The organism is Sanguibacter sp. 25GB23B1 (assembly GCF_040012415.1).
GTDB lineage: Bacteria > Actinomycetota > Actinomycetes > Actinomycetales > Cellulomonadaceae > Sanguibacter.
The window spans coordinates 1-56680 of the sequence record NZ_JBDYKL010000025.1; the positions used below are offsets into that span (position 1 = coordinate 1).

Here is a 56680-nt window from a genome sequence, read left to right on the forward strand (position 1 = left end):
CCCGACCCCCCGGTCGACGGGTCTGCCCCGCCGTCCCCACGGTGCTCGAGATGCACCCCAGAGCCCTCCGACGTACCGTCGACGAGACAGATGCCGGACTGACAGGAGGACTCATGGGACTCGACGACAAGCTCAAGAACACCGCCGAGAACGTCGGCGGAAAGGCCAAGGAAGCCACGGGCTCCGCGACCGGCGACGAGCAGCTCGAGGCAGAGGGCAAGGGCGACCAGTCCGCCGCGTCGCTCAAGCAGGCCGGCGAGAAGGTCAAGGACGCCTTCAAGAACTGACGCTGCACGGTCGACAGCCGACGCTGCACGCGCGGCCCGCGCCTGTCGGGAGCACCGACGGCGCGGGCCTTCTCGCGTCCGACGGCTCACCCGCACGACACCTGAACACCTCACCAGCACCTCACCGCACGTGACAGCCCGCAGGAGACTCTCGTGTCCGTAGACCTCAAGCTCTTGTCCGTGTACATGAACGACCACCTCGCCGGTGCGACGGGCGGGGTCCACCGCGTACGACGGATGTCCGAGGTCTACGGCGGCACGCCGCTGGGGGAGCCGCTGAAGCAGATCGCGGACGAGCTCGTCGAGGAGCGTGCCTGGCTCACAGCCCAGATCGAGCGCCTCGGGCTCGGCGTCAGCACGTACAAGGTGGTCGGCGCGGCCCTCGGTGAACACATCGCCCGCCTCAAGCCGAACGGCCGCGTCTCGCGAACCTCGCCGCTCAGCGCGCTGCTCGAGCTCGAGATCCTGCGCAGCGCGCTGCGCGGCAAGGAGAGCGGCTGGCAGACCCTCCGGGTCTACGCCGTCGGCCCCGACGCCGAGGTGCAGGTCGACGTCGACCGGCTCGACGCGTGGATCGCCCAGGCGGAGCGGCAGTACGAGACGGTCGACCGGCTCCTCACCCTCGTGCGCAAGCGCGCGCTCGTCATCTGACCTGGCCTCCTACCGCGTCGCCCACGCCTCCCAGAGTGCGGCATAGGTGCCGCCTGCCCGGACGAGCTCGTCGTGGGTGCCGTCCTCGACGACGCGCCCGGCGGCCATGACCACCACGCGGTCCGCGACGACGGCCTGCGACAGCCGGTGGGCGATGACGAGAGAGGTCCGCCCCGCGAGGACCTCCCGTGCTGCGGCGTCGAGGGCCTGCGCCGAGCCGGTCCCCGCCTCGGCCGTCGCCTCGTCGAGGACGGCGACGAGCGGGTCGACGAGGAGCAGCCGGGCGAGCGCGAGCTGCTGCGCCTGCTCGGGCGCGAGGGGGTGGCCGCCGTCGCCGACAGCGGTGTCGATGCCGTCGTCGAGCGCGTGCACCCAGCCGGCCCCGACCCGGCGCACGGCCTCGGCGAGCGCTGCGTCGTCCGCTGCCGGGTCAGCGAGCCGCAGGTCCTGCGCGATGCTCCCCGAGAACACGTGGACCTCCTGCGACACCATGCCCACGCGGCCGCGGAGACCGGCGGGCCCCTCGGCGGCGACGTCGATGCCGGCGACGGTCACCGTCCCGCTCGACGGCGCGTGGAGGCCGAGGACGATCTTTGCCAGCGTCGTCTTCCCCGCACCCGAGGCCCCCACGACGGCGACGTGCTCGCCCGGCGCGAGCGTGAGGTGCACGTCGTGGAGGACGGGGCGTCCCCCGTAGGAGAAGGACACCCCGTCGAGGTGCACGGATCGCGGGTCGTCCCGGACGTCGCCGGTGGCTGTGCGCGGTGATCCGGTCGCAGCGGAGGGTGCGTCGAGGAGACCGAAGAGACGGCTGAGGCCGGCGGCCGCCTTCTGGAGCTCGTCGAACTCGGCGAGGACGGTGCCGACCGGGTCGAAGAGCCGGTGGAAGTAGAGCGCGGCGGCGGTCGCTGCACCGACGGTGACGACGTCGGTCGCCACGAGCCAGAAGCCCGCTGCGAGGACGGTCGCGAGGCCGAGGAGCTCGGCGAGGTTGAGGCCGTTGAAGAAGCGTGTGAGCAGGGCGGTCCCGTCGAGGGACCAGCGGATCGCGCGCGTCGACGCGTCGTCGACCAGGCCCGCGTGGTGGCGACCGAGGTCGAGCGCGGCGATGGTGCCCGTGCTGCTCACGGTCTCGATGATCTGCTCGGCACGCTCCGCCTCGGCCGTACGCACCTGCTGGTAGACGGGCCCGGACCGGCGCAGGAACCAGCGCAGGGTCAGCACCTGGACGGGGGCCGCCACGAGGGCCGCGACGGCGAAGTGCCAGTCCACGACCCCGAGCCCGACGAGGGTGAGGAGGATCGTGAACGCCGCGGACGTGAAGGCGGGCAGGACTCCCGAGATCGCCTCGCCGACGGCCTCGACGTCGCCGGACACGCGGGACACGACGTCCCCCGTCCCGGCCGCCTCGATGCGCGCTGCCGGCTGCTCGACCGCTGCGCGGAAGACGTCCTCGCGCAGGTCGGCCAGCGCCGTCTCGCAGAGGACAGCGAGCATCGTCTGGCCGACGTAGCCGAGCGCGGCACCGAGACCGCCGGCGACGAGGAGCGCGCCGGCGGCCCAGGCGAGGTCGGCGACGGGGCGGTCGTCGAGCACGAGGTTGACCACGAGCCCGAGGATCGCCGGGGTCGCGAGCGACGCGACGGTCCCGGCGAGCAGGACGGCGACCGTGCCCGCGAGGCGCCACGGGCGGCGAGCGAGGAGGTGCCACGTGCCCGAACGGGTGCGGGCGGTCGAGGCGACGGGCAGGAGCGTGTGCTGCACGGGAGCGACGGGAGGGTGCGTCATGCGGTCACCGCCTCGGCGTAGGTGGCGTGCGCCGCGAGCTCGTGGTGCGTCCCGTGGACGACCGCGTCGTCGGCGAGGAGCGCCACACGGTCGCAGGCCGCGAGGAGGGTGGGGCTCGTCGTCACGAGGACGACGGCCTTCTCGGGGAACGCGCGGAGCCCGGCAGCGATCGCGGCCTCCGTGACGGTGTCGACCGCCGTGGTGGGCTCGAGCAGGACGAGGACGGGCTGTGGTCGGTGGAGCGCGCGCCCGAGCAGGACCCGCTGGCGCTGCCCGCCCGAGAGGTTGGTGCCGCGTGCGGCGAGCGGGCTGTCGACGCCGGCCGGCAGGTGCGCGAGCACCTCGTCGACCCCGGAGGCCGCTGTCGCGCGGGGGTCGAGAGCCGGGAGAGCGTCGCCGACGCCGGGTACCGGGACGCCGGCGAGGTTCTCGCGGACGCTCGCGGCGAAGACCGCCGAGTCGCGCGGAGGGGCGAAGACGAGGGACCGACCCTTCGCGGGGCTCGTCCCCGCGATGTCCTCGCCTCCGAGGAGGACCGTCCCCGGTGCGGCGACGGCCCGGAAGCCGAGGACGTCGACCAGCTCGGAGGCTTGTCGCGCGTCCGGGACGACGAGGCCGACGACCTCTCCCGTGCGCACCTCGACACCGCTCTGGACGAGCGTCACGAGCGGTAGCGGCCCCAGTCCCGGCGGGGTCTGGGCCGCGGTCGTGTGCACCTCGTGCGCCTCGACGGGCTCGAGGATCCTGGGTTCGGCGAGGATGTCGGCCACGCGTCGCGCGGACGCTCGCTTCTGCGCGAGGTCGACGCCGAGGTGCCCGAGCTCGGCCATCGGCCCCTGCACGAGCTGCGCGAGGCCCACGACGGTGACGAGCTGGCCGGTCGTGATGCTGCCGCGCAGCGCCATCCACGCGGAGGCGAAGGCGATCCCTGCGAGGAAGGTCGTCGAGAGGACCGTGCTCACCGCGGAGTAGGCCGCTGTGGACCGCGCCGCGCGCAGGCCTGCTGCGAGCGACAGCCGGCTCGCGCCGCGGTACCGCTCGGTCGCGGCGTCCTCGGCGCCGAGGCCCTTGAGCACCCGCAGGCCGGTGACGAAGTCCGTGGCCAGCGCCCCGGCCCCCGCCGCCGTCGCCTGCTCGTGGCTGCTGCGTGCCTCGAGCGGGACGGAGACGCGGTGCATGGCGAGGAGGACCACGGGGGTCGCGACGAGCACCGCGACGCCGAGCGGTACGGAGACCACGAGCAGGGCGACCGCGGTGGTGAGGACTGCGGCGAGGCAGGCGACGCCGCGCGAGACCGTCCACACGAGCCCGGCCACGCGCGAGGTGTCCGACGTCGCGACGGCGAGGACCTCTCCGGTGGCACGGGGGCTGCGCATCCCGTGGGGGTCGAGGGTGCGGTCGACGACGAGGTGCCGGAGGTCGTGCGCGCCGAAGGAGAAGGCCCGGACGGCGGCGCGCATGCCCGTGCGCCAGGAGAGCGAGAGGATCACGAAGAGGGCGGCGAGCAGCACGAGCCAGACGGTCAGCGCACGCGCGTCGCGCGGGACGAGAGCGTCGTCGACGACGACACCGATGATCACGGGCACGAGCGACTCGCACACCTGGTGCAGCGCGAAGCCCGCGGTCGCGACGGCGAGCAGGACCCAGCGACGGGACGTGAGGAGCGCGTGCCGAGAGAGTGCGGCGGGGGTCCAGCCGCGCGCGTCGGGGCGTGCGGGAGCCGTGGGAGGGAAGGGCATGTTCCTAAGGTAAGCCTTACCGGAGGTGGCCTCGATGGGATAGCCTGCCAGGTCATGTCGTCCAGAGGCCAGGTCATCGAGGTCGCCAGGGTGAGCACCTCGCACTTCCCTCCGGGTGCTCCGGACCGGTGGGCGCCCCACAGCCACGTCGTCCACGAGCTCCTGTGGGGGACGCGGGGCGTGCTCACCGTCGAGACGACGGACGGCTTCTTCGCCGTCCCCGCGACGCTGGGGCTGTGGATCCCGGCGGGGGTGACCCATGCGGTGCAGTCGGCGGACGGCACCGGCTTCTACTGCACGTATGTCGACGCGGTCGTCGACGGTTCTCTCGCGGGGCGGACCACGGCCGTCGCGATCCCGCCGGTGGTGCGTGAGCTGCTCGTGCACCTCGCGGCTCGTGGCATGGAGCCGCGGGTGCGGGCACACGCTGAGCAGCTCGTCGTCGAGCTGCTCGAGCCCGTGGACGTCGGTCCCATGGTCCTGCCGATGCCCGACGACCCGCGGCTCGCCCGGATCGCCCGGAGCCTGCTCGACGACCCCTCCGACGACCGCTCCCTCGAGGAGTGGGGGCGCGAGGTCGCGGTGAGCGTCCGGAACCTCTCGCGGCTGTTCCACCGCGAGACGGGCATGACCTTCGCGCAGTGGCGGATCCACGCGCGCATCCGTGTCGCGCTCGGCCTGCTCTCGGCGGGCCTCCCGGTGGGTGTGGTGAGCCGGCGGGTCGGGTATGCGACGCCGAGCGCGTTCGTCCAGTCCTTCCGCCGGGTGCTCGGGCACACCCCTGGCTGGTACGTGTCGTCCGTGCGGGCCGGTCCGGGACATTCCTTGGCCGGTCCGGGGGAGTGACGGGCGGTCCAGGCCCGATCGCCGAGGTTAGGGTAGGTATGCCTAACTAGCCCGGCGTGCTTCGAGCCGCGGGCCGCACCCGACCTGAGGACGACCATGACCCGCCCCACCCCCCGTCACCTCGCTGCGCTCGCAGCGACCACCACCGCCGCGCTCCTCCTTGCCGCCTGCTCGTCCTCCGGCGACGCGGCCGAGGAGATCACCGAGACCCGTACGGTCACCACGGAGTTCGGCGACGTCTCCCTGCCGACCGACCCGCAGGCCGCGCTCGGCATGTACACGACCGACCTCGACATGCTCGTCACGCTCGGCATCCCGCTCGCCTCCAGCCAGCCGATCCGTGACGACGGCTACTCGACCTTCCCGTGGTTCTTCGACCAGGAGGCGCTCGAGGGCATCACCCCGTTCACGAACTACCCCGAGTTCTCCTACGAGTCCATCCTCGCCGCCGAGCCCGACGTCATCCTCAACGGCCTCGGCTACGACGAGGGCATCGGCACCCGGCTCGCCGAGATCGCCCCCACCTACTCGTTCAACGGCTTCGACGGCAGCGACTGGCGGACGAAGTTCGAGGCGGTCGCCGAAGCCTTCGACCGCACGGCCGAGCACGACGCCTGGACCGAGAAGTACCAGGCGAAGGTCGACGACATCACCGCGCGACTCGACGAGGCCGGACTCGCGCCGGTCGTCGCGTCGGCCGGCATCACCGACGGACAGGTCAGCGTCTCCTGCTACGGCACCCCGTGCCTCGTCTTCGCCGACCTCGGGCTCGAGATCTCCCCGCTCTCCGACGGTGAGGGCACCTCCCTCAGCTTCGAGGAGGTCGGCCGGCTCGCGGACGTCGACGCGATCTTCACCTCGATGAGCCCCGAGACCGACGGCACCCTCGGCGACGCGTTCGCCGACCTCGCCGGCAACGCCCTCTGGGAGCAGCTGCCCGTCGTCGTCGAAGGGCAGATCTTCACGAGCGACCTGGAGATGATCTACGGATCGCCGTCGGGCCAGTACGCGTTCCTCGAAGAGGTCGAGAAGGCGCTCCTGCCGTGAGGATCTACCGAGCCGAGGTCGTCGGCACCGAGCGCCTCACCGCGGGGATGATCCGCATCCTCCTCGGCGGCGACGACGTCGCGGACTTCACCACGACGGGCGTCGGCGACGAGTACCTGCGTGTCTTCCTGCCGGCCGTGGGGGAGCGGGAGCCCGTCCTGCCGTTCGCCACGACGGACAGCTGGGACTACCCCGAGGGCGTCACGCCGTCGCCGATGCGGACGTACACGGTCCGCGCGGTCGACACCCGCGCCGGGACCCTGACGATCGACTTCGTCGTCCACGACGGCGGCGTCGCCGCGACCTGGGCGCAGCACGCGCAGGTCGGGGACGTCGTCGGGCTGAACTCGCCGAGCGGGCTCTACAACCCGCCGGCGGACCTCGAGTGGCAGGTGCTGCTCGCCGACGCGACCGGGCTCCCCGCGGTCGCCCGGCTCGTCGAGCAGGCACCGGTCGGCGTGCGCACGCGCGTCGTCATCGAGGTGCCCGACGAGTCGCACCACCAGGACCTCGCAGCCCACCCGGACGTCGACGTCGCCTGGGTGCACGGCGGCAACGGGCACAGCCGGTCACGGCTCGACGAGGTGCTCCGGAGCATCGACCTGCCCGACGGCGTCGGGTACGTCTGGTTCGCCGGCGAGGCCAAGGTCATGCGCACCGTGCGCTCCTACCTCCGGCACGAGCGCCACCTGCCCGCGACCGCGTACAAGACCATCGGGTACTGGACCGACAAGGCCGAGCAGTGGACCGAGCGCTGGGACAACCTCGACCCGGCCACCAAGGAGTGGCTCGCCACCCTCTGGGCCGACGAGGGGCGGGCCGTCGAGGAGATCGAGGACGAGTACTTCGCCACGCTCGAGTCCCTCGGCCTCTAGTGGCGAGCACGACCGTCGCGACAACACCCTCGGGCGTCGCGCACAACAATGCGACGAGGAGCCTGTGGCTGCTCGTCCTCGTCGGGGCGCTCGCGCTCGCGCTGCTCCTCAGCCTGGCCGTCGGCGCGAAGACCGTCCCCTTCACCAACGTGCTCTCGGCACTCTTCGCGCCCGACGGGTCGACCGACGACGTCGTCGTGCGCGAGATGCGGGCACCGCGGACCGTCCTCGGGCTGCTCGTCGGCATCGCCCTCGGGCTCTCCGGCGCGATGATCCAGGCGCTCACGCGCAACCCGCTCGCCGACCCCGGCATCCTCGGGGTCAACGCCGGGGCGGGCTTCGCCGTGGTCGTCGGCGTCGCAGTCTTCGGTGTCGTGGAGATCGAGGAGTACATCTGGTTCGCGTTCCTCGGCGTGATCGTCACGACGGTGGTCGTCTACGTCATCGGGTCCATGGGACGCGGCGGGACCACACCGGTGCGCCTGACCCTCGCGGGCATCGCCATCGGCGCCGTCCTCGGCGGCGTCTCCTCCGGCATCACGCTCCTCGACCCCCAGGTCTTCGACGCCATGCGCTACTGGGGCGCCGGCTCCCTGAGCAACCGCACGTGGGAGATGGTCGGCACCGTGACCCCGTTCATCCTCGCCGGGACGGCCGTCGTCCTCCTCGTCGCCCGCCCGCTCAACGCGGTCGCCCTCGGCGACGACCTCGCCAGCTCGCTCGGCGCGAACCTCGGCCGGACGCGCGCGTGGGTCGTCGTCGGGGTGACGCTGCTCTGCGGCGCGGCCACCGCGGCGGCCGGCCCGATCGGCTTCGTCGGGCTCATGGTCCCGCACGTCGCCCGGTGGTTCGTCGGCCCCGACCAGCGGTGGATCATGCCCTACACGCTCGCCATGGCTCCCGTGCTCCTCCTCGTCTCCGACGTGATCGGCCGCGTGGTGCTGCGCCCCGCCGAGCTCCAGGTCGGGATCGTCACCGCGTTCGTCGGCGCCCCCGTCCTCATCTGGCTCGTCCGCCGACGGAAGGTGAGCGGGCTGTGAGCCTCGACCTCGGACGCCCCACGATCACCGTGCGCCTCGCCCGCGGTCGCCTCTCCGGCCGCCTCGACGTCCGCACGGTCGTCGTCCTCACCGTCCTCACCGCGGCAGCGCTCGCGGTCGGTCTCGTCGCCCTCGGCGTCGGCGACTACGCGGTCCGCGTCCCCGACGTGGTCCGGGCGCTCGTCGGCGAGACCACCTCGGTGGTCCGGATGGTCGTCGTCGACTGGCGCCTGCCGCGCGTCCTGCTCGCGCTCCTGCTCGGCGCCGCCCTCGGCGTGAGCGGCGCGATCTTCCAGTCCATGACCCGCAACCCCCTCGGCAGCCCGGACATCATCGGCTTCAACACCGGTGCCTACACCGGGGCGCTCGTCGTCATCCTCCTGCTCGGGGGCTCGTACTATGACATCGCGGCCGGCGCGATGGTCGGCGGCCTCGTCACTGCCGGCCTCGTCTACCTGCTCGCGTTCCGCGGCGGGGTGCAGGGCTTCCGGCTCATCATCGTCGGCATCGGGATCAGCGCCGTCCTGTCCTCCGTCAACACGTGGCTCATCATCAAGGCGGACCTCGAGCTCGCCATGAGCGCCGCGACCTGGGGTGCGGGGTCGCTCAACGGTCTGTCGTGGGCGCAGGTCAGGCCCGTGGCCGTCATCCTTCTCGTCCTCCTGCCCGTCCTCGTGGTCCTCAGCCGCCGCACGGGCATCCTCGAGATGGGCGACGACGCCGCGCAGGCGCTCGGCGTCCGCACCGAGCCGACGCGGCTCGTCATGCTCGTCGTCGGCGTCGCGCTCACCGCGCTCGTCACCGCCGCGGCCGGACCGATCGCGTTCGTCTCCCTCGCAGCGCCCCAGCTCGCTCGGCGCCTCACGCGCAGCCCCTCCGTCGCCATGGCGCCCTCCGCCGTCCTCGGCGCGCTGCTCCTCGTCGTGAGCGACCTCGCCGCGCAACGCGTGTTCGCCCCTACCCAGCTGCCTGTCGGCGTCGTCACCGTGAGCATCGGCGGCTGCTACCTCGTGTGGCTGCTGGCCCGTGAGGCCCGACGCCAATGACCCGAAGCCCATGATCCGAAGCCCATGACCCGCCGCGCGACACCGTCCCCAGCCCTCCCCGACTCGCCCGTCCCGACACTGCAGAGAGCGACAGCCCCGATGACGTCCGACGTGCTCCACGCCACCGCCCCGGCGATCCCGCCCCAGGAGCCCGGTCCGGACGGCGCCCCCACGCGCGCACGGCTGCGGGCCGACGACATCACGGTCGGCTACGCCGAGCACCCCGTCTCGCGCGGGCTGACCGTGGAGATCCCGGACGGCTCCTTCACCGTCATCGTCGGGCCGAACGCGTGCGGCAAGTCGACCCTGCTGCGCGCGCTCTCGCGCCTCCTCACGCCGTCGGCGGGGCAGGTGGTCCTCGACGGCCAGGCGATCGGCACGTACAAGGCGAAGGAGGTGGCCCGGCGCCTCGGCCTGCTGCCTCAGACGTCCGTCGCGCCCGACGGCATCACCGTCGCCGACCTCGTCGCCCGCGGCCGCTACCCGCACCAGAAGCTCCTGCGCCAGTGGTCGGTCGAGGACGAGGCGGCCGTCGTGCGCGCGCTCGCCGCCACGCAGGTGACGGGGCTCTCGGGCCGGCTCGTCGACGAGCTGTCGGGCGGCCAGCGCCAGCGCGTGTGGGTCGCGATGGTCCTCGCGCAGGAGACCCCGATCCTGCTGCTCGACGAGCCGACGACCTTCCTCGACATCGCCCACCAGATCGAGCTGCTCGAGCTCTTCGGCGACCTCAACAGCCGTGGGAACACGCTCGTCGCGGTGCTGCACGACCTCAACCACGCGTGCCGGTACGCGACCCACCTCGTCGCGATGAAGGACGGCGCCGTCGTCGCGCAGGGCGCACCTGTGGACGTCGTCACGGCCGAGCTCGTCGAGGACGTCTTCGGGCTGCGGTGCATGGTCGTCGACGACCCGGTGACCGGGACGCCGCTCGTGGTCCCGCTCGGCAGGAGGCGCCCCGCGAGCGCGTGACGGTCGCCGGGCGCGCCCGGTGATGGTGCGGCGGACCGGGTGCCTTGCTAGCGTCGTTGCCATGTTCGAGGACGTGTACCGCGTGGACCGGCTGGTGTCGCAGGTCGAGCCCTCCGAGGTCGAGGCGCTCGACGAGCTCCTCGGCGGCCGCACGCCTGTGGGGTATCGCGAGTACGTGACGGAGCTTGGCGAGGGCGTGTGCTCGGGCTACGTCCGCGTGTACCCGCCGGCCCGCGTGCTAGCCGAGTACGAGTCCGTGCAGGACCGCGTGCAGGAGTGCTACTTCTGGGACGACGGCGCGGCCGTCGCCACGCGTGACGACCTCGCGACCGCCGTCGTCGTCGCGGACACGCTCTGCGGCGACGAGGTGTTCGTCCACCCGGACACCGACCGCCTCCTCGTCCTCCCGCGCGAGGAGACGCGGATCTACGCCTTCCCCAACGACCTGCGCGAGGTCCTCGCGTGGCTCCTCACGTCCGGGACGCTCACACCCCCGCTGCCGCAGCCGCCGACGTTCGAGACGGCGCGCGGCCAGCAGCACCGGGGCTTCGCCGGTGCGCCCGGCCTCACCCAAGAGTCCGTCGCCGCGTCCGTCGCCGCGCTCGCGGGGGACGGCCGCCGGGACGACGTCTCGGACGGCGACGACGACTACATCCAGCAGTTCCTCCCGTCCGTCGGCGGGTACGTCTTCGTCAGCGGGGAGGGCGAGGACCTCTTTGCGACCTTCTCGATGATCGAGTCGGCCAGCGCCGAGGACGTCGAGGCGGTCACGGCCGCGCTGCTCGGCTCCGGCCTCGTCCGGAGCACGTAGCGTGGCGGACGGCGTCGCGTCCCGCGCGAGGCACCGGGAGAAGCTGCTCACGCTCCCCGGTGTGCGGAGCGTCCGGCGGCCCGCCGACGCGGGATGCCCGGCGTTCGACCTCGCCTACGTCCGGACCGGCGGTACCCGGCGCGGGCCGACCGTCGTCGTCGTGCCCGGTGGCCCCGGTCTCGCGTCGGTCGTGCCGTACGCGCGGCTGCGCGCCCGGGCGGAGGCGCTCGGCGCCGACGTCCTCATGGTGGAGCACCGCGGTGTGGGGATGTCACGGACCGACGTGGACGGTCACGACCTCCCGGCATCGGCGCTCACGGTCACGGACGTCGTCGAGGACGTCGTCGCGGTGCTCGACGCCGAAGGGATCGGGGCGGCTGTCGTCTACGGCTCGTCGTACGGGAGCTACGTGGCCCAGGCGCTCGGTGCGCGGCACCCCGACCGCGTCGCAGGACTCGTCCTCGACTCGGCGATGCTCAGCGCCGACGACCGGCACACGGTCCGCCGCACGACGCGACAGACACTCTGGTGGGGGCACGTCGAGGAGACGCGGCGCGTCGCGGCCAAGCTGCGGACGCTCGTGCGCGACGGCGTGGTGACCACCGCAGGGGCGAGCGTCGTGGCGCAGCTCGTCTACGAGCTCAGCGGACCGAGGACCCTCGAGGTGCTCCTCGACCAGGTCCATGTGGGGCGCGGTCTGCGGGCGTGGCGCCGCCTGGAGACGATGGCGTCCCGGGAGGTCGAGAAGGTCACGCCGTTCGTCATGGAGCTCGACCTCGTCGGTGTCATCGCCATGCGTGAGCTGGCCTACGCCCCGACGCCCGACGGCCTGCCGTTCGACCCGGGGGAGGGCTTCGCCGGTCTCGCGGCGCGCTTCCCGCCGTTCGAGTCCGAGACGCTCGACCTTGAGGCAGCGCTGCCGTCCGCGCCCTGGCCTGTCGTCGTGCTGTCCGGGGAGCGTGACCTGCGCACGCCCCGCGTGATCGCAGAGCGGATCGTCGACCGCGCGCCGCACGGGGTGCTCGTGCCGCTCCCGGGAGTCGGCCACAGCGTGCTCGATACCCGACCGGCCGCCTTCCTGCGGGTGGTCGAGGCGCTGAGCGAGGGCGGCATCGACGCGGTGGTGGCCGCACGTGCCGCCATCACGGCGGCTGCGGCGGACGTGCCGGTCATGTCCGTGGACCGGATCGTCAGGACTCTCATGCTCGTCGACCGGGTGCTCCCGGCGGTGCGGGTGCTGCCTGGTCGCTAGGTTCTTCACCGCTGCGTCGGCCGCTGGCTGACCGGTCCCGCCGGCCCGTGCGCTCAGGGGCGTGGGGCGCCGTCCGTGAGGTTGCACGCCCCGGTCGGGTCGATGCGCGCCTTGATGGTGGACGAGATCTCGCGCAGCGCGTCGACCTGGTCGCAGCTGAGGGCGTCGAAGATGAGGTGGCGGACGTGCGCCACGTGCCCGGGGGCGCTCTCGACGATCTTGTCCATGCCGGAGTCGGTGAGGATCGCGTTGGTGTGCCGGCGGTCGTGCGCGCTCGCCTCGCGGACGACGTACCCTTCGCGCTCGAGACGCTTGACGACGTGGGAGAGGCGCGAGAGGGAGCCGCTCGTGAGGCGGGCGAGGCTGCCCATGCCGAGGGTGCGCTCGGGCTGCTCGGAGAGCATCGCGAGGACCATGTACTCGTAGAAGCTGAGGTCGGCCTCGTTCTGCAGCTGCGTGTCGAGCGCGGACGTCATGCGGATGACGATCTCGGAGAACTGGAGCCACGCCTCGGTCTCGCGCGCGTCCAGCCAGCGCGGTTCGCTGGTGTCGCTCGGGGTCATCGGCACGTCCGTCATACCGCTAGTCTAGACCTCTCGCTTGATGATTCAAATAACCTCGGTCAACCAGTCTGTGGTCGGACACGAGGAAGCCCTGGGACGCGACCGTGCAATCATCACGGTTGCCCCCCGACACGGAGCGACGAGGAGCGACGACGACCGTGAGCGCGACCGCACCTGCAGGCCCCAGCACGCCGGACGGACCAGCCACGCGTGTGCCCGGCACCCCGCGGCTCCCGCGCTCCCTCCTCGTGCCGCCCTCCGTCCTCGACGTGCTCGACGCGGGTCACCCGATCACGGTCCTGCGAGCCCCGCACGGGTACGGCAAGTCGGCGGTCGTCGCGTCGTGGCTCGCCGGCACGGGCGCCGTGGGCTGCTGGTACACCGTCCCGCACGAGACCTCCGACCTCACCGACCTCCTCCGTCACCTCCTCCGCGAGCTCGGGGGAGCCGTCCCCGCAGGAGACGTCGGCGCGCAGGACGCACAGGACGCACTCGCGGCTGCGGTCAGGAACCAGGGCGCACGGGTCGTCGTCGTCCTCGACCGCTACGACCGGGTGAGCGCCCCGGGCGCCGAGGCGCTCCTGGCGCGGCTCGTCGAGCAGTGCCCGACCCTCTTCGTCGTCCTGTGCTGCCAGGAGCTGCCCGAGACGCGGCTCGCCCGGCTCGGCGTCGACGCCGTGGTCGTCGGCCCGGACCAGCTCGCGCTCGACCGGTCCGCGGTCGGCGAGCTCGCCGCCTCCCTCGGCGTGCCGCTCGACCCGGACCGGGCCGCCGAGCTCCACGACGCGCTCTGGGGGTGGCCCACGCCCACCCGCGCTCTGCTCACGGCCCACGCCGCGAGGTCCGCCGGCACCGCAGCCCGCACGTTCGACTGGGACGTCGCGATGCTGCACCTCACCGAGGGGTCGGCGTGGAGCGAGACGCCCGAGACGGACGAGTTCCTCCTCCGCACCCGGTTCGTCGACAGCGTGACGGCCGACGTCGCGGACCTCCTCACCGGACGCACAGACTCCGCCACCCTCCTCGCGCACCTCGAGACCGCAGGCCTGGCGCGCAGCGTGCTCGACGGCCGCGCCCGCCGGTACACCTACCTCCCCGCACTGCGCACCGCCCACGCGGAACGGGTCGTGCCCGGTGGCGAGGACATCGAGCGCGACGCCCACCGGAAGGCCCGTGAGGTCTTCGCCGACAGCCCAGAGCTCGCGATCCACCACGCCGCCGCCACCGACGACTGGGACGGGGTCCTCTCGATCGCGGACGGCAGCTGGGGGAGGCTCGTCGCGCACCACCCCCAGCGGCTGCGGACCGTCCTCGCGCGGGTCCCCGGACGCTTCCTCAAGCATGTGCCCCGGCTGCTCGTCGTGCGTGACGTCCTCCTCCACTCCCGGAACGACCGCGTCGCGACGCAGGAGATCCCGTGGCCCTCGCCGGATGCCGAGCTCGACGACAGCGAGGTGCGCGACCTCGCCGGCGCGGCCATCGGCCGCACGATCGCACTGCGGCAGGCCTTCCGGTTCCAGAACGCGCTCGAGGTCGTCGACCGCCTGCAGGACACCGTGCAGAGCCCCGACGGCCGGTGGCACGGCGCGCTCGCCGACGTCCTGCCGTTCCTCCTCGTGCAGAGCGGGGTCGTCCGCTTCGTGGCCGGGGACCTGGCCGGGGCACGCCGAGACTTCCTCGACAGCTACCGGTCCGGTCGCGGCACCGACCTCGAGTTCCTCTCCCGCCACGGCCTCGAGTTCGCGGCCCTCGTCGACGCCCTCGACGGCGAGACCACCTCAGCGGTCGCCCGGCTCGACGCCGCGCAGGCGCTCGCGACGACCCCGGCCGCGCTGCGTCGGACCGTCGACCCCGTCGAGCCCCTCGTCCGGGCCCTCGTCGCCGTCGAGCAGCTCGACCTCGAGGCCGCCGACGAGTGGCTGAGCGCCGTCCCGGCGCAGGAGAACGAGCGCTCCGCACGCATCTCGGCCTGGTTCGCCCGCGACATCGCCGCAGCGACCGTCGCGCACCTCCGGGGGAGCCCGAGCCTCGGACTCACGCTCCTCGACCGCGCCCGCCACCACGCCGGCGGACGCGTGACCCCCGGGGCGCTCGCCTACCGACTCGTCACCCAGGCGCAGGTGTCGCTCACGCTGCGCGACGACAACCCCACGCGCGCCCTGAACCTCCTGCGGGCCTACCCGTTCCCGCGGGACGCGGTCGTCCGCGCGCAGCTCGCCCTGCAGGCCGGCGACCCGGTGGAGGCCACCGCGGCCGCCACCACCGGCCTCCTCCGTGGGGGCGCGAGCCGCGCCGAGCGCGTCACGCTCCTCCTCGTCGACATGGCCGCACGGCACGCCGCCGGCGTGCGGGAGGCTGCCGTCGACGCGCTGCGCAGCGCGCTCGCGCTCGCGGACACGGGAGTGCTGCGCCCGTTCGCGGAAGCGTCACGGGACGTGCTCGAGGACCTCGCGGCAGACGTCCCCGAGATCGTGCCCGTGCTCGACGCCGTGGACGCGAGCCCCGTCCTGCGGATCCCGGCGCCGACGGCGCCGCTGATCGACCTGTCCGCCCGCGAGCTCGCCGTCCTCGAGGCGCTCGAGCACGCGGGCTCCTCGGAGGTGCTCGCGCGGCACCTGTTCGTCTCGGTGAACACCGTGAAGAGCCAGACGAGGTCGCTGTACCGCAAGCTCGGCGTCACCAACCGGGAGAGCGCCCTCGGGGCAGGTCACACCCTCGGCTACCTGGGGCTCGTCGAGCCGGACTGACCCGAGCGGGTGAAGAGGTTGTCACCCCGGGTTTCACACCCACGCCGCGATCCGTCGCGCCGCTGCCTGATGGAGTGTCTGCGTGCCTGCGCCCAGGCTCCCCTCAAGCTCCGGAGTGTCGATGTTCCCCCGTGCCGTCCCCACCCGTCATCGTGCGTCCAGCACCCGTGCACCGGCCCGCAGCCGTACCCGGCTGTCCGTCGTGCTCATGATGCTCCTCGGGCTGGTCCTCTCGGGTCTCGTGCCCGCGCCCGCCACCGCCGCCGACGGTGCGGTGCTCACCATCGAGAAGACGAGCACGACGACGGTCGTGCGCCCGGGCGACTCCATCACGTGGTCCGTCGCGGTCACCTGCCAGGGTCTCGAGACCATCTGCGAGGACGCGGTCCTCTCCGACACCGTGCCGGCCCCGTTCGAGTACACCGGTCACACGATCGTCGGCAACGACCGGGCACCGGTCGTCACCGAGCGTGCCGACGGCTTCGACATCGCCTTCCAGGAGCAGAGCGCCTCGTTCCCCGGTCTCACCGGCCTGCGTGACGGCCAGGACCTCACCGTCCTCGTCACCGCCGTGCTGCCCGCGACCACGGACGTCTCGTACAACACCGACCAGGTGACGAACACCGCCACGGTCACGTCGAGCAGCGCCGCGACGCAGACCGGCGACCACACGGTCGAGCTCGAGATCCCCGAGGTGCCGGCCGTCGAGGTGGGCAAGACCTGGAGCGCCGCGACGCAGGACGCGGGCTCGACCGAGCCCCTGACGATCGGCCTCACGGTCCGCAACACCTCGAACGTCCCGGCGAGCTCGCTCACGGTGGTCGACCCCGCGGCCGGGACCACGAGCCCGTTCGACACGGTCGCGTTCGTCGGTTTCGGCGCCGTGACCTTCCCGCAGGGCGCCGACCAGGTGACCGTCACGGCCAACGGCATCTCGACCGCTCCCGCGGCGAGCCCGTCCCTCCCGGCGGGCGTCGCCGCGGAGGACGTCACGAGCATCGCCGTCGAGTTCACCTCGAGCACCGGCAGCATCGTCGCGGGCGGCACCGCGGGCTCCGTGCAGCTCTCCGTGGTCCAGCGTGCGGGGATCGACACCGCGGTCACCACGACGGTCGACAACACCGCCCGCGCGACCGTCGTCACCGCAGCGGGCCAGTCGACCGCCGACGCGACCGCGACCGTGCAGCTCATGCCGCTCACCCTGTCCGTCACTGCCGGGAAGACCTTCTCGCCCGCGACCGTCGTCGCCGGTGAGAGCACCTCGGTGACCCTCTCCGCGACCAACACCTCCAACCAGCCGCTCGACTCCCTGACGATCACCGAGCCGAGCGGCCGGGCGGACTCCGACCCGTTCGGGACGGACCGCCTCGTCTTCACCGGATTCGGCGACGGTACCGACCGCCTCGGCTCGGCCGCGTGGCCCCAGGGCGCGACGGACGCGACCCTCACGTACGTCTACACCGACGGCACCGGCACGCCTGCGAGCGTCGCGGACGGTGCTGCGTGGCCCGCACCAGAGGTCGGCCGCACGGTGGCCGGCTTCACGGTGACGTACACGGGCGCGATCGCGACCGGCGCGCAGGCCCGGGTGGCCTTCCTCGCGACGGCGTCGCCGACGACCGTGTTCCCGCCGACGACCGACGACGTCCCCACCGTGACCTTCGACAACGAGGTCCAGGTCGACGGCGCGAAGAACGGAGAGGACGCCGACCCCGCCTTCGCTCGCTCGACCCTCACGGTCCAGCGCGCGCAGGTCGCCGCGTCGGCCACGAAGAACCTCTCCCCGAAGACGATCCCGCGCGTCGCCGGCCAGCTCATGCTCGGCACGCTCTCCTCGCAGGTCAACGACTCGACCGTCCCGGTCATGCAGCTCGTGGTCGAGGACAGCCCGAACAGCCCGGGCGGCACCGACATCTGGGGTGCGTTCACGGCCACGGAGGTCGCGAGCGTCACGGTCCCGGCCGACACCCGCCTCACGGTCGAGACCTGGGACGGGTCCGTCTGGACGGCGGTACCGGGCGCGGTGTTCGACGGACCGCAGACCGTCATCGACACGGCTCTGCCCGCCGGCGCCGAGGGGCTGCGCTTCGTCTACGACAGCCTCGTGCCCACCGGCCTGACGAACGGCGACGCCGTCGAGGCCCGCGTGCTCTTCCGTCTCGACGACCCGGACGCCGTCGGTGCGACGATCAAGAACGTCGTGGCCGTCGACGCCTTCGGTCCGGGCGTCGGCCCGGCCCGCCTGCAGGGCGAGGGGACCCACTCCGACGAGCTGACCTTCGGCCCGGGGACCGCGGTGGAGGACATCCGCTCCGTCACCGCGACCAAGTCGTTCGGTACCGGCTACCTCGTCATCCCCGAGGACCCGGCTGCCGAGTGGCCGACGACCACCGTCGACCTGCGCGTCACGAACACGTCCGGCATCCCGGTCTCGACGCTGCGCCTCACCGAGCCCGGGCCGCTCGACGCGTCGGACGTCTCGGCCTTCGAGCACCTCGACCTCGTGCGGATCGACTCCATCAGCGTCCCGGACGGCGTCTCGCCGGCGGCGACCCGCGTCGTGGTCCACGGCGAGGACGGCAACGACCTCTATGACGTGACCGGTGCCACGGCCGTCAGCGGGGCCCGCGCCCTCACGGCGGAGCAGCTCGAGACCGCGACCGGCGTCACGGTCACGGTCGACGGGGAGCGCATCGTCGACGGCGGCGTCCTCAGCGCCCGCCTCACCGTCCAGCTCCGCGAGACCGTCCGCAGCACCGGGGTGCCCGTCGACTCCGAGGTCACCGTGACCAACACGGTCCTCGGCGACATCGTCGGCGGGCCCACCGACGACGCGACCGCGACGGTCCCCGTCTACCCGGCGGACGACCAGCCGCTCGGCACGACGGTGACGAAGTCCCTCTCCACGACGAGCGGCACGGTCCACAGCCCGCAGGCCGACCGGACGGTGACGAGCCACGTCGTCGCCTCGATCACCGAGGGGCGGCCGACGAGCCTGACGGTCACCGACGACGCGGAGACGTTCTGGAACGCGTTCGACCTCACGGCCGTCACGTCCGTCTGGGGTACGACGAACAACGTCGGCGGCCGCATGGTCGCCCACCTGGAGTACCGCACGGGCACCCTCGGTGACGGCCTCGCCGTCACGGACGAGCTCTGGACCGCGGGCGCACCGTTCACGGTCGCCAACGGCACCGGCGCTCTCGCTCCGGCGGCGGCGGCCCTGCCCGCCGGGATCGACGCGGCCGACGTGATCGGCGTGCGTCTCGTGGTGAGCACGACCGACGGGTCCGTCCTGCCCGCCGGCATCTCCTCGAGCGGGACGACCGGCTACCACCTGCGGTTCGCCGCGTCACCGCGCGTCGAGCTGCGTACCGGCGGCGAGAAGTCGACCACCGCGAGCGCGACCGCCAACCCGGGCGAGGACGAGGCCGGTGAGGTGACGAACGTCGCCGACGCGTCGCTCACCGCCCCGGGCCGCACGGTCGACGCGACGCCCGCCTCCGCGGTGTACCGCGTCGTCCCCGGCACGCCGGGTGCCACCGTCGTGAAGTCTCCGGGCACCGCCGCCGTGGTCCCGGGTGCGACGGTGAGCTTCCGGCTCGCCGTGACGAACACGGGCACGACCGTCATGGAGAACCCCGTCCTCACGGACGTCCTGCCGGCCGACGCGTCGGGTGCGCAGCTCGTGTACGACCCGGTCCGGTACGACGCCGCGTCGTTCGAGGTGTCGCCGACGACCGCGTCGATCTCCACCGATCCCGAGGTGGTCGACGTCACGACCGCGGACGACGGCACCTCGGTGACCGTATCCTTCCCGCCCGGGACGCAGCTCTTCCCCGGTGAGACGTTCACGGTGATCCTGCCGATGCAGGTGCGCGCCGGTGTCGCGGGCGGGACCACGCTGACGAACTCGTTCGTCTTCACCGCTGACGCGGGCCTGCTCTACAGCACGACGAGCACGGTCGACGTGCTCTCCGGGAAGTCGTACATGCGGATCAAGGACGTCCAGGAGGACGCGGTGGCCGGGCGGCCGCTCACCGGCGTGGTCAACACGCGGTACGCCACCGAGTGCGTCGACGACGAGGGCTTCTACCGCGTCCCGTGCCTCGTGCTCACGCAGCCGGGCGGCACCGAGACGTGGCGCCTGCGGGTCTCGAACACGGGGAACCTGCCTGCCACCACGCTGACGATCGTCGACGTGCTGCCGCACCCGGGTGACATGGGGACGTCCGCAGCGCTCAGCGGCAGCTCGCGCGGATCGACCTGGGCGCCGACGTACCTCGGTGACCTCGACCTGTCGGCCGTCCCGGCGGGCACGACGACCACGGTCTCGTACCTCCTGCCGGGCGCCACGTGCTCCTTCACGGGCGTCGCCAGCAGCGCCGACCCGTACGGTGCGGGGTGCGCGGCGTCCGCGTGGACGACGACGGCCCCGGCCGACCTCTCGACGGTCACCGGCCTGAAGATCCAGTTCGACTTCGACACCGCGCTCCAGCCCGGTGAGAGCGTCCAGGCGACGTACCGCACCCGCTCGGGGACGACGCTCCCGGCCGGCGTCACGGAGCCCGCGCCCGCGTGGAACTCGATGGTCGCGTTCGTCACGACGGACGCGAACGGCACCCTGCTGTACGAGGCCCTCGAGCCGAACAAGGCGGGTGTCGCGTTCGCCCAGCAGTATGCGGTGGGTGACCGCGTGTGGGTCGACGCGGACGCGGACGGTCTCCAGGGTGCCGCCGAGGCTCCGCTCGCGGGGGTCGGGGTGACGCTGTGGAGCGTGGCGACGGACGGCACCCGTGCCGTCGTCGCGACGACCACCACGGACGAGCACGGCGACTACGTCTTCGACGGGCTGTCTGCCGGGGACTACGCCGTGACCTTCGAGCTCACGGCGCAGCAGCGGGCGATGTACGAGTTCACGCCGTCGCTCGCGACCGGGGCGCTCGACGGGGCCGACCCGACGGTGGACGACTCCGACGCGGACGCCGACGGGAGGTCCGGGGTCTTCACGCTCGGACCTCTCGACCCGACGCGACCGCACATGATCGCTGCGGCCGACTACGCGAAGAGGTCGCTCGTCGCGGCGTTCGTGGACCCGACGCTCGATGCCGGCGTGGTGCTGCGACCGGTCGTCGTCCCGCCCACGGCTGAGCCGGGGACCCCGGCCGTCGGGACGGCGGCCGACGGCGGGTCGCTCCCGGTGACGGGTGCCGAGGTGCTCACGGCGCTCGGCCTCATGGCGCTGCTGCTCGCAGGCGGTACGGCGCTCGTCGCGCTCGTGCGACGTCGCCGGGGCGCGGTCGGAGACGAGGTGTAGGCGAGAGGGCGCGGAACGACGAAGGAGACGGGCCCGGGGCGAGAAGCCCCGGGCCCGTCTCCTTCTCTCGTGGCGGTGCTGTCTATTCGCGGTTCGAACTAGTCGACTTTCCGACTAGTTCGTGCCACGATGGGCGCATGACCGAGATCGACCTCCCACCCGAGTGGCAGCGCGGCGTCCTCCCGACGGCCGCGCTCGCGGTGCTCGCCCTGGGGAGCGCGCACGGCTACGCCGTCGCGCAGCGGCTGCAGGCCGCAGGGATCGGGCCCGTCAAGGGCGGCGCTCTCTACCCGGTGCTCAACCGGCTCGAGGAGGACGGGGCGGTGACCTCGGCCTGGCAGGAAGGTGACGGTGGCCCCGGCCGGAAGGTCTTCACGGTCACGGACGAGGGGCGGGACCGGCTGGCCTCGCTCCGCGACGGATGGCAGCCGTTCGCCGCCGCGGTGTCGGCTCTGCTCGCCCCAGCCCACGACGACCGAGGAGTCGCACGATGAACGCTCAGACGCACACGACGTGGCCCACGCCCGACGACCAGGCATGGGCCGACAGGGTCCTCCTCCGCCTCCACCTCACGCACGACGTCCCGGCGAAGGTCGGTCAGGCCGCGCTCTCCGAGGCGCGGCTCGCGTGCCTCGACTCGGGCGAGCCGCCCGCAGAGCTCTTCGGCGCACCCGACGTGTACGCAGCCGAGGTCGCCCGCCACCGGGTCCCCGAGGAGTGGCGTGCCGGGGCGGACCTCGACGGCGCCGCGCCGACGGACGCGCTGACGATGCTCCTCCTCGGCGGCGGCTGGCTGATCTGTGTCGCCAGCGTCGTCCTCTTCGTCGCACAGGGCTGGACGGTCGACCTCACCCGCGCGGGTCTGACGCTGGCGCTCGGCACGACGGTCGCCTCGGTCGCCGCCCTGTCCGGCCTGGCCGTCCGGCACGCCGGTCACGTGCGGCGCAGCTGGTGGTGGGGAGCGGTCGGCATCGTCGGCCTCGCCGTCGGGGGCTCGTCGGTGACCCTGCCTGCCGGGGCCTCGCTGGTCCGCCTGCCCGTGGTGCTCGTGCTCGCCGTCGGGATCGGGATGCTCGTCGCCGGGATGAAGACGACGCCCGGCGACCGGACCGTCGACCCCGAACGGCTGCGGGATGCCGCACCGGACGACTGGTTCGACCATCTCGCAGGCCTCCTGCGCGGTCGCTACTACATGCGGCTGCCCGCAGTGCACGGCCACGTCGCGGACGCCCGCGCACACTGGGCCGACAGCCAGACCGAGCACCCGGCCGACGAGTTCGGGGCGCCCGAGGTCTACGCGCTCCGCCTGTCGGAGAGCAGTACGCGACCCGGCCTGGGCCGCGAGCGGGTGCACGCCTGGTTCTGGACCTTCGTCGCGGTGACCTGGGGGGTGTGGGTCGTCCGCGACCTCATGGACGGAGACCTCGGCGGGACGTGGTTCTGGCGAGTCCCTGGCCTGATCTTCTTCGTGCTGGCCGCAGCGGGTGCGTGGCGGGGGCTGCGCACCGAGGAGACGACGGGCGATCAGCCGAAGGGCTGATCGCGGCCCGACGCCTGGCGCGTGGTCACGGCGTGCGCGGGGAGCGGGAGCTACCGAGCGCTCAGGGCGTCCAGCGCCGCACGGAGCCGGCTCGCCGCATCGTCCGCGACGGGCTGGAGCGCCGGGTTCCCGGTGATCTGGACCATCGTCAGGGGGTCGAGCGCCTCGACGACCGTGCGGTCTTCTCCGACGGAGCGGACCACGACGTTGCACGGCAGGAGCAGCCCGACCGACTCCTCGGCCTGGAGGGCCCGGTGGGCGAGCGGTGGGTTGCAGGCGCCGAGGATGACCTGGGGCGGGACGTCGACGTCGAGCTTCTTCTTGAGCGTCGCGGCGAGGTCGATCTCCGTGAGGATGCCGAAGCCTTGCTCGCTGAGCGCCTCGCGCACGGCGGAGATCGTGGCGTCGAAGGGCTGGTCGAGGGTGGTGCTGATGCCGTAGGTCATGACACCTTCTCCGCCGCCATGCGTGCGCGGACGTCGTCCATGTCGAGGTCGCGCACCGCGCTGATGACCTGCTCGAGCCCCTTGGCGGGCAGGGCGCCCGGCTGGGAGAAGACGAGGATGCCGTCGCGGAACGCCATGAGCGTGGGGATCGACGTGATGCCGGCCTGGGCTGCGAGCGTCTGCTCGGCCTCGGTGTCGACCTTGCCGAAGACGATGTCCTCGTGCTGCGTCGAGGCGGCCTCGAAGACGGGGGCGAAGGCGCGGCAGGGGCCGCACCAGGCGGCCCAGAAGTCGACGAGGACGATCGGGCTGTCCTGGACGGTGCTCGCGAAGGTGGACGCGGTGAGTGTGGTCGTGGTCATCGTCATCTCCTGGAAGAAGGTGTGGTGTCGGATCGGGGATACCCCTAGGGGTATAACGCGAGGAGTGTTCAGGTATTCCGTGACGCGATCGGGTGTCCGGGCTCGGCGACCTCAGCGCGGGCCGGTGACGCAGGCGCTGCTGTCGTCCGTCAGGCGTTGTCCGAGCCCGGCGGCCGTGACGATGACGGCGACGACGGCCATCGACGCCTGGTGCGGCCCCAGGGCCAGCAGCCACGTGGCGGCGAGCACGCTGAGTCCCGCCGCGGCAGCGCACGGCGCGCAGCCGAGGTCGAGCCGCCACGTGCCGCCGGGGACCGGCACATAGGTGGCGAGGGTGGCGGCGCCGAGCGTGGCCGCGACGGCCACGAGCCCGCTCCACAGCGGGAGCGTGCTCGGTGCCCATCCGCCGCCGGCGTCGGCGAGGATCGCGCCGAGCGGGACGGCCAGGAGGGCTGCGGCGACGAGACGACGGGTCGGCCACCGGGACCGCCACCTGGCGCGGCGCTCGGTGACGGCTCCGGGTGCGTCGTCGAGCTCGGCGCTCAGCGGCAGGTGCACCGCTGCTCCGGCTGGACCGAGGTCATGACGTCGTCGACGTGCATGCCGCAGCCGTCCCAGGTGATCTTGGTGCAGCGCGGGCACTGGACGGGGTAGCACATGGCGGACTCTCCTTGGGTGTCGATGTCGGTGTGGCTCAAGTATACCCCCTGGGGTATTGAGGGCCGCAAGGATCTGTCGTCGAGGCCCTTGCACCCCACCGCCCGGGGCGGTCGCCGCGTGCAGCGGGTCTTGCGCTCACCGTCCTGACGGCGTCACCGTCGGCTGTCAGAGCCGTGACGTACGGTCTTCGCAGGGTGCAGGTTGGGAAGGGTGATGCGTCACGGCGACGCCTCGCTCACGCACCCGCAACGAATGGGGCAACCTGTGAATCCACTGCTCTTGGCCCTGGCGACGGTCGGGTTTGTCGCCTGCGGCCGCACGGTCTTCCGACTCGCGCCGGAGAGACGTGCCGGGGGAAGCGTTCTTGATGCGCTCACCAGGATGGCTATCAGTGCGCTTCTCGCGCTTCTCTTCCTGGCCGCGGGCGTAGGCCAAGGGTATCCGGGCGCTTTCGCAGGGGTCTCGAGGGCCGTGATCGTGGTCGGGGCGGCTCTGTGCATCCTGGCTCTGATCAAGGGTGCGCGGACGAAGGAGGTGCAGATGCTCCTGGGAGAACTCCGGCGCCTGCCCAGGGCGGCTATGAGATCTTGGCAAGAGCTTCGCGTCGTCGAGGTCGACGATCGTCCACAGGTTCGTGCGCTGCGGAGCTCGCCCAGGTGGATGACCGTGGCTCTTCTCGTGGCCGTCACGATGGTGAGTCTCTTCGTTGGGTTCGGTCTGCGAGAAGGGCCCTCCTGGGAACTGATACGCGTTCTGGCGGGGATGTGGTTGGTCTCGATGCTCGTCGGCATGGGCGCTCCAGTCCTCCTTGCCTGGGCTCTCGTCGCCCTGGTGAGCAACAGGCTCGGCGCGATGCGCTTGCTCAAGGTCGTGGCAGATGCTGCAGGCGTCGGTTTGGCAGTGGGGGTAGTTCTCGGCATCGTGGCGGTGTCGATGGAGTTCTCGGGTCTCTTCTCCGTCGGTGGTGACTTGGGCGAACGCACCGACATGTCGGCGAACAGCATCTTCGCGCTGTCGACGGCAGGCGCCATCCTCGGAGCGCTCTTCGGCTTTCTTCGTTCCGCTTCCTACCTCTACCGCCATTTCAGCTCTCCGCGCCTGGGAATCGTCGTTGCCGTTGTGCTTCCTACTCTCTGCGTCTTCCTCCTCGGATTGACGATGAGCCCAGAGGCCATCGCGCGGAGGCTGGTCGACGATGCGCTCGTCGGAGTCCCGGGCCTGTGCACGGAGTCGGCGGTGGAGACCCATGGCGTGGTCGCGGCTCTCCACTGTGACGGAAACGTGGGGCTCCTCTACGGGGCACTCCCGAGCGGTGGAACGCTGGCGATCATCGTGGGTGCTGCGCTGTTGGTCTTCGGCGTCCTGCACGTCTACAACGGCGCGCACGTGGCACCCGCTCCTCAGGCACCCGTGGCTCGAGCCCCGGAGCCCGCCCGCTGATCGGCTGCTCAGAGTGCGCACGCGGGAGGATCCGTCCGGACGGACGTCAGACCACGACGTGGTGCCGCCCGATCGGCAGCATGAGGGGCTTGCCCGACGTCGGGTCGACGATGACCTGGCTGTCGAGGCCGAACACCGCGCGAACGGTCTCCTCGGTGAGCACGTCTGCCGGGTCTCCGGCGCTGTGCAGGCGCCCGTCGGCGAGGGCGATGAGGTGGTCGGCGTAGCGGGCGGCGAGGTTGAGGTCGTGGAGCACCATGACGATCGTCGTGCCGCGCGAGCGGTTGAGGTCCGTGAGGAGGTCGAGGACCTCGACCTGGTGGCTCACGTCGAGGAAGGTCGTCGGCTCGTCGAGCAGCAGGAGGTCCGTCTGCTGGGCGAGCGCCATGGCGATCCACACGCGCTGGCGCTGCCCGCCCGAGAGCTCGTCCACCGGGCGGTCCGCGAGGGCCGCGGTCTCCGTGGCGTCGAGGGCGGCGGCCACCGCCACGTCGTCCGCGTGGCTCCAGCGCGAGAACATGCCCTGGTGCGGGTTGCGGCCCCGCCCGACGAGGTCGGCGACCGTGATGCCCTCGGGCGCGATCGGCGACTGCGGCAGCAGGCCCAGGGTCCGGGCGAGCTGCTTCGCGGGCATCGAGTGCACCTCCTTGCCGTCGAGGAGGACGTGCCCGGAGCGGGGCGCGAGCAGGCGGGACATCGACCGCAGCAGCGTCGACTTGCCGCACGCGTTCGCCCCGACGATCGCCGTGACCTTGCCCGGTGGCACCGCGAGGTCGAGGTGCTCGACGACGGTCCGGTCTCCGTACCCGAGCGTGAGGTCCTCGACCAAGAGGGTGTGGGACGTGGTCACAGCGAGGCTCCTGCGCGGTTGGTGCGGACGATGAGGTAGACGAGGTACGGCGCGCCGAGCACACCGGTCACCACGCCGACCGGGTAGCGGGCGCCGAGGGCGTACTGCCCGCAGAAGTCGGCGACGAGCACGAGCAGCGCGCCGACGAGCGCCGCCGGTACGAGCAGCGACCGCCCCGGCGGGACGAGGCGCGACGCGATGGGCCCGGAGAGGAACGCGACGAACGCGATCGGCCCGGTCGCGGCCGTCGCGAAGGCGATGAGGCCCACGGCCGTGACGATGACGAGCAGCCGCGTCCGCTCGACGCGCACGCCCAGGGCCGAGGCCGTGTCGTCGCCGAGCTGCGTCGCGGAGAGGTTCCGGGCCTGGCTGAGCAGCACGGGCGCGAGGACGACGAGCGCGACGAGGACCGGCACCGCCTGGCTCCAGCTCGACCCGTTGAGGCTGCCGGTGAGCCACCGCATCGCCTCCTGGAGATCCCACTGGGCGGCGCGGGAGAGCACGTAGCTCGTCAGGCTGTCGAGCATCGCCGCGATGCCGATCCCGATGAGGATGAGGCGCGTGCCCGCGACGCCACCCTTGAAGGACAGCCCGTAGACGAGGAGCGCGACCGCGAGGCCGGCGACGATCGCGAAGATCGACACCTCCCGCGCACCGAGCGAGAGCGACACGATCGCGAAGGCCGCTGCGGCGCTCGCCCCTGAGCTGATGCCGATGATGTCCGGGCTCGCGAGCGGGTTGCGCAGCATCGTCTGGAAAGTCACGCCGCCGAGGCCGAAGCAGAGCCCGGCGAGGACCGCGAGCAGGGCGCGCGGCAGCCGCAGGCGGCCGACCGTGAACGACGCCCCGGGCACGTCCTGCCCGAGGACGACGCGCAGCACGTCGCCCGGCGGGTAGAACGTCTGGCCCACCATGAGGCTCACCGTGAAGACGACCACGACGAGGACCGCGAGCGTCGCCAGGACGACCCGGCGCCGCAGGCCGCGCCGGGCGCGGCTGCGGACGATCGCCTCGACGGTGCTCAGCGCGGCAGGGGCCGTCGACGACGGGGTCGTGGCGCTCGTCTTGACGGTGCTCACAGTGCCCGCACCTTCTGCCGCCGGACGATGTAGATGAAGAAGGGGGCGCCCACGAGGGCGGTGATGATGCCGACGTCGACCTCGGAGGGACGGGCGACGATCCGTCCGAGGACGTCGGCCGCCGTGAGCAGGCCCGCACCGACGACCGCGGAGAACGGCAGCAGCCAGCGGTGGTCGACACCGATCATGAGGCGGCACGCGTGCGGGACGACGAGGCCGACGAAGCCGATCGGCCCCGTCACCGCGGTGGCCGCACCGCACAGGACGACCGCAGCCAACGCCGACGACGCCCGCGCCACGGCGACCCGCTCGCCGAGACCGGCGGCGAGATCGTCCCCGAGCGCGAGCGAGTTGAGGCTCCGTGCGGAGAGCAGGGCGACGACGAAACCGACGACGAGGAAGGGCAGGACGAGGCCGATGCTCTCGAAGGTGCCGCCCCCGACCCCGCCGATCTGCCACGACCGCACCCCGGCGCTGACGTCGCCGCGCGGGATCATGATCGCGCTGATGAAGGACGCGAGGGCCGCGGAGCACGCCGCGCCCGCGAGGGCGAGCTTGAGCGGCGACGGCCCGCCGCGGCCGAGGGACCCGATCGTGTAGACGAAGACGGCCGTGACTCCCGCCCCGATGATCGCGACCCACACGTAGCTCGACGCCGCGGTGAGGCCGAAGAACGCGATGCCGACGACGACCGCGAGCGACGCCCCCATGTTCACGCCGAGGATGCCCGGGTCGGCGAGCGGGTTGCGCGTCACGCCCTGCATGAGGGCGCCGGACACGCCCAGGGCCGCTCCGACGACCACGGCGAGGACCGTCCGTGGGATCCGCTTCGAGACGGCGGCCTGCTCGAACCCGTCCGTCGAGCCACCGAACGCCGCGACCACGTCGGACCACGCGACCTCGCGGGAGCCGATCATCACGGAGGCGACCATGAGTGCGCCGAGCACGGCGACGACGACGAGCAGCCAGAGGGCGCGGACGCGCCTCGGACGTCGCACGAGAGCGACGCCCGAGGCGCGTGGGGGAGCGGTGGTCGTCACTGAGCCGTGGCTACCGGGCCTGGTCGCTGGACCGGGTCAGGACGTCGCGGCCGAGGACGCGTCCGCTGCCGCGGCGATGAGCGCGAGGTAGTCGTCGAGCACCCAGGAGATGGACAGCGGCGTCGGGTTCGCCGCGGTGCCGAGGGGGCTCGTGCCGGGCAGGTTGACGATCGACTTCGACGCGACGGCCGGCACCTGGGACAGGAGCGGGTCGGCCTCGAGGGCGGTGACGAGCTCGTCGCCGCCGTAGGTGACGATGACGTCGACGTCGCTGAACGCGTCAGCCTGCTCGGCGCTCTGGGTGAGGGAGAAGACGTCGGTCTCGGCAGAGGCGGTCGCGATGCTCTCGGGCGTCGTGAGGCCGATGTCCTCGAAGAACATGGCACGGGTGTCGTGCGAGGTGTAGAAGCTCACCTCGCTGAGGTCCGTGGTGTCGACGTGGGTGAGGAACATGGCGGACTTGCCCTCGATCTGCGGGTAGGCAGCAGCGGCGTCGGCGATCTCGGTCTCGAGCTCGGCGACGAGCGCCTCGCCCTCCTCGGCCATGCCCATGGCCTGGCTGTTGAACGTGATCGTGTCGCGCCACGACGTGCCCCACGCGGTCTCGGGGTAGGCGACGACCGGCGCGATCTCGCTCAGGGTGTCGTAGTCCTCCTGCGTGAGGCCCGAGTACGCGGCGAGGATGACGTCCGGCTCGGTGTCCGCGACAGCCTCGAAGTCGATGCCGTCGGTCTCGTCGAAGAGGACGGGCGTCTCGGCGTCGAGCTCCTCGAGCTTCTCCTCGACCCAGGGGAGGAGACCGTCGCCGTCGTCGTCGCCGAAGTTGGCGGCCGCCATGCCGACGGGGACGATCCCGAGGGCGAGGGGAACCTCGTGGTTGGCCCAGTTGACGGTGGCGACGCGCTCCGGCTCGGACTCGATGACCGTGGTGCCGAGCGCGTGCTCGATGGTGATGGGAGTGAACTCGCCCGACGTCGAGCTCTCGGTGCCGGACGCCTCGTCGGCGGAGGACGAGGAGCAGGCGGTGAGCCCCAGGGCGAGGACGGCTGCCGCGGAGAGCGCGGTGAGCATGGATGCGCGAGGCATGGTTCCCTTTCGGTCGTGCAGTGGTCGTGATCGTGCGTGCTCGCACGGGAAGAGCGGTGCAACCAGACCCGTCGGAGGTGTCGTGGCTGCACCCTCATCAGACCGTTCGGGCGCGCAGGAACTGACCTGCGACCGGCGCCGGTCGAGCACGAGGGGGAGCTCACCGACGCCCCGATCTCTCGGGTAGTTAGGGTTGCCTACCCAAAACTAGGGCACGATCGTCGGTGTGGCAATCGCGCAGGAGCGACTCTCTCTGTCGCGAGACGGACAAAGGTCAGGCGGGACCGAGCAGGAGCGCGGTGCACTCGCGCTGCAGCGCCTCGTCCGCCCACATCGCGTGGTGCGGTGCCGCGTTCGAGCACACGACCGCGCCCCACGCAGCCACCCCGACCGACATCCGGACGGCGTCACGGCAGATCTGCGACCCGACCGGCCCCTCCTCGAACCGGCAGTCCTTGGGCGTGTACCCGACCCACCCCTCGCCGAAGACGAGCGGTATCCCCATCCGCGCCGCCGTGTCCGCCGCGATCTCGATCCACTCGCGGAGACGGATCGCCATCGCGATCCGGTGTGCCCCGTACCGCGCGTAGAGCCAGCGGTCGACCGCCTCCGGGTCGCACCAGTCGTGGACGTAGATCTCGGTGCGCTCGAGGATCGAGGCGTGCCGCTTCCACTCCTCGTCGGCAGGTGGAGCCCACTCGTCGAGGCGTGGTGCCCCGGGCCGCAAGATCTCCGCGTCGGCACGCTCCTGGGGGAAGTCCTCCGGCGCGCCGCGGAGCGCGAACTCGACGAGGAGCTCCTCGAGCACCCCGTACACGTACGGGTGGACGACGAGCACCTGCGCGTTGTGCGGCACCCCGCGCATCGCCGTCACCGGCACGGCGGCGTAGTTCACGCCGCACAGCACCCGAGGATGCCGTGCACCGAACGCGGCGATCCCGGCCTCCAGCCGTGGGCGCAGCTCGACGACGGCATCCTCGACCCCCGGCAAGCCCGCCGTGAGGTGCCCTGCCTGCACCTCGTTGTGCAGCTCGACGAACGCGAGGGTCTCCTCCAGCCCGTGCCCGACGAGGAGGTCCACGAGATCGGCCATCGCCTCCCCGAGGACGACGAGCCGCTCCTCCGGGTCCACCGCCTCCAGGGCGTCGTACCAGGCGCGGTCCGCCGCGAACGCAGGGCTCTGCTGGTACTCCCACGAGGACGCGATGACGACGACCCCGTGGCGCTGCGCCGCGCGGAAGAACGCCAACAGGTGTTCCCGCGCGTCGATCGTCGTGTGCTTCTGGACGTCGTACCAGCGCATGCGGCCGGCGTAGCCGCCGCCGATCGGGCCGAGGCGCAGCGCGCTCGTGTCCACCCCGGAGCGGAACAGGAGGAACGGCATCGCGCAGATCCGGACCGCGTTGTACCCGAGGTCCCGCGCACGCGCGAAGGCGACGTCGAGGTCCTCGAACGGCTCCCCGGGCCCGGTGCGCACGTACCAGGAGAAGTCCCACAGTGTGATCGCGAGCCGGTCGGGGAGGTGGCGCTCGGACAGGTCGTGCTCGGTGCGGTGCGGCTGGGCCAGGGTCATCGTCGGCTCCCGATCATGGTGGTCGTGGTCGTGGTCGTGGTCGTGGTCTCGTTCGTGGCCGTGAGCGTGACCCGGGCTACCCGGACCACCTCGACGGACGTGACGGTGATCCCGTCGGTGACATCGCGGACGGACGGGTCCACCCACACGCCCGTCTCGTGTCGCCACGGCAGGAGCTCGAGGGTCACGCCCTGCTCGGCGACCTCGTCGAGCCACGGTGTGAGGTCCACGTCCCACGCGCGGCCGTGCCAGAAGTGGTCGCTCACCAGCTCGTCGCCCACGAGAGCTCGTCCGACGTCGCCGGTCCACGTGATGCGGAGCAACGCGCGGTTCGTCCCGTCGATCGCGTCGCGCGGGACGGTGACGTGCACCCGGGCGGCACCGGAGAAGTCCGTCGGGGCGCTCAGGCGGTCCATCGGTCCGCCGCGCCGCACGGTCGGCGGGCTCGGGGCGTCGGGGTGCTCGTCGGTCAGGAGCGTGCGCGGCGCATCACGGGCAACCCGCACGGTCCACGTGCGCCAGAGGTCTTCGGTCTCCTGCGCGCCGGGACCGGGACCAGGCCCGGAGCCGGTGAGGGTCACGCTCGCGTCCGTGCTGGAGAGTGCGCCCGGGTCGGGGAGCAGCGCGACGGTGGCCACACCCGTGTCCGGGTGCAGCACGAGGTCGCCGTCGAGGGCGTACACCGGGGCGTCGGACAGGACGAGGCGCTCGCGACCGGCGACGTCGAGCCGGTAGAGCGCGTTCGCGCTCGCCTCGTCGAGGACGAGGAGACGCACGCCCGGCAGCTCGACGACCGTCTCTCGCCCGGGAGCGACCGCGAGCTCGATGACGGTCGCGCCGTCGCGGTTGCCGTCAGCGTCACAGGCCCGCCCGCGTCCGTCCCCGCGCACCGCGACCGGCGCGCCGTCCCGGCTCTCGACGACCAGCTCGACGCGCACGCCGTCCGTCGCGACGAGGACGACGAGGTCGCCGACGTCGTCGGTGATCCGGGTGAGGACCTCGGCCGTGGCGCTGCGCAGCACGAGGTCCTCGGTGAGCGGGTAGCCGAGCGGCCAGGCGACGGTCACGCCAGCCGGGAGGTCGATCGGCCGGCTCGGGACGGTGACCTCGGTGTCACCCAGTGGGACGGTGAGCTGCACGGCCGGCTGGGCGTCGATCGCGTGCGCGGCCGGCTGGTACGTCGTGAGGAAGAGGTAGCCCTCGTGGCCGTCCGAGCGCACCGCCCAGCGCAGCTCGGCTGGGTCGTCGCTGCCTCCGCCGACCGTCGTCGTCATGCCCGCGAGGCGCGAGCCCTCCTGCGCGAGCCACAGGTGCTGGCGACGCAGGAGGTGGTGGTGGGGGCGGACCTGTCCGTGCTCGCCGACCGGCGCGTGGAAGTCGTAGGTGAGCGTGGGCACGTCGTTCGGGTAGCCGGTGGCCTGCGACTCCTGCTCCGTGCCGTGCGGCCCGACGCGCTGGGTACCACCCGCGTACATGTAGTAGCCCTGCCAGACCGAGCCGCTTCCGACCTTCGCGAGCGCCACCGCAGCCACGTCCTGGGGTGTCACGAGCGGTCGGCGGTGATAGGCGACGTGCATGCCGCCGCCGAGCTCGCAGGTGGCGAACGGCACGGCGTCGTCGTCCTTGAGCGGGACGGCACCGGGCAGGGTGGACGACGGGTCGAGGCCCGCGCCGTCGAGCGCCTCGCGGACGTCGGCGCCCACGGAGAGGTCGTCGCGCACGGTGCTGTATCGGAAGTGGGAGCCCGCGAAGGCGGGCCACCCGGTGGTCGACTCCTCCCAGAAGCCGTCGGCGTACGCGCCGTACACGGGCAGGAGCGTTGCCGGGACCTGCGCGCCGCCCCAGCCGGTCGCGGTCCACAGGGGAACGTCGAGCCCGAGCTCCTCCGCGAGAGCCCGGAGCGTCGCGAGGTGCTGCGGCTGGTCGTAGAGCTCGTTGTCGATCTGCGCACCGATGATCGGGCCGCCGTCACGGTGCGTGAGCCCGGCGAGCTGGGCGATCGTCCGGCCGTAGAAGGCACGGACGCGCTCGAGGTATGCCGGGTCGTCGCACCGGGTGGGGATGCCGGAGTCGACGAGCCAGTCCGGGAAGCCGCCGTGGCGCGCCTCGCCGTGCGCCCACGGACCGAGGCGGACCACGACCTCGAGACCGTGCCGGGCGGCGAGCTCGACGAACGCACGGAGGTCGAGGGTGCCGTCCCAGCGGAAGGCACCCCGCTCCGGCTCGTGCGCCTGCCAGAAGACGTACGTGGAGACGGCAGTCAGCCCGCCGGCGCGGGCGTGGCCGAGGACCTCCGACCATCGCTCCCGCGGGATGCGCGAGGAGTGGATCTCGCCGGTGACGGGGAACCATGGGACGCCGTCGCGCTCGATCGAGCGGCTCGTCACGGCGATGCGGTCCGGTGTGCCCGCGGGCTCGCCGAACGGCAGGTGGTCGCGGAGGACGGTGGCGTCGGGGGTCATCGGTCTCCTTCGTCGAGCACGGCGAGCTGTGCCCGGAGCGTCTCGGTGCGGGCGTCGTGTGCCTGCTGGATGTCGTGCGTGAACAGCAGCATGGTGGGCAGCGACGTGGCGAAGTAGTCGATCGTCGCGTGCCGTGCGGACTCCTCGGTGACGTAGTCGGCGAGGCCGTCGCGCAGCCGGCGGGCGTCGTCGGTGCGGCCGAGACGTCGCAGGGCCGTCACCGAGGCCGCGGTCCGCTCGGAGAACGCCTGCACCTGCATCGCCTGGAAGTCGCCGTGCTGCGTGGCGGCGACCTCCCAGGCCTCCGTCGCGGCGAGATCCTGCCCGGCCGCGGCGAGGGCGTCGCCGAGGACGAGGTGGAGGTCGGCGGTGTTCGCCAGGGGATGGCGGGCCTCGCCCAGCGAGCCGACCGGGTGCAGCGCAGCGGTCGCGTGCTCGACGGCTCGCGGCGCGTCGCCCGCGACGAGCGCGTCCCGCGCGACGGCGAGGTGGGCGTCCTCCCACGCGGCGAGCACCCGTCCTTCGCCGCCCTCCCACGGTTGGAACGCCCGGCCGACGAGCACGTCGAGCGCCTCCTCGGCCCGGCCGGTGCCGGTGAGGAGCTCGGCGAGCTGGATGGTGAGGTCGTCCCGGGTGGCGACGAGGTCCGGTCGGCCCTGCAGCCTGGCGAGCCGCTCGGCCGGGTCCACGCCGCGCCGCGCCGCGAGCTGGTCCGCCTCGTAGAGGAGCCGGGCGTCGTCGGGGGCGAGGCGTCGCGCCCGTTCGTAGTGTGCCGCCGCAGCGTGCGGGTCGCCCTGCACGTTGTGCGCGGCCACGCCGAGGTTGCGCAGGACCACGACGTCCGGGTCCTCCGCGGCGGCGGCGACCTCCCAGGCGGCGACGGCCTCGTCGCGCCGGCCGGCCGCGTAGAGCCGGTGGCCCGCGAGCCCCGCGACGAGCGGGTCGTCCGGCCAGACCGATCGGAGCCGGGCCAGCATGTCGTCCTCGGCCACGGACGGGAAGCACCACGTGCGGTCCGCCGCTCGGGCGGCCTCGAGGCTCGCGCTCGCCGCTACCGCGTCGCCGCTGCGCAGTTCGAGGTCCGCTCGGTGCAGCCACGCGAGAGGGACGACGTTGCGCTGACCGGCGGGGAGCGGGAGGGTCGCGGCGCGGCCGAGCGCGTCGAGCGCGGCCTCCCGCTCGCCGACCGAGGCGTGCTCGAGGGCGACGTCGAGGGTGATCGTCGGGTCGTCCGTCCGGTCGTCCGGACCGCTCGGCCGCCCCGGCTGTTCAGGGTGCTGGTCGAGGCGCTGCCCGGGGTGCGGCTCGAGGCGCGCGGCGAGGTCGCGTGCCCAGGCGTCGAGCGGGTTCGACGCGAGGGTCCCGCGGACCAGTGCCCGCGCGCGCTCGTGGTCGCCGGCTCGTCGGGCGGCGACGGCGGCGAGGTTCCGGGCCTGGGTGTGGCCGGGCGACCGCGTGAGCAGCGCGTCGAGGGCCTCCAGCGCTTCCAGCGGGTCGCGGCCCGCCGCGAGGTCGAGCCGTGCGGCCGCCACGGTCGCGGCGTCGAGCCAGGCGGAGTTCCACGACGCCGTGCCGAACGCTGTCCGGGCCTCGTCCGCCCGGCGCTGGCGGGCGAGCACGACCCCGAGCCGGTAGTGCGCCTCGCCGTCGCGCGGGTTGGGGTTGCGCAGGGTGAGGCGTGCGACGGCGGTCCGCAGGAGCTCCTCGGCCTCGGCGAGCCGGCCGTCGCGCGTGCGCCGTGAGGCGAGCGCGGTGGCGCTGCGGGCGTCTCCCGGGTCGCGGCGCAGGGCCTCGAGCCAGTAGGGCTCGGGGGAGCGTGTCGCGTGCCGGTACTGCTCGAGGTGGAGGCCGGTGAGGTAGAGCTCGTCGACGGTGGGGACGTCTGCGGGCAGGGGAGGTTCGGTCGCCGGTGCGGGGACGTCGGCCGGTCGGAGCGGTGCGTCGGCCCGGGGGCACCAGGAGAGCAGGACGGTCCCCGCGTGCTCGACGACGAGCTCGCAGGTGGTCGGGTCGAGCGGGCCGGTGACCAGCTCGTGCACCCACGGGGTACCTGGGGCCACGTCGACCTCGACGCTCACGAGCGCGGCTGAGCCGGAGCGGAGCTCGATGCGCGTGCCCGGCCGGGGCTCGGTGACGGCGACGCCGATCCGGACCCGCGAGCCGGCCGCGTCCGCTCCTGCGTCCGGCCCGGCGACCGGCTCGACGCTCAGGTGCACGGCGGCGTCCCGCGTCGCCTGGTGCACGGGGCCGATCTCCTGGATCGGGTACCAGTACTGCGAGAAGGTCCGGGTCTCGCCCGGGCGCAGGAACGCGAAGTCGGGCTGGTTGTCGGTGAAGACGCCCGCCATGAGCTCGATGTACGGGCCGTTCGTGTCGGTCAGGTGCGTCTCCCACGCGTGGCCGAACGCGGCGTCGCCCCATGTCCACAGCTTCTTGCCCGGCGAGACGCGGTGGTCGGCCCAGTGGACGAATCCTGCACGCTTGCCGTGGTCGTACCCGCCGAAGAAGTCGTCCTGGGTGCCGAGGCACATGTAGGAGGTCGGGACGGGGACGTTGCGGACGAGGTCGAGACGGTCACCGTCCGGACGTTCGACGGTCCGCTGCGCCGGGTAGTCGACGCCGTAGTACGGTCCGCTCGCGACGGGGAACGTGCTGATCGCCCGCTTCGCGTGGTCGGCGACGACCCGCACGTCCGTCGGGAAGAACGCCTGGTAGGTGTCGTCCACAGCCGCGGCGACGTTCGCCCACCACAAGAACGTCTGGACGTCGTCCGTCCGGTTGACCAGGTGCCCGCGCAGCTCGACGAGAGCGCTCGCGGGCCGCAGCCGCACCCCGTGCATGCCCTGCATCCGCGCGAAGGGGTCGTGGTCGGAGCACCACACGGTGACCGAGCCGTCGTCGTCCTCCTCGATGCGGGACTCGGTCGGCAGGAAGGTCGCCGGCCGGTGGTGCTGGGGCCAGTTGAGCTCGACCCCGCCGGAGACCCACGGACCGAGCAGGCCGACGAGCGCCGGCTTGATGACGTCGTTGCGGTAGAAGAAGTCGTAGCCCCGGGTCCGGTCGAGGCCCACGTGGATGCGGCCGCCGAGCTCGGGAAGGATCATGAGCCGCACGTAGTCGTTCTCGAGGTGGACGGCGTCCCAGAGTCGGGAGGTCTTGTCCTGGGAGACGCGGTCGATGAACGGCATCGGGTAGACCGCGCCGGACGAGCCCTGGTAGACGCGCTGGTCGAGATAGGCCGGGTAGCGGTCGGGGGCCGAGGGCTCGTACGTGTCGATGGCGACGGGCTCCCGCCAGACCCGGACGGGCCGGTCGGCGAGCTCTGCCGGGGCGTCGGGAAGGATGATGCGCGACTCGTCACTGAGCATGTGACGACCGTACGCACTGTTGACACCCTGTGCCGAGTGCCGTTTCACTGCAGCGTATGGACGAAACGACGGACGCCGTGCGCGAGGGCTTCGCCGGTCAACGCATGCTCGTGGTGCCCCGGCCCATGGTGCGGGCGGCGCTCGCACGCCCGGTGACCGACCGGTTGCTCGTCACTGCCGCAGGCGTCTTCCCGCACGCGTCCCGGCACGGCCGGGCCCGGCCGGCGGGCGCCGCGGAGCACGTCGTCCTCGTCTGCACGGACGGCACGGGGTGGTGCCGCGCCGACGACGAGGAGGTCACCGTCCAGCGCGGGGACGCCGTCCTCCTGCCCGCGGGGGTCCCGCACACCTACGGGGCGTCGCGCGCGGACCCGTGGACGGTGTGGTGGTTCCACGTGGTGGGCCCGGACGCCGACGCCCTCGTGGCCGCCGCCCGGCACGCGGCCGGGAGCCTCGCGTCCCACCTCCGCGACCCGGCACCGGTGGCGAGCCTCGTGTCCCAGGTCATCGACGCGCTCGATGCCGGCACCACGGGAGGGTCGGTGCGCGCCGCAGGAGCGGCGTGGAACGCGCTCGCCCAGGTCGTCGCGACCGGACGACGCGCTCCGGGCCCCGCACCCAGCCCCGTGGAGCGCGCGACGGAGCACCTGCGCGCGACGACGCCCGGGCGCACGTCGGTCGGCGAGCTGGCGGCCATGGTCGGCCTGAGCACCTCTCACCTCGGCGCTCTCTTCCGCCAGCAGACGGGCGTATCGCCACTGCGGTATCAGACCGACCTCCGGATGGCGCGGGCACGCGAGCTGCTCGACAGCACCGACCTCACGATCACGGCCGTCGCGCGAGCGAGCGGGTACGACGACGGCCTGTACTTCTCGCGGCAGTTCGCCCGCGTGCACGGCCAGACGCCGACCGCCTACCGGGGGCGGATGCGGTGATCCCGCTCCCTACAGGTCGGCGATCCCCCCGCTGACGAGCAGAGCAGCGATGGCGACGAGCACGATGCTCATGATCGTCGCGTTGTGCCGGACGAGGGCCGCCCGCGCGGAGCTCAGCGGGGCGCGGACGCGTTCGCCGGCGAGGAGGAACGCGACCACGGGCGCGATGACGTTGATGCACGCGACGGCGGTGAGGACGGCGGCGACGACGACGGTCTGGCCGATCGGGAGCCCGCCGCTGCCGATCGCGACCCCCGTGCCGATCGCGAGCAGGAGCTCCTTGGGGTTCGCGAGGGTGAGCACCGCGGCGAGCTGGGCGCTCTGACCGGGGGTGCGTCCTTCGATGGAGCTCATCCACCCGGGGAGGTCCGGCTCGACGCCCCCGCGTGGGCGTCCTCGCCAGGTCTTCAGGGCGACGAGCAGGAGCGCCGCACCGACGATGACCTGCGTGACGGCGACGGCCGGTGCGGCGTCGCCGGAGCGTTCGGCGACGTCGGACACGACAGCGAAGAGCCCGACGACGGCGCCCACGGCGACGAGTCGGGCGGCGAGGAAGGCGGTGCCGCCCCGGCGGCCCGGGGGAGCGAGGAGCACGAGGACGATCGCGATGGTCGGCAGCGGGCTCAGGGCGATCCCCATCGCGAGGGGGAACGCCTCTCCGAGCACGTCTAGCACCGGGGTGCCTCGGCTGCCGCCATGGACGTCACGCTACTGCGGCTCGCCGGGTGGTGCCTGGCGGTGCGGGGCTCTGTGGGTCCAGCTGCGACCGACCGACCCCACTCGTCCACGAAAAGCCATCACGTGCTGCACGTCGTTCGTGAGACACGGTTCCGGCCGCTTCGCGATCCCTGTCCAACCTTGCACGCAGCCGCGACGTACGTCCTACAGGCCACCCTTCGAATCGTCCGTCCTCGACAGGTGGGGGCGCATTCGACGCGTCGCCCACCCGAGAACGACGAAGAGAAGCCCGAGGGCTGCAGCCAGCCACACCAGCCACGGGCTGTGCGAGCGGAACAGTATGGGGACCAGGAGGATCAATGCGCACCCCGACAGAACCATCCCCGCGAAGACAGTCAGGAACGGCCCTGCTCCGTCTCTCGTTCTTGAGATCTTCACTGTCTACCCCCTGTGTCGATCTGGCATGACCTGCATCGTTGCCTCAGGCCAGTTGGACACGACCACCGTATCAAGCGAGAGGAGCTCATCTCAGTGCAGCGTGTGGCGGCGGATGCGCATGGGACGGTCTCGGAACACTGGTCTGCAGCGCATCTCGCACCGGGGTGCCTCGGCTGCCGCCACGGGCGTCGCGCTACTGCGGCTCGCCCGGTGGCGCCTGGCGGTGCGGGGCTCTGTGAGGCCAGCTGCGCTCGACCGACTCGCGGCAGCGGCCCGGCTCGTCGCCCGCGCCGACGAAGAGCCCGGTGAGCAGGGGGAGGCCGTGCGCGAGCGTCTCGGGGGGGAGCGGGCCGGTCGCGACGAGGGAGACGAGCCCGTGGCTGACGGCCCACGTCTGGGTCGCGAGGTCGAGCGGCACGACGTCGGGGCGGAACCGACCGGCGTCGCGCCCTCGGAGGGCCGCCTGGACGAGGTGCTCGAGGGTCTCGTCGGCGGCGCCGAGGTCCTCGAGGTCGACGCTCGCGTCGAACATGACCCGGTAGAGGTCCGGGTGGTCGAGGGCGTTGTCGACGTAGGACGCAGCCAGTGCAGTGAGGTCGGCGACGGGGTCGGCGCTGGTCCCGAGAGTCGCGAAGCGCGCCCCCATACGGGTGAAGCCCTCTTGTCGCAGGGCCTTCCACAGGCCGTCCATGCCGCCGAAGTACGTGTAGACGGCCATCGTCGAGACGTCGCTCTCCGCGACGAGCGCGCGCAGGGTGATGGGCTCCCGGGTGCGGAGCATGTGCGCCGCACGCTCGATGAGCTGGGTGCGGACCGCCGGATCCTTGGTTCTCGCCATGGGCCTAGAGTACATGGCATAGCAATGCTATGGTTTGGAGATCCGAGCCCGCCGGGCTCCCGAGAACCTGGAGCGACCATGCCCGTCACACTCATCAACCCCGACGGGCTGCCCGTCGTCGACCTCTACCGCCACGTCTCCGTCTCGAACGGCTCGCAGACCGTCTACATGGCCGGACAGATCTCCTGCGCGGCCGACGGCAGCACCGTCGGCGCAGGCGACCTCGTCGCCCAGGTGGAGCAGTGCTACCTCAACGTCGCCACCGCCCTCGCGGCAGCCGGCGCCACCTTCGCCGACGTCGTCAAGATCACCGTGTACGTCGTCGACCTGACCCCCGACAAGCTGCCCCTCTTCGCCGAGGGCGTCGCCCGAGCCGCCGCACGTCTCGGCATCGAGGTGCCGCTCGCCCCGCTCACCGGGATCGGCGTCGCCGCGCTCGCGGCGCCCGACCTCCTCGTCGAGGTCGACGCCGTCGCCGTCATCGGCTGACGCGCCTCTCCCGCCCAGATGCCGCTCGTCGCGGTCCTCGATACGGTGAAAAACAGGCCGTCGACGTCACAAGGTCCGCGCTTCCAGCACGAGGGCCGCGTCACCGGTCGCACGAGAGGAGATCGATCGTGACTGCTGCTGGCGACATGCTCGCGACACATCCGCAGGACCTCGGCATGGACAGGGACGCGCTGCAGGCCTGCATCGAGGCCTGCGTCGAGTGCGCACAGACGTGCACGGCGTGCGCCGACGCCTGTCTGGGCGAGGACATGGTGGCTGAGCTGACGACGTGCATCCGCACGAATCTCGACTGCGCCGACGTCTGCCAGGCGACCGGTCGCGTGCTCACCCGTCGCACCGGGTACGACGTGAGCGTCACGCGGGCCGTCCTCGAAGCCTGTGCGGCCGCGTGCGCAGCCTGCTCCGACGAGTGCGGTCAGCACGCCGAGATGCACGAGCACTGCCGGATCTGCGCCGAGGCGTGCCGACGCTGCGCGCAGGCCTGCCGGGAGCTGCTCGCCACCCTCGGCTGAGACGACGCGACGAACGGAGCCCTCCGATGAAGATGTACGCCCGCCTCGGCATCGCCATGGTGCTGAGCCTCACCGTGATGTTCTTCCTCAGCTTCACGCAGACCCGCACCTGGGACCACGTCCACCTCAACCTGTCGAACTTCTACATCAGCCTGACGATGATCGGGAGCATGGGCCTGATCATGCTCCTCGTCATGTGGCCCATGTACGAGAACAAGCGCCTCAACCTCGGGCTGCTCGGTATCTTCGTCCTCGTCCTCGTCGGCGGGTTCGCGCTCGCCCGCACCGAGACGTTCGTCGGGGACCGAGAGTTCCTGTCCTCGATGATCCCGCACCACTCGCGCGCCATCCTCGTCTGCCAGGAGGCGGACCTCTCGGACCCCGAGATCATCGAGCTCTGCGAGCAGATCATCAGCACCCAGCGAGACGAGATCACCCAGATGGAGGAGATCATCGACCGGCTCGAGGACGCCGACTGACGCGGACACCCACCCGCCACGCCGCTGGTGCACGGAGCGAGGCAACGCCCCGGACAGACCCTAGGGTCGAGGCATGGACGGTCCGGGGGTACGACGAGCTCTGCGTCAGACGAGCCTGGCGGTGGTGGTCGGCGTCGTGCTCCTGATCTGCGGCATGGTTGCTGCGGCCGCCCTGCTCTCGCCGGGGTTCGACTCGTTCGGCGGGAATGCCGACGGGGCGTGCAGCGGGGTGCAGACGCCGACGGTCGTCGTCGACGAGTGGGCGGCGACGGGGTCCGAAGGCTCTCTGGCGTCGCCGAGCATGTCCTGGCTGCCGTACGGGACCCGGTGCACCTGGACCCTCTCCGACGGCAGCACCGTGTGGAAGGACGCGTCGTGGGACATCACCCTGACGGTGCTGGGCGCGTCGACGGTCGCGCTGGGCGCTGTCGGGGTGCTCGCGTGGTCCGGACGGCGCTCGTCGGCGAGCGCGAGCACCTGACCGCGACTCGGTTCAGCCGGCGGGTGCGGTAGACATGTCCTCAGAGCATGCCGAGCGACCGTTCGACCAGGGGATTCGATATGAACGTACGTGGCGGTGAAGCGCAGGGATCGCAGATGCCGACCCCGGGACGCTCCCACCGGCGCACGACGCGAGACGCGGTCGTGCTCTGGACCACCATCGCTGCGGTGGTGCTCGGGCTGGCGGGACTCGCGCGGCTCGTCGCGTGGGGCAACCGCTGGTACGTGGCAGAGATGTTCGCCGGCTCGGCGTCCGACAGCGAGTCCTGGGCGTTCGCCTACGAGAAGCTCCTCGGAGCACATGCGGCGCTGCTCAGCGGTGTGCTCCTGCTGCAGGTCGCTGTCTTGCTGGCCATCTGCGCGATCCGCGTCCGCCGCGCGTCGCGTCGCTGACCGCGCCGTGGACGATCCGCGCCGGCGGCGAGCGGTCCGCGAGTCTCGCCTCGCCGGAGCGATGGTGCTCGTCCTCATGGTCTGCGTCGCCGTGGCCGGGACGGCGATCGTCCTTCCGTGGGCACCCATGTTCGACGGCGCCACGGACACGGCGTGCGTCGAGGTGACCGTACCCGACGTCGTGCGGGAGGACCCGGGGCTCGAGTGGGAGCACCGCGAAGCCGTGACGAGCACGTCGTACCTGCCCCACGGGCCGCGGTGCACGTGGACGCTCTCCGACGGGAGCACGGTCTCGACCGGCCCCGGCTGGACGGCGACCGTCGCGCTCCTGGGGTCCGTGGGCGTCGCCGCCGGCACCCTCGTCCTGTTCGTCAGGGCGCTACGACGACCCGACTAGTCCTTCTTCTCCCACCGACGCTCGCGGAGCGTGCGGGACCAGCCGGCCGCAGGGTGAAGCGCAGCCCAGATGCTCATGACGGCCGGTCTGGTGTCGATCACTGAGAGAAAGGCACTAGCTAGAAGGCGGTAGTGGCAGCGATGCGGATCGATGCGAGCACGACGAAGCTGGGCACTCTCGGCAGGGGATCGGCTGCCGCGGGTGGCTCACCAGCGCAGCAGGCTTACGACAGGGCGGTCAAGCACCTGGCGGATGCGCAGAAGAAGCTTGCGCAAGACGTCGTCGACCGGGCTCCGGAGGAGACGATCGAGGTTGATCGGGCGATGATCGAGATGGCTGCTGCGGCCGTTGCTGCGGCCGCCGCAGCGCTCGCGCGTGAACAGAGCAAGGATCAGGAGGCCCAAGCCCCAGCATCTGCCGAGGGCGTGGAGCGTTCACCCAGGGCGGGGCACCGGCTAGGAGATGTCGACCTCTACGCCTGATGCGACATGCGCAGACGCTCAGTTGTCGTCGAGGTACTCGAAGTCTCTCCTGAGTGCACACGCGGCCACGAGGGGGATGTTCCGCTCGGCGTTCGAGCGTTGAACCCGACCGCCAGGCCGGTGGAGGCGCCTACCCTGCATGAGGGTGCAAGAAGGAGCCTGACCAGGGCAGACTCCCGTCTTGATCGCCAGCAAACGGTGCCGTCGGCTCTAGTGGCCGAGTGGATGCCGCACGACGAACGTCCTGAGGCGACAAGTATCTGCGAGATGAGGCTTCCTGGTGCGAGCGAGATCTGCTTTCGGAGTGTCAGTTGCGTTGCTTGCCAGTGTGATCCTGGGAGGCTGCGGAAGTGAGGAGATGCCCGCAGAAACGCCGTCCGCGGTTGGCAAGGCGGATCAGGCGAGGCGCGACGCGGCCTCCTGTGTGGCGCTCAGCGACGTGATGACGATCGTGGAGAACGCAGACCTCGGTGTGGGCGCCGGGCGCATGGAGGTCCAGGAGCAGCAGGGCTGGTACGAGCTCGCGGCGCGCGTGCTCGGCCGGATTCCCTCGAGCGACGACACGGTTGTGGGGCGAGGGATAGCCGATCTGCAGGCGATCGCCCCCGGACTCGCAGCGGGGGAGGGAACGATGCGCGAGGGTTTCGACGCGCCTGCATGGCACGACACGCTCGCCACCCTCGTCGGCCCCTGCGAGGCAGTCGACGCCGAGCTGGTGATCACCCCGTTCACTGGCGGCTGAGTCATGAGCCGCAGTGCACCTAGCGGGAGCTGTCTCGTCTGCTCTTGATGCGCCGCCTGGATCAGGTAGTCCGCCCGGAGGTCCGGGACCACTCTCGATGCGGGCGAAGAACACGTCGAAGAGGTTCTCGATCACCGCGTCGTCGGTGCCGAGGATCACGCCGCTGGTCGTCACGAGCCGTCTGTCGAGCCATCGGGTCCACGGGATCCCCCACCCCCCCCCCGAGCTGCACGAGCGCAACAACAAGTTGCCGGTACAGATCCTCATCGAGACTGATAAGGAAGCCGCCTTTCATTCGAACCCCTTTTGCGATCAACTCTTCAGCTAGATCGCAAAGGATCCTTGCGGGCGGAGAGCTGTGTGTCGTTCCTCAGACTCAGCGCATGAAGACTGCGACGAAGCCGATGAAGTACCCGGCGATTCCGGCCGCGACATGAGAGGTGCCGATGCGAATCGACGGGGCTGCGCGAGGTGACACCTTTTTGGCCTCACGCCCACGCGCGCAGACACACCACAGCAGACTTGCGCCACCCAGTGCCGTCAGGACCAAGCGTTCCGGTCGAGGATCGCTCACGGCGGCCGCCACGAGACCGCAGAGGGCAAGTGCGGGACCGGCCCTCCACAACTTGCGGAACGCGAGCCTCTGCCGCTCGCTCGAGGCTAGTGGAAAGAGCGCCATCAGATTGACGCATGCACCTGCTATGAGCAACAGCGCGCCGATTGGTAGCTGACTGTCGGTCATGGGCGGGCACTGCCTCTCCTGCGTCGTGAGCGTTATCGCGTCGCCCAGATGAGGAATGCTGCGAGCACGAGCCACACGGGGATGTCGATGCCTGACGGGCGTCCGAGGGCGCTGGCCTTCCACTCTGGCGGCCGTCCCGCCTTCTGCCAGCGGTTACGGTCATGGACGGCCGCCAGGTGGCGCGCCGTCTGCGTGGCGGCCAGCGCGGTGCAGGTCATCATGTAGGCCAGTACGACCGTGAGCACGGCGGGCACCTCGTAGAGCGGGTACAGCAGCAGGACGGGGATCGTGATCACCAACCCGACGGCTGTGGGCATCAGTGCGCCGACCTTGGTGACGTCAACTGTCATCTCGGGGTTCGCCCCTGGGTTCAGGGCCTCATCGACGGCGAGCCGCATCGAATGCGCCACGGTCGCCAGGTCCTGTTGCCGACCGAGCAGTTTCCCTCCCAGCGAGAAGAAGCCGAGATAGAGGGCACGGATCAACGTGGCACCCAACGATCGCACCGGTGCGTCAGGGGTTGGCACCGAACACCAACGATCCCACCTGGAACGGGACGCCACCTGCGGTCGCTGTCGCCGCGGCGTGAAACACCATGAAGTCTCCCCCTGACAACCTTCTCGCACCCTGTGTACCGGACGAATCGACACCGACAGGCGAGAACTTGAGCCTCGCGAGGAGACTGTTCGGCCGGGTACAGCTAGAGGCTTGCGTCGTCGTCGTCGTCGTCGGTCGGCGGGTGCTCGGCGACGCAGAAGAGGTTGCCTTCCGGGTCGGCGAGAGTGGTCCACTGCACGTGGGGGACCTCGTCGAGGACGTCCCACCGGAACGTGGCACCGAGCGCGACGAGACGCTCGACCTCGCTGCGGCGCGACCCCCACGGCACGGTGAGGTCGAGGTGGATGGTCTGGCGCTCGGGGCGAGGCTCGGACATCGGCTGGAAGAACATCCCGAACCCGTCGGGGCCGGCCGGCGGCAGGTAGACGGCTTCACCGCCCGGCGAGGGGACCGCGCCGGTGACGCTCGCCCAGAACTCGGCGAGCGCGGCGGGGTCCTCTGCTTCGAGGTTGATCGCACCGAGGGTGATCGTGGGAGTCGCCATGCCCGCCACGCTAACCTCCACCGCCGACAGGAGGAGGTGCACTGCTCACTGCGTCCGGAACCGCCCCGGGCTCGTCCCCGTCACGCGGCGGAACGCGGCGCCGAACGCGCTCGCCGATCGGAAGCCGACCCATCCGGCGACGTCCTCGATCCCTTCGCCCTGCATGAGGAGCACGGCCGCGTGCTGCACGCGGCACGCGGCGACCCACTGGGCGTACCCGAGCCCGGTCTCGGCGGTGAACGCCCGGGTCAGGGTGCGGGCGCTCACGCCGAGGCGCTCCGCCCAGGCCGCGAGAGTCGTGTCGTCAGCAGGGTCCTCGCGCAGCGCGTCGACGATCGGCGCGAGGAGCGCGGACCCGGGCACGTGGAGGAGCAGCTCGTGCTCGGCCGGGGCGAGCACGTCGAGCACCATCGCCTCGGTCGTCGTGCGGGACGACGCGTCGAGGTCTGCGGCAGCGAGGCGGTCGAGCAGCAGCCGGAGCAGCGGAGTGAGGCCGACCGCGACCGGCTCCTGCGAGATGGACGGCACGGTCCGGACGCTGAACTGCGCCGTCCGGTACCGCGTCCCGGCCGGCATCCATCCGGTGTGGGGCGTGCCGGCCGGGATCCACAGCCCGATCGCGGGCGTGAGCGTCCACGTCCGCGAGCCGACCGCTGCGGACGAGGCGCCGTGCTCGTTCCACAGGAGCTCGTGCGTCGGGTGCGAGTGCACCTCCCACCACGTGTCCCTGTCCACCGTCTCGCCCATCCCGGCGATGACGAACGGCACCTCGACAGCGTCTGCGCCGTACAGCGGGAGGGACCGGCTGTCGGCGGCGTCGCGGCGCGCCGTCGTCGGCTCGCGCCACACGCGCCGCGCCGGGTGCCGCTCGACGGCTCGGGTGCTCACGCGCCCAGGCTACGTCCCGGCGGGGGCGCAGGGGGCCTCGTCCGGACCTGATCTCGAAGCTCCGTCACAGTCAGGTCACGCGTCGACGACAAACGTGTCACGCGCGGGTCGCCCGAGAGGCTGGGCGCTCCGGAGCCACGCACGGTGGACGAGGGACAGGTCGTCCTGGTCGCCGACCCGATCGAGCAGGCACCGGGCTCGGGCACGGAGTGACCTGTTGCTGATCTCCCGAGGCCACCCTGAACCATCCACCGAGAAGGAGCACCATGACCGACAACCCGATCCTCGTCCGCATCTCCGACAGCGGTCTGACGGTCCCGGACGAGCAGGAGATCCGAGGGCGTCACGTGGTGGACCCTGACGGCGAACAGCTCGGCACGGTCGGCGACCTCCTCGTCGACGAGGAGGAGGAGCGTGTCCGCTTTCTCGAGGTCACGTCCGGCGGGTTCCTCGGGATCGGTCAGGAGAAGGTGCTCATCCCCGTCGATGCTGTGACCCGCATCGACGACCAGGTGCACGTCAGCACGTCGCGATCTCACGTCGAGGGCAGCCCGGGCTACGACCCCGAGCTGGCCGCCGCGAGCCCTCTCACCTACTACGGCGGCCTCTACGGGTACTACGGGATGGGCCCGTACTGGGGACAGGGCTACGTCTACCCGGGCGGCGTGCCGCTGTGATGCTCCTCAGTTCGACCACCTCTCCGCACCGACGCCCGGTGAGGGTTCTCCTCGTGGCCGTCCTCGCCTCGGCTCTCGCCCTGGCGGGATGCTCGACCGAGGAGGTCGACAACGCGGCGTCGAACGACGGTCTGCGCGTCGAGCTCGGCTCCCTCCTCATGTCCAACATCATGGTGCTGTCAGCAGCCGAAGGGCAGCCGGGCACCGTCCTCGGAGCTGTCGACAACAACGGGGACGAGTCCGTCACGGTGTCCGTCGGGCTCCCCGACGAGCAGGCGCAGTCCTTCGACGTGGCTTCGGGAGAGACGCTGCTGCTCGGCCCTGAGGACTACCCGGTCCCGATCCGGTCGATTCCGGCACCCCCGGGAGCGACAGTTGACCTGACGCTCACGTCGACGAGGGACGGGTCGACAACCCTCGCGGTACCCGTGCTGGACGGCACCTTCCCCCGGTACGAGGATCTTGTCCCGGAGCCGATCAACTGAGGCTGCACCGTCGTCGGGCACTCGCACCCGGCCCTCCAGGAGGATGAGGCGATGTCGTCCTTGAGCGAAGGGGGCGTGACGCTCAGACGGCTTCTCAGTCTGCGCTGCGGGCCATCGTCCGGATGCCGACCGTGAGCCCGGCGGTCACGGTGACGAGCGCGGCCACGACGCCCCAGAGCACGTCGGTGTCGGCGATGTTCCCCGCGAAGAGGGCGCGCTCCGCGTCGACCATGTACGTCAGCGGGTTGAAGCGTGACGCGGTCTGCATCCACCCCGGCCCGGTCTCGAGGGGCAGGAGCATGCCCGAGAGGATCATCGCGGGGAAGAGGAACGTCTGCTGCACGGCCCAGAACATCCAGTCCTGCTTGCGCACCGCGATCGCGAGCGCGTAGCTGAAGGACCCGAGGCCCACGCCGAACACCCCGAGCAGGAGGAGGCCCAGCACGGCGCCCACGGGGTAGAGCGTGAAGCCGAACGGCAGCATGACGACGACGATGAGCGCCGCCTGCCACGAGAGCGGCACCATCTCCTTGAGCGACCTGCCGACGAGCATCGACGAGCGCGACAGCGGCGTGACCATCATCCGCTCGTGCGCGCCGGTCTGGAACTCGAAGAGCAGGTTGGCGCCCGTGGTCGAGCTGCTGAACAGGGCGGTCATGACGAGGATCGACGGCACGAACCACTGCCACACGTCGCCGCCGAGCGCGCCCTCGGCCTGCGGGCCGAGCGACCCGACGAGCAGCGGACCGAAGAGCCCGAGGAACACGAGCGGCTGGATGAGACCGAACATCACCGAGAACGGGTCGGCCAGGACAGGGCGCAGCTCGCGCTGCAGGACGATCCACACGTCGCGCGCGAGGTTGCGGGGACCGGTCGGGGGAGGGGTGCGACGCCCGGTCGTCGGGGCGTCTGTCGTCGTGGTGCTCATGCTGCGTCCTTCCGGGCGGTCGGGTCGGTCGTGGTGTCAGCGCTGTCGGCACCGTCGGCCGCGACGCCCGCCTCGCGCAGGCTGCGACCGGTGAGGTTGAGGAACACGTCGTCGAGGGTCGGGCGGGACAGCTCGGCGGTGGCGACCTCGATGCCCTCCGCCTGCGCGGCCCGCAGGAGCTCGGGCAGGGCTCGCGGCCCGTGGTCGACCCGCAGCTCGACGCGCGCCAGGGCGCTTCGACCGGTCGCGTCGTGCAGGACGACGTCGCGCGCGCCCTCGAGCCGGGTGGCGATCTCACGGAGCCGCGGCGCGGCCTCTGGCAGCACTGTCGACACGACGAGCCGGTCGCCCGCGTGGTCCGTCTTGAGGTTCTCGGCGGTGTCGTCCGCGATGATCTCCCCGTAGTCGACGATGACGACCCGTTCGGCCATGGAGTCGGCCTCGTCGAGGTAGTGCGTGGTGAGCATGATCGTCATGGCGTACTCGTCGCGCATGCGCATGATGTGGTCCCACAGGTTGGCGCGGTTGTGCGGGTCGAGCCCGGTGGACGGCTCGTCGAGGAACAGCAGGCTCGGTGCGTGGACGAGGCCCATGGCCACGTCGAGTCGTCGGCGCTGCCCGCCGGAGAGGTCGGAGACCTTGCGCCGAGCGAGCGGTGCGAGGTCGAGGGCGTCGAGGAGCTCGTCCGCGCGCCGCCGGGCTGCGGTGCGGTCGAGGCCGTAGATGACGCCCTGGCTGACGAGCTCGTCCCGGGCGCGCTGGGAGTGTCCGGCGCCGTTGCCCTGGCCGACGTAGCCGATGCGCCGCCGGACCTGCTCCGGGTCGGCGACCACGTCGAACCCGGCGACCTCGGCGCTCCCGGACGTCGGCTTGATGAGGGTGGTGAGCATGCGCATCGTCGTCGTCTTGCCGGCCCCGTTGGGGCCGAGGACGGCGACGAGCTCGCCCGGCTCGACCGCGAGCGTCACGCCCTTGACGGCGTGGACGGCGTCGGAGCGTCTGGGCGTGAAGTCCTTCGTGAGGTCGTGCGTGCGGATCATCTGTCCTCCTGCGGTCGGGCTGCCCGGTGTGTACGGGTTCTACGCTCGCAGGAGGAGCGGTCAGGTTCTGTCCGCTACCTCGAGGACTTCATCGGACCGTCGCCCGGAGTCCCTGGTCGATGAACGCGATCATCCAGGCGAAGCTGTCGTCCACGTCGGTGTCCATCTGAAAGCTGTCGGCGACCTCCAGGGTGGCGAAGCCGTGGAGCATGCTGCGCAGCGTCCGGAGCGCGTGGATCTCCTGGTCGGCCTCCAGCCGGTACCCCCGCAGCACGGCAGCGAGGGAGTCGAGCAGCCGGGTGCTCGCGACGACGAACGGATCGTGCGGATCGGTGGTGCGGGCCCGGTTCCCTGCCGCGTACCGGCCCGGATGCTCCTTGACGTACCGGCGCATCGCCTGGGCGGCGGCGGCCAGGGCGTCGGTGTCGGACCGCCCCTGGGTCGCGTCGCGCAGCGCGTCGCCGAGCTCGGTCGCCGACAGGACGGCGATCCGGTGCGTGAGGTCGGCCAGCCCGTCGACGTGCTTGTAGAGGGACGGTGTCTTGACGCCGAGCCGTTCGGCGACGAGCCCCATGCTCAACCCGTCGAGCCCGAGCTCGTCGGCCAGCGTCGCGCCGGCCTCCGTGACCGATGCCGGGTCCAGACCCGCCCTAGCCACGGGCGAACGCCCTGGTGAGGAACGGCAGTGCCAGCTCGACGACCTGGTCGGGGGTCTCGGCGTGCGGGTAGTGGCCGGCGCCGTCGATGACGACCAGCGAGCCGAGGCCCGGGCGCAGGTCGGCGAGGACCCGCTCGCCCTCGGCGCGGGGGTCGCCCCAGTCCGGGTCGGCGCTGCCCTCGACCACGAGGACCGGGCAGGTGACGTGGGGGAGCTGGGCGCCGGCGTCGGCGGGGCTCGACTGGCTCATGGCCTTGAGAACCTTCATGCGACCAGGTTCGTTCATCGTGCGCTCGATGCGTGACAGCTCGGCGTCCCAGTCGGCCGGCTTGGTCGGGTAGGCCAGGTCGAGGTACTTCGTCCAGCTCGGGACGCTCCCGAGGAACGCGGCGCCCATGAGGCGGGTCATGGCGGTGCGGTGACGCTTGTCCCGCAGCATCGCGCCCAGATCGGTGGACTGCTTGCGGGTGAAGGGTGCGAGCTCGATGACGCCGCTGATGATCTCGGGTGCGGTGGCGGCTGCGATCGTCGCGGCGCCGCCGCTGATCGACTGACCGATGATGACCGCCGGGCCGCCGAGGTGGCGGACGAGGGCGACGAGGTCTCCGGCGATGTCTGTGCGGCTGTAGCCGTCCCAGCCGATGCTCGAGTCGCCGGAGCCGCGGAGGTCGACGTTCGCGACCCGGTAGCCGGCGGCGACGAGTGCGGGGGCGACGAAGCGGTAGGAGTGCCGGCTGTCGCCCATGCCGTGTGCGAGGACGACGAGCGGTCCCTCGCCGGAGAGGTCGTACGCGAGGGTGTTCTCGCCGATGGTCAGGTGCTGGGTCATGATGTCCTCCTCGAGAGTGGCTAATGCTGTTAGCCACAAACTAATGCAGTTAGCCGAGCGTGTCAATGGTTGCTCGGGTGCACGGACGACTTCGCGGTTGAATAGGACGATGCCCTCTCCTTCCGATCGTCCCCAGTCGTCACCCGCGCTCCGCCGCGTCCGGCTCATCACGCTCGGCGGCACGATCAGCTCCGAGCAGGCCGCCCCGGAGACCGCCGCAGCCGGGGTCGTCCCGCGCAGCGGTGCAGGGCTCTTCCAGCAGGAGATCCAGCACTGGGTGCCGGGCGTCGAGCTCGTGCCGCTCGAGCTCCGCATGGTGCCGTCCCCGTCGTTGACGCTCCCCGACCTGCTCGCGCTGCACGCCGCCATCACCGGCATCGGTGACGACGTCGACGGCGTGGTCGTCTCCCAGGGGACGGACACCATCGAGGAGACGGCCTTCGTCCTCGACGTCCTCGGTGCGGCGGCCGATGTGCCCGTCGTCGTCACGGGCGCGATGCGCGACCGCACCACGCCCGGGGCCGACGGCGCGGCCAACCTCGTCGCCGCCGCCCGCGTGGCGGCGTCCGAGGACGCCCGCGGTGCCGGCGTCCTCGTGCAGCTCGCCGACCGCACCCACGCCGCCCGGTGGGTGGCCAAGCGCAGCACCTTCCGCGTCGACGGCTTCTCCTCGGAGCCGTTCGGCCCCGTCGGGGCGGTCGTCGAGGGAACCGTCCGACTGGGCGCCGTCCCGCGGCCCCGCCCCGCCCTGCCCGTCCCGACCGGCGAGGTCCCGCGCGTCGCCGTCGTCGTCGCAGGGCTGGGGGACGACCTCGCGCTCCTGCCCGGCCTCGCCGACGCGGGGTACGGCGGCGTGGTGCTCGCCGGCGCAGGTGGCGGTCACGTCGCAGCGAGCGCCGTCGACAACGTCGCGGCGGCGGCCGCACGGATCCCGGTCGTGCTGTGCAGCCGGGTGGGGTCCGGGCCTGCCCTCTCCGGGACGTACGGCTACCCGGGCGGCGAGATCGACCTCGCACGCGTCGGGATCGTCCCGGGTGGTGGACTCTCCGCTCCCAAGGCGCGGATGCTGCTCATGCTCCTGCTCGCGTCCGGCGCATCGCCTGCCGACGTCCGTGCCGGCGTCGCGCGGTACGGCCAGGACTGACCCGGGCGCTCGTCGCCGTGACCTGCTGCGCGACCGTCCCACCGCGCAGACCCGTCCGGCGCCTGCTACAAACGAAGGAGGGCCGGACGGAACAGCACAGCCCGGACACTCGGCGAAGGGCTCAGACGGCACGACGCGAGCACGGCGACGAGAGGGATGTGATGACTGTTCTGCGAACGAGCCGGCCACCGGACGACTTCCGGCTGGTCCAGCGGTGGGACGTCGACTCTGCCGGTGCGCTCGCCGGGCTCCGGTCGTCGCTGCACGAGGCGATCACGGGCGCCGTCGGTGCTCCGCGCGGCGACTTCTCCCAGACCCCGGACAAGATGGTCCTCGTCGCCAGCGAGCTCGCGACCAACGCGCTGCGCCACGCCAAGGCACCCCGCTCGGTCCGGCTCTTCGCCCGGGACCACGAGCTGCTCCTCGACGTCGTCGACCACGACGTCGCGAGCTCGCCGGTGGTCGCCGGGGTCCGCCCGGCAGGGGAGGGTGGGTTCGGGCTCAAGCTTGCCCAACGCCTCGCTGCCGAGGTCGGCTGGTACGCCCGCGGGACCGCCAAGCACGTGTGGGCCTGCTTCCCGGCGACCGACGCCGAGGCCGAGTCGGTCGCGCGCGGCTCCCGCAGGCGCGGCGGCGCGCGGCTCGTCGCCCAGACCCGGGCATTCGCCTGACTGCCCCCGTGAGGACTCGCAGGCACCACGACGTCGTCATCGTCGGAGGCGGTAACGCCGGCCTCTCGCTCGCCGGACGGCTGGTCCGGGACGGCGCGAAGGACGTCGTCGTCATCGAGCCCGAGCGCGTGCACCACTACCGCCCGATGCTCTCCTACGTCGCCGGCGGTGAGGCGACGCTCGAGGACCTGCGGCGCCCGCAGGAGCGCGTCACCCCGCGAGGGGTCCGCTGGCACGCCGGCTCGGTCGTGGCGGTCGAGCCCGAGCGCTCGGTCGTGCGCCTCGCCGGTGGTGCGGAGATCGGGTACTCCGACCTCGCCCTGTGCCCGGGCTCGCAGGTCGACTGGGACGCGATCCCCGGCTCCGAGGCGGCCGTGCGCACGCCGCACGCGGCGACGAGCTACCTGCCAGACTCCGCCGCCGACACCTGGGGCATGCTCTCCACCCTCCGGGCAGGACGCGCCGTGTTCGTCGTCGCGGGTCGGCACGTGCCCTGCTCGCCGGTCGCGCTCAAGCCGCTGTTCATGGCGGCCGAGCACTGGCGACGCGAGGGGGTCCGGGACGCCATCGAGATCGAGCTCCTCGTCGAGGGGGAGCGCCTCGTGGACCATGCGCGTGCCGACCGCACGCTCCGCGACGTGGCCGCCGAGCAGGGGGTCCACATCCGCTTCGGTGCGGCGGTGACGTCGGTGGACGCCACGGCGCGGACGCTCGAGGCCGGGGCGACCACCGTGCCGTACGACGCGCTCTACCTCGCGCCGCCCCACCGGGCGCCGGCGTGGATCGCGGAGAGCGGTCTCGCGTGCACCGACGACGGCGGCTTCCTCCGCGTCGACCCGTACACGCTCCAGCACGTCGAGCACCCCACGGTGTGGGGGCTGGGCGACGTCGCGGAGCTCGATGCGCTGCCGTCCGGCGGTGCTCTGCGCAAGCAGGTCCCGGTCGTCGCCCGCAACATCGCCGCCCGCCGCACGGGTGCCCCGATGCGGCGGTACGACGGGTACTCGATCGCCCCGGTGACCACCTCTCGCCGACGGCTGCTCCTCGCCGAGTTCGACCGTGCCGGGCGACACCAGCCGTCCGTACCCTTCCCGGACCTCGTCCGACCGCGACTGAGCACGTGGGCGTTCGACCGCTACGTCGAGCCGCACATCTACTTCCGCCGGTTGCTCCAGGGCAAGGTGTAGCGGACAGCTTCTGACCGCCACTCGTGGCAGTGTGGCCTCATGGCCGACACCGCGGGCAGGCTCCTCACGTTGCTGTCGCTGCTCCAGGCGCGCCGCGACTGGCCCGGCAACGCCCTCGCCGAACGCCTCGAGGTGAGCCCGCGCACCGTCCGGCGCGACGTCGACCGCCTCCGCGAGCTCGGCTACCCCGTGCGCGCGACGAAGGGCCCCGACGGCGGATACCGTCTGGCGGCCGGAGCCGACCTCCCACCGCTCCTCTTCGACGACGAGCAGGCCGTCGCCGTCGCGGTGGCGCTCCAGACGACCTCGTCGACCGTCACCGGGATCGGCGAGGCCGCGGCCCGCGCGCTCGCGACCGTCCGGCAGGTCATGCCCGCGCGCCTGCGGGCGAGGATCGACGCGCTCCAGGTGACGCTCGTCGAGCCGACGTCCCCGGACGCGCCCCGGGTCGCGACGGCCAGGCTCGTCGAGATCGGGACCGCGATCCAGGCCCGCGAGGTGCTGCGCTTCGACTACTCCAGCCCGCGCGACGGCGGTGCCACGCAGGCGACGGCGTCACCGGGCGTCGCCGGTCCGCCGCGACGGACGGAACCGCACCACCTCATCACCTGGGGCGCCCGGTGGTACGTCGTCGGCTGGGACCTCGACCGCGCCGACTGGCGGACGTACCGCGTCGACCGCATGACGCCGCGCAGCCCCACGGGCCCGCGCTTCGAGCGGCGGCAGCTCCCGGCGCCCGACGTCGCCACGTACGTCGCCGAGCGCTTCGTCGTCCCGGCCGGGCCCTGCGCGGGCCAGGCGATCCTCCACACGTCCGCCTCCTCGATCGCCCAGTGGGTCGGCGACCTCGTGCTCGTCGAGGCGCTCGGCCCCGACCGTTGCCGCGTCCACGCCACGTCGTGGTCCTGGGGCGGCCTCGCCGCATGGTTCGGGAACTTCGACACCGACCTCGAGATCGTCGGACCACCCGAGCTCCGGGAGGCTGCCGCACGCCTCGCCGCACGCTACGCGGCCTCACTGACAGACTGACCGGCATGACTTCCCTGCCTGCCCACGCCAGCACCGCCCCGAAGGTCGCCCTCGTCACCGGAGCATCCTCCGGCATCGGCGAGGAGACCGCCCTCCTGCTCGCCACCCAGGGATACCGCGTCTACGCCGTGGCGCGCCGGACGGAACGCATGGCCGCGCTCACCGAGCGCGGCATCCACACGTTCGCGATGGACGTCACGGACGACGCGTCGATGACGGAGGGGATCGAGCGCATCCTCGACGAGGCCGGTCGCATCGACCTGCTCGTCAACAACGCCGGGTACGGCTCGTTCGGTGCGCTCGAGGACGTGCCGCTCGACGAGGCGCGACGGCAGTTCGAGGTCAACGTGTTCGGTCTCGCCCGGCTGATCCAGCTCGTCGTGCCCGGGATGCGGGAGCGCCGCTCCGGGCGCATCGTCAACATCTCCTCGATCGGCGGCAAGATCTACGAGCCGCTCGGCTCCTGGTACCACGCGACGAAGTTCGCGGTCGAAGGGCTCAGCGACTGCCTGCGCATCGAGCTCGCGCCGTTCGGCGTCGAGGTCGTCATCGTCGAGCCCGGACCCATCCTCACCGAGTGGAACACGATCGCGCGAGAGAGCATGCTCGAGCAGTCGGCCGCCGGGCCGTACGGGGCCATGGCGCGTTCCGTCGCCGCGGCGCTCACGCGGGCCGACGACCCGCGCACAGGCACGACGCCCGACGTGGTCGCCCGGAAGATCGTTCGCGCCGCGACCGTGCGCCGACCGCGTGCCCGCTACGCCGCGGGCAAGGGGGCAGGCACCATCGTCGCCGCCCGCAAGCTCCTGCCGGACACGCTCATGGACGTGCTCGTGGCGCGCGCCTTCCTGCGCTGAAGCACCGCCCGCGCTCAGGGCCGGACGACCGGTGAGCGCGGGCGGCGTCCTGTCAGTAGGTGAAGCGTCCCACCTGGGACCGCAGGCCGGAGGCCATGGAGGCGAGCTCCGCGATGGCCTGCTGCGTCTGGCTCACGGCGAGCGTGGTGCTCGCCGCGGCGTCGGCGACCGAGCCGATGTTGCCGGCGATCTGACCAGTTCCACCGGCTGCCTCGGCGACGGAGCGGGACATCTCGGCCGTCGTGGCGGTCTGCTCCTCGACGGCGGACGCGATGGCCAGCTGGTACTCGTTGATGGACGCGATGATCTCGCTGATCGAGTCGATCGCCCGGACGGCACCCTCGGTGTCCGTCTGGATGGTCTCGACCCGGCTCGCGATGTTCTCCGTCGCCCGGGCGGTCTCCTGGGCGAGCTCCTTGACCTCGCTCGCGACGACGGCGAAGCCCTTGCCGGCCTCGCCGGCGCGGGCGGCCTCGATGGTCGCGTTGAGGGCGAGGAGGTTCGTCTGCTCGGCGATGCTCGTGATGACCTTGACGACGTCGCCGATCTCGCGGGAGGAGATGCCGAGGCGCGAGACCTGCGTGGTGGTCTCCGCGGCGGTCGTCACGGCCTGTGCGGCGACGCGCGCGGCGTCGTTGGCCGACTGGGAGATCT

At 72.1% G+C, this 56680-nt stretch carries 55 protein-coding genes (1 of these 55 cut by a window edge); 31 read left to right on the top strand and 24 right to left on the bottom strand.

The window, feature by feature from the left end:
• Positions 1-113 precede the first annotated feature (113 nt).
• Entirely contained in the window at positions 114-287 is a 174-nt protein-coding gene (locus ABKW26_RS13625) for a CsbD family protein (protein ID WP_348594318.1), read from the top strand.
• A gap of 153 nt (positions 288-440) precedes the next feature.
• Positions 441-938, top strand: a complete 498-nt coding sequence (locus tag ABKW26_RS13630) for a hypothetical protein (RefSeq protein ID WP_348594319.1) — start codon at positions 441-443, stop codon at positions 936-938.
• A gap of 9 nt (positions 939-947) precedes the next feature.
• On the opposite strand, the gene ABKW26_RS13635 is transcribed toward ABKW26_RS13630, so the two are convergent.
• Positions 948-2726, bottom strand: a complete 1779-nt coding sequence (locus ABKW26_RS13635; protein ID WP_348594320.1) for an ABC transporter ATP-binding protein — start codon at positions 2724-2726, stop codon at positions 948-950.
• Positions 2723-4465: an ABC transporter ATP-binding protein gene (locus tag ABKW26_RS13640; protein WP_348594321.1), complete on the bottom strand. Its 1743-nt coding sequence runs from the start codon at positions 4463-4465 to the stop codon at positions 2723-2725. Before ABKW26_RS13640 ends, ABKW26_RS13635 begins: the two co-directional genes overlap by 4 nt.
• Positions 4466-4519: 54 nt before the next feature.
• On the opposite strand from ABKW26_RS13640, the gene ABKW26_RS13645 reads away from it, so the two are divergent.
• The 8 genes from ABKW26_RS13645 (at position 4520) to ABKW26_RS13680 (ending at position 12351) form a co-directional block, all read left to right on the top strand.
• The gene (locus ABKW26_RS13645) at positions 4520-5311 is read left to right on the top strand and encodes an AraC family transcriptional regulator (protein ID WP_348594322.1); all 792 of its coding nucleotides are present in this window, start codon (positions 4520-4522) and stop codon (positions 5309-5311) included.
• Positions 5312-5407: 96 nt separating this feature from the next.
• The gene (locus ABKW26_RS13650; protein WP_348594323.1) at positions 5408-6358 is read left to right on the top strand and encodes an ABC transporter substrate-binding protein; all 951 of its coding nucleotides are present in this window, start codon (positions 5408-5410) and stop codon (positions 6356-6358) included.
• On the top strand, positions 6355-7233 hold the full coding sequence (locus ABKW26_RS13655) for a siderophore-interacting protein (protein ID WP_348594324.1): 879 nt from the start codon (positions 6355-6357) through the stop codon (positions 7231-7233). Before ABKW26_RS13650 ends, ABKW26_RS13655 begins: the two co-directional genes overlap by 4 nt.
• The gene (locus ABKW26_RS13660) at positions 7233-8273 is read left to right on the top strand and encodes an iron chelate uptake ABC transporter family permease subunit (RefSeq protein ID WP_348594325.1); all 1041 of its coding nucleotides are present in this window, start codon (positions 7233-7235) and stop codon (positions 8271-8273) included. The genes ABKW26_RS13655 and ABKW26_RS13660 overlap by 1 nt, the downstream gene beginning before the upstream one ends.
• Positions 8270-9319 (top strand): iron-enterobactin ABC transporter permease, encoded by a 1050-nt coding sequence (fepG, locus tag ABKW26_RS13665; protein WP_348594326.1) that lies wholly within the window; start codon positions 8270-8272, stop codon positions 9317-9319. Before ABKW26_RS13660 ends, fepG begins: the two co-directional genes overlap by 4 nt.
• A gap of 99 nt (positions 9320-9418) precedes the next feature.
• Complete coding sequence (locus tag ABKW26_RS13670; RefSeq protein ID WP_348594327.1) at positions 9419-10288, top strand: ATP-binding cassette domain-containing protein; 870 nt, start codon at positions 9419-9421, stop codon at positions 10286-10288.
• 61 nt (positions 10289-10349) lie between these two features.
• Positions 10350-11099: a hypothetical protein gene (locus tag ABKW26_RS13675; RefSeq protein ID WP_348594328.1), complete on the top strand. Its 750-nt coding sequence runs from the start codon at positions 10350-10352 to the stop codon at positions 11097-11099.
• A gap of 1 nt (position 11100) precedes the next feature.
• On the top strand, positions 11101-12351 hold the full coding sequence (locus tag ABKW26_RS13680; protein ID WP_348594329.1) for an alpha/beta hydrolase: 1251 nt from the start codon (positions 11101-11103) through the stop codon (positions 12349-12351).
• 53 nt (positions 12352-12404) lie between these two features.
• Here ABKW26_RS13680 and ABKW26_RS13685 read toward each other — a convergent pair whose 3' ends face one another.
• Positions 12405-12929, bottom strand: coding sequence for a MarR family transcriptional regulator (locus ABKW26_RS13685; RefSeq protein WP_348594330.1), 525 nt, complete (start codon positions 12927-12929; stop codon positions 12405-12407).
• A 143-nt stretch (positions 12930-13072) separates the two neighbouring features.
• Between ABKW26_RS13685 and ABKW26_RS13690 the strand changes: the two genes are divergently transcribed.
• The 4 genes from ABKW26_RS13690 to ABKW26_RS13705 all read left to right on the top strand — a co-directional run bounded on the left by ABKW26_RS13690 (position 13073) and on the right by ABKW26_RS13705 (position 22518).
• The gene (locus ABKW26_RS13690) at positions 13073-15661 is read left to right on the top strand and encodes a LuxR C-terminal-related transcriptional regulator (protein WP_348594331.1); all 2589 of its coding nucleotides are present in this window, start codon (positions 13073-13075) and stop codon (positions 15659-15661) included.
• A 121-nt stretch (positions 15662-15782) separates the two neighbouring features.
• Positions 15783-20978 (top strand): SdrD B-like domain-containing protein, encoded by a 5196-nt coding sequence (locus ABKW26_RS13695; RefSeq protein WP_348594332.1) that lies wholly within the window; start codon positions 15783-15785, stop codon positions 20976-20978.
• 137 nt (positions 20979-21115) lie between these two features.
• Positions 21116-21472, top strand: a complete 357-nt coding sequence (locus tag ABKW26_RS13700) for a PadR family transcriptional regulator (protein WP_348594333.1) — start codon at positions 21116-21118, stop codon at positions 21470-21472.
• Positions 21469-22518 (top strand): hypothetical protein, encoded by a 1050-nt coding sequence (locus ABKW26_RS13705; RefSeq protein WP_348594334.1) that lies wholly within the window; start codon positions 21469-21471, stop codon positions 22516-22518. Before ABKW26_RS13700 ends, ABKW26_RS13705 begins: the two co-directional genes overlap by 4 nt.
• 50 nt (positions 22519-22568) lie before the next feature.
• Here the strand turns inward: ABKW26_RS13705 and ABKW26_RS13710 are convergent, their stop codons facing one another.
• The 4 genes from ABKW26_RS13710 to ABKW26_RS13725 form a co-directional block, all read right to left on the bottom strand.
• On the bottom strand, positions 22569-22964 hold the full coding sequence (locus ABKW26_RS13710; protein WP_348594335.1) for a DUF302 domain-containing protein: 396 nt from the start codon (positions 22962-22964) through the stop codon (positions 22569-22571).
• Positions 22961-23326 (bottom strand): thioredoxin, encoded by a 366-nt coding sequence (gene trxA / locus ABKW26_RS13715; protein WP_348594336.1) that lies wholly within the window; start codon positions 23324-23326, stop codon positions 22961-22963. The genes ABKW26_RS13710 and trxA overlap by 4 nt, the downstream gene beginning before the upstream one ends.
• A gap of 111 nt (positions 23327-23437) precedes the next feature.
• Positions 23438-23884: a hypothetical protein gene (locus ABKW26_RS13720; RefSeq protein WP_348594337.1), complete on the bottom strand. Its 447-nt coding sequence runs from the start codon at positions 23882-23884 to the stop codon at positions 23438-23440.
• A complete protein-coding gene (locus ABKW26_RS13725; RefSeq protein WP_348594338.1) occupies positions 23869-24024 on the bottom strand; it encodes a hypothetical protein in 156 nt (51 codons plus the stop codon). Before ABKW26_RS13725 ends, ABKW26_RS13720 begins: the two co-directional genes overlap by 16 nt.
• A 226-nt stretch (positions 24025-24250) precedes the next feature.
• Here ABKW26_RS13725 and ABKW26_RS13730 point away from each other — a divergent pair, with 226 nt between their 5' ends.
• A complete protein-coding gene (locus tag ABKW26_RS13730) occupies positions 24251-25426 on the top strand; it encodes a hypothetical protein (RefSeq protein WP_348594339.1) in 1176 nt (391 codons plus the stop codon).
• 46 nt (positions 25427-25472) lie between these two features.
• On the opposite strand, the gene ABKW26_RS13735 is transcribed toward ABKW26_RS13730, so the two are convergent.
• The 7 genes from ABKW26_RS13735 to ABKW26_RS13765 form a co-directional block, all read right to left on the bottom strand.
• The gene (locus ABKW26_RS13735; protein ID WP_348594340.1) at positions 25473-26276 is read right to left on the bottom strand and encodes an ABC transporter ATP-binding protein; all 804 of its coding nucleotides are present in this window, start codon (positions 26274-26276) and stop codon (positions 25473-25475) included.
• Positions 26273-27355: an iron ABC transporter permease gene (locus tag ABKW26_RS13740; RefSeq protein WP_348594341.1), complete on the bottom strand. Its 1083-nt coding sequence runs from the start codon at positions 27353-27355 to the stop codon at positions 26273-26275. The genes ABKW26_RS13735 and ABKW26_RS13740 overlap by 4 nt, the downstream gene beginning before the upstream one ends.
• Complete coding sequence (locus ABKW26_RS13745) at positions 27352-28395, bottom strand: iron ABC transporter permease (protein ID WP_348594342.1); 1044 nt, start codon at positions 28393-28395, stop codon at positions 27352-27354. The genes ABKW26_RS13740 and ABKW26_RS13745 overlap by 4 nt, the downstream gene beginning before the upstream one ends.
• Before the next feature lie 36 nt (positions 28396-28431).
• Positions 28432-29481 carry an iron-siderophore ABC transporter substrate-binding protein gene (locus ABKW26_RS13750; protein ID WP_348594343.1) on the bottom strand — a complete coding sequence of 350 codons (1050 nt, stop codon included), beginning with the start codon at positions 29479-29481 and terminating at the stop codon, positions 28432-28434.
• A 274-nt stretch (positions 29482-29755) separates the two neighbouring features.
• The gene (locus ABKW26_RS13755; protein ID WP_348594344.1) at positions 29756-31054 is read right to left on the bottom strand and encodes a cellulase-like family protein; all 1299 of its coding nucleotides are present in this window, start codon (positions 31052-31054) and stop codon (positions 29756-29758) included.
• Positions 31051-33516 carry a beta-galactosidase gene (locus tag ABKW26_RS13760; RefSeq protein WP_348594345.1) on the bottom strand — a complete coding sequence of 822 codons (2466 nt, stop codon included), beginning with the start codon at positions 33514-33516 and terminating at the stop codon, positions 31051-31053. Before ABKW26_RS13760 ends, ABKW26_RS13755 begins: the two co-directional genes overlap by 4 nt.
• On the bottom strand, positions 33513-36884 hold the full coding sequence (locus ABKW26_RS13765; protein WP_348594346.1) for a DUF5107 domain-containing protein: 3372 nt from the start codon (positions 36882-36884) through the stop codon (positions 33513-33515). Before ABKW26_RS13765 ends, ABKW26_RS13760 begins: the two co-directional genes overlap by 4 nt.
• A gap of 56 nt (positions 36885-36940) precedes the next feature.
• On the opposite strand from ABKW26_RS13765, the gene ABKW26_RS13770 reads away from it, so the two are divergent.
• Positions 36941-37819: an AraC family transcriptional regulator gene (locus ABKW26_RS13770; RefSeq protein ID WP_348594347.1), complete on the top strand. Its 879-nt coding sequence runs from the start codon at positions 36941-36943 to the stop codon at positions 37817-37819.
• Positions 37820-37828: 9 nt separating this feature from the next.
• On the opposite strand, the gene ABKW26_RS13775 is transcribed toward ABKW26_RS13770, so the two are convergent.
• On the bottom strand, positions 37829-38494 hold the full coding sequence (locus ABKW26_RS13775; protein ID WP_348594348.1) for a GAP family protein: 666 nt from the start codon (positions 38492-38494) through the stop codon (positions 37829-37831).
• Between the two features lie 634 nt (positions 38495-39128).
• Positions 39129-39773, bottom strand: a complete 645-nt coding sequence (locus ABKW26_RS13780) for a TetR/AcrR family transcriptional regulator (protein ID WP_348594349.1) — start codon at positions 39771-39773, stop codon at positions 39129-39131.
• A 78-nt stretch (positions 39774-39851) separates the two neighbouring features.
• Here ABKW26_RS13780 and ABKW26_RS13785 point away from each other — a divergent pair, with 78 nt between their 5' ends.
• From ABKW26_RS13785 to ABKW26_RS13820, 8 genes are all read left to right on the top strand, one after another.
• Positions 39852-40262 (top strand): Rid family hydrolase, encoded by a 411-nt coding sequence (locus ABKW26_RS13785; protein WP_348594350.1) that lies wholly within the window; start codon positions 39852-39854, stop codon positions 40260-40262.
• 146 nt (positions 40263-40408) lie between these two features.
• Entirely contained in the window at positions 40409-40795 is a 387-nt protein-coding gene (locus ABKW26_RS13790; protein WP_348594377.1) for a four-helix bundle copper-binding protein, read from the top strand.
• A 26-nt stretch (positions 40796-40821) separates the two neighbouring features.
• A complete protein-coding gene (locus tag ABKW26_RS13795) occupies positions 40822-41274 on the top strand; it encodes a DUF305 domain-containing protein (RefSeq protein ID WP_348594351.1) in 453 nt (150 codons plus the stop codon).
• Positions 41275-41347: 73 nt separating this feature from the next.
• Complete coding sequence (locus tag ABKW26_RS13800; protein WP_348594352.1) at positions 41348-41755, top strand: hypothetical protein; 408 nt, start codon at positions 41348-41350, stop codon at positions 41753-41755.
• Between the two features lie 116 nt (positions 41756-41871).
• Complete coding sequence (locus tag ABKW26_RS13805; protein WP_348594353.1) at positions 41872-42168, top strand: hypothetical protein; 297 nt, start codon at positions 41872-41874, stop codon at positions 42166-42168.
• Positions 42169-42175: 7 nt separating this feature from the next.
• Positions 42176-42565, top strand: coding sequence for a hypothetical protein (locus ABKW26_RS13810; protein ID WP_348594354.1), 390 nt, complete (start codon positions 42176-42178; stop codon positions 42563-42565).
• A 131-nt stretch (positions 42566-42696) separates the two neighbouring features.
• Positions 42697-43047: a hypothetical protein gene (locus tag ABKW26_RS13815; protein WP_348594355.1), complete on the top strand. Its 351-nt coding sequence runs from the start codon at positions 42697-42699 to the stop codon at positions 43045-43047.
• A 358-nt stretch (positions 43048-43405) separates the two neighbouring features.
• Positions 43406-43789: a hypothetical protein gene (locus ABKW26_RS13820; protein WP_348594356.1), complete on the top strand. Its 384-nt coding sequence runs from the start codon at positions 43406-43408 to the stop codon at positions 43787-43789.
• A 774-nt stretch (positions 43790-44563) separates the two neighbouring features.
• Here the strand turns inward: ABKW26_RS13820 and ABKW26_RS13825 are convergent.
• The 3 genes from ABKW26_RS13825 to ABKW26_RS13835 form a co-directional block, all read right to left on the bottom strand.
• Complete coding sequence (locus ABKW26_RS13825; protein ID WP_348594357.1) at positions 44564-45016, bottom strand: hypothetical protein; 453 nt, start codon at positions 45014-45016, stop codon at positions 44564-44566.
• A 215-nt stretch (positions 45017-45231) separates the two neighbouring features.
• A complete protein-coding gene (locus ABKW26_RS13830) occupies positions 45232-45633 on the bottom strand; it encodes a VOC family protein (RefSeq protein WP_348594358.1) in 402 nt (133 codons plus the stop codon).
• A 45-nt stretch (positions 45634-45678) separates the two neighbouring features.
• A complete protein-coding gene (locus tag ABKW26_RS13835) occupies positions 45679-46521 on the bottom strand; it encodes an AraC family transcriptional regulator (protein WP_348594359.1) in 843 nt (280 codons plus the stop codon).
• A gap of 266 nt (positions 46522-46787) precedes the next feature.
• Here ABKW26_RS13835 and ABKW26_RS13840 point away from each other — a divergent pair, with 266 nt between their 5' ends.
• The gene (locus tag ABKW26_RS13840) at positions 46788-47198 is read left to right on the top strand and encodes a PRC-barrel domain-containing protein (RefSeq protein WP_348594360.1); all 411 of its coding nucleotides are present in this window, start codon (positions 46788-46790) and stop codon (positions 47196-47198) included.
• A gap of 38 nt (positions 47199-47236) precedes the next feature.
• Positions 47237-47683, top strand: a complete 447-nt coding sequence (locus ABKW26_RS13845) for a hypothetical protein (RefSeq protein ID WP_348594361.1) — start codon at positions 47237-47239, stop codon at positions 47681-47683.
• Between the two features lie 94 nt (positions 47684-47777).
• On the opposite strand, the gene ABKW26_RS13850 is transcribed toward ABKW26_RS13845, so the two are convergent.
• The 4 genes from ABKW26_RS13850 to ABKW26_RS13865 form a co-directional block, all read right to left on the bottom strand.
• On the bottom strand, positions 47778-48611 hold the full coding sequence (locus ABKW26_RS13850; protein WP_348594362.1) for an ABC transporter permease: 834 nt from the start codon (positions 48609-48611) through the stop codon (positions 47778-47780).
• On the bottom strand, positions 48608-49651 hold the full coding sequence (locus ABKW26_RS13855; RefSeq protein ID WP_348594363.1) for an ATP-binding cassette domain-containing protein: 1044 nt from the start codon (positions 49649-49651) through the stop codon (positions 48608-48610). The genes ABKW26_RS13850 and ABKW26_RS13855 overlap by 4 nt, the downstream gene beginning before the upstream one ends.
• A gap of 88 nt (positions 49652-49739) precedes the next feature.
• Positions 49740-50309 carry a WHG domain-containing protein gene (locus tag ABKW26_RS13860; protein WP_348594364.1) on the bottom strand — a complete coding sequence of 190 codons (570 nt, stop codon included), beginning with the start codon at positions 50307-50309 and terminating at the stop codon, positions 49740-49742.
• Positions 50302-51138: an alpha/beta hydrolase gene (locus ABKW26_RS13865; RefSeq protein WP_348594365.1), complete on the bottom strand. Its 837-nt coding sequence runs from the start codon at positions 51136-51138 to the stop codon at positions 50302-50304. Before ABKW26_RS13865 ends, ABKW26_RS13860 begins: the two co-directional genes overlap by 8 nt.
• Before the next feature lie 109 nt (positions 51139-51247).
• Here ABKW26_RS13865 and ABKW26_RS13870 point away from each other — a divergent pair, with 109 nt between their 5' ends.
• The 5 genes from ABKW26_RS13870 (at position 51248) to ABKW26_RS13890 (ending at position 56026) form a co-directional block, all read left to right on the top strand.
• Positions 51248-52282, top strand: coding sequence for an asparaginase domain-containing protein (locus ABKW26_RS13870; RefSeq protein WP_348594366.1), 1035 nt, complete (start codon positions 51248-51250; stop codon positions 52280-52282).
• Positions 52283-52443: 161 nt separating this feature from the next.
• Positions 52444-52953 (top strand): ATP-binding protein, encoded by a 510-nt coding sequence (locus tag ABKW26_RS13875; RefSeq protein WP_348594367.1) that lies wholly within the window; start codon positions 52444-52446, stop codon positions 52951-52953.
• A gap of 8 nt (positions 52954-52961) precedes the next feature.
• A complete protein-coding gene (locus tag ABKW26_RS13880) occupies positions 52962-54140 on the top strand; it encodes an FAD/NAD(P)-binding oxidoreductase (RefSeq protein ID WP_348594368.1) in 1179 nt (392 codons plus the stop codon).
• Positions 54141-54179: 39 nt separating this feature from the next.
• Positions 54180-55169, top strand: a complete 990-nt coding sequence (locus tag ABKW26_RS13885; protein ID WP_348594369.1) for a WYL domain-containing protein — start codon at positions 54180-54182, stop codon at positions 55167-55169.
• A 5-nt stretch (positions 55170-55174) separates the two neighbouring features.
• Positions 55175-56026: an oxidoreductase gene (locus ABKW26_RS13890; RefSeq protein ID WP_348594370.1), complete on the top strand. Its 852-nt coding sequence runs from the start codon at positions 55175-55177 to the stop codon at positions 56024-56026.
• Between the two features lie 52 nt (positions 56027-56078).
• On the opposite strand, the gene ABKW26_RS13895 is transcribed toward ABKW26_RS13890, so the two are convergent.
• Positions 56079-56680: the 3' end of a methyl-accepting chemotaxis protein gene (locus ABKW26_RS13895; protein ID WP_348594371.1), read on the bottom strand. Its footprint extends 1000 nt past the window's final position; 602 of the gene's 1602 nt are visible here — the last part of the coding sequence; its start codon lies off the right edge, out of view; its stop codon occupies positions 56079-56081.

What these genes read in the sequence shown, in the direction of transcription:
- ABKW26_RS13695 (WP_348594332.1), top strand. Translation starts at nt 15,783, where the DNA reads ATGTTCCCCCGTGCCGTCCCCACCCGTCATCGTGCGTCCAGCACCCGT.
- ABKW26_RS13780 (WP_348594349.1), bottom strand. Translation starts at nt 39,773, where the DNA reads ATGGCGAGAACCAAGGATCCGGCGGTCCGCACCCAGCTCATCGAGCGT.
- ABKW26_RS13830 (WP_348594358.1), bottom strand. Translation starts at nt 45,633, where the DNA reads ATGGCGACTCCCACGATCACCCTCGGTGCGATCAACCTCGAAGCAGAG.
- ABKW26_RS13795 (WP_348594351.1), top strand. Translation starts at nt 40,822, where the DNA reads ATGAAGATGTACGCCCGCCTCGGCATCGCCATGGTGCTGAGCCTCACC.
- ABKW26_RS13770 (WP_348594347.1), top strand. Translation starts at nt 36,941, where the DNA reads ATGGACGAAACGACGGACGCCGTGCGCGAGGGCTTCGCCGGTCAACGC.
- ABKW26_RS13750 (WP_348594343.1), bottom strand. Translation starts at nt 29,481, where the DNA reads ATGCCTCGCGCATCCATGCTCACCGCGCTCTCCGCGGCAGCCGTCCTC.
- ABKW26_RS13785 (WP_348594350.1), top strand. Translation starts at nt 39,852, where the DNA reads ATGCCCGTCACACTCATCAACCCCGACGGGCTGCCCGTCGTCGACCTC.
- ABKW26_RS13635 (WP_348594320.1), bottom strand. Translation starts at nt 2,726, where the DNA reads ATGACGCACCCTCCCGTCGCTCCCGTGCAGCACACGCTCCTGCCCGTC.
- ABKW26_RS13760 (WP_348594345.1), bottom strand. Translation starts at nt 33,516, where the DNA reads ATGACCCCCGACGCCACCGTCCTCCGCGACCACCTGCCGTTCGGCGAG.
- ABKW26_RS13790 (WP_348594377.1), top strand. Translation starts at nt 40,409, where the DNA reads ATGCTCGCGACACATCCGCAGGACCTCGGCATGGACAGGGACGCGCTG.
- ABKW26_RS13885 (WP_348594369.1), top strand. Translation starts at nt 54,180, where the DNA reads ATGGCCGACACCGCGGGCAGGCTCCTCACGTTGCTGTCGCTGCTCCAG.
- ABKW26_RS13670 (WP_348594327.1), top strand. Translation starts at nt 9,419, where the DNA reads ATGACGTCCGACGTGCTCCACGCCACCGCCCCGGCGATCCCGCCCCAG.
- ABKW26_RS13805 (WP_348594353.1), top strand. Translation starts at nt 41,872, where the DNA reads ATGCCGACCCCGGGACGCTCCCACCGGCGCACGACGCGAGACGCGGTC.
- ABKW26_RS13850 (WP_348594362.1), bottom strand. Translation starts at nt 48,611, where the DNA reads ATGAGCACCACGACGACAGACGCCCCGACGACCGGGCGTCGCACCCCT.
- ABKW26_RS13645 (WP_348594322.1), top strand. Translation starts at nt 4,520, where the DNA reads ATGTCGTCCAGAGGCCAGGTCATCGAGGTCGCCAGGGTGAGCACCTCG.
- ABKW26_RS13840 (WP_348594360.1), top strand. Translation starts at nt 46,788, where the DNA reads ATGACCGACAACCCGATCCTCGTCCGCATCTCCGACAGCGGTCTGACG.
- ABKW26_RS13700 (WP_348594333.1), top strand. Translation starts at nt 21,116, where the DNA reads ATGACCGAGATCGACCTCCCACCCGAGTGGCAGCGCGGCGTCCTCCCG.
- trxA (WP_348594336.1), bottom strand. Translation starts at nt 23,326, where the DNA reads ATGACCACGACCACACTCACCGCGTCCACCTTCGCGAGCACCGTCCAG.
- ABKW26_RS13685 (WP_348594330.1), bottom strand. Translation starts at nt 12,929, where the DNA reads ATGACGGACGTGCCGATGACCCCGAGCGACACCAGCGAACCGCGCTGG.
- ABKW26_RS13705 (WP_348594334.1), top strand. Translation starts at nt 21,469, where the DNA reads ATGAACGCTCAGACGCACACGACGTGGCCCACGCCCGACGACCAGGCA.
- ABKW26_RS13890 (WP_348594370.1), top strand. Translation starts at nt 55,175, where the DNA reads ATGACTTCCCTGCCTGCCCACGCCAGCACCGCCCCGAAGGTCGCCCTC.
- ABKW26_RS13875 (WP_348594367.1), top strand. Translation starts at nt 52,444, where the DNA reads ATGACTGTTCTGCGAACGAGCCGGCCACCGGACGACTTCCGGCTGGTC.
- ABKW26_RS13640 (WP_348594321.1), bottom strand. Translation starts at nt 4,465, where the DNA reads ATGCCCTTCCCTCCCACGGCTCCCGCACGCCCCGACGCGCGCGGCTGG.
- ABKW26_RS13625 (WP_348594318.1), top strand. Translation starts at nt 114, where the DNA reads ATGGGACTCGACGACAAGCTCAAGAACACCGCCGAGAACGTCGGCGGA.
- ABKW26_RS13765 (WP_348594346.1), bottom strand. Translation starts at nt 36,884, where the DNA reads ATGCTCAGTGACGAGTCGCGCATCATCCTTCCCGACGCCCCGGCAGAG.
- ABKW26_RS13870 (WP_348594366.1), top strand. Translation starts at nt 51,248, where the DNA reads ATGCCCTCTCCTTCCGATCGTCCCCAGTCGTCACCCGCGCTCCGCCGC.
- ABKW26_RS13755 (WP_348594344.1), bottom strand. Translation starts at nt 31,054, where the DNA reads ATGACCCTGGCCCAGCCGCACCGCACCGAGCACGACCTGTCCGAGCGC.
- ABKW26_RS13865 (WP_348594365.1), bottom strand. Translation starts at nt 51,138, where the DNA reads ATGACCCAGCACCTGACCATCGGCGAGAACACCCTCGCGTACGACCTC.
- ABKW26_RS13710 (WP_348594335.1), bottom strand. Translation starts at nt 22,964, where the DNA reads ATGACCTACGGCATCAGCACCACCCTCGACCAGCCCTTCGACGCCACG.
- ABKW26_RS13855 (WP_348594363.1), bottom strand. Translation starts at nt 49,651, where the DNA reads ATGATCCGCACGCACGACCTCACGAAGGACTTCACGCCCAGACGCTCC.
- ABKW26_RS13675 (WP_348594328.1), top strand. Translation starts at nt 10,350, where the DNA reads ATGTTCGAGGACGTGTACCGCGTGGACCGGCTGGTGTCGCAGGTCGAG.
- ABKW26_RS13650 (WP_348594323.1), top strand. Translation starts at nt 5,408, where the DNA reads ATGACCCGCCCCACCCCCCGTCACCTCGCTGCGCTCGCAGCGACCACC.
- ABKW26_RS13820 (WP_348594356.1), top strand. Translation starts at nt 43,406, where the DNA reads ATGCCCGCAGAAACGCCGTCCGCGGTTGGCAAGGCGGATCAGGCGAGG.
- ABKW26_RS13800 (WP_348594352.1), top strand. Translation starts at nt 41,348, where the DNA reads ATGGACGGTCCGGGGGTACGACGAGCTCTGCGTCAGACGAGCCTGGCG.